The organism is Actinomadura formosensis, assembly GCF_050948385.1.
In the GTDB taxonomy this organism is placed as follows: domain Bacteria; phylum Actinomycetota; class Actinomycetes; order Streptosporangiales; family Streptosporangiaceae; genus Spirillospora; species Spirillospora formosensis.
In genome coordinates, this window is the sequence record NZ_CP192011.1 from 6,093,901 (window position 1) to 6,151,011 (window position 57,111).

Below are 57,111 nucleotides of genomic sequence, written 5' to 3' on the forward strand. Positions count from 1 at the left end.
GCGCCCTGGCCGGTTCCGGCACCGGCCCCGGGGCCAACCCCAACTCCGGAGGCGACACCGCGGGGGCGCTGACCACCGCCCTGCGGGAGGCGCTCGGGGACCTGGACCGTACCCACATCCTCACCGGCGTGTTCGGCATCGCCGGTGCCGGCTCCGCCGGCCGGCCCGCCGCCGTCACCGCGGCGCGGCAGGCCTGGCAGGCCGTCGGCCTGCGCGGCTCGCCCGCGGTGGTGACCGATATCGCGGTGGCGTTCGCCGCCGGAACCAGCGAGCCCAAGGGCATCGTGGTGTTCTCCGGCACGGGCGCCGGCGCGGCGGTCATCAGCGACGGGACGATCGTGCAGCGCGCGGACGGCTACGGCTGGCTCGTCGGGGACGAGGGTTCGGCGGTGTGGCTGGGGAAGGAGGCCGTCCGCGCGGCGCTCGCCGCCTACGACGGCCGCGGCTCCCCGACCCTGCTCACCGATTCGGTCCCCCGGGCGCTGCTCGGCGCCACCGTGGTCGCGGAGATGGACGCGGAACGGCGAAGACCCCGCCGCCCGGGGGCGCTGGCCATGGCCGGCGCCCCTTCGTCGTCACCGGGCACCTCCGTGCTGCCGCAGGCCGCTTCGCTCACCTCCGGTGGGGCGCCCCCGAGCGGGGGCGGGACGGGTACCGCCGTGCTGCTCCCCGACGCCCCCTGTCCCCCATCCGGCGGCGGTCCGCCCGGCCACGCCGGGCATACCGGGCCGCCGGGCTCGCTGGGGCCGCCGGGCCACCCGGTGGCCCCCGATCCACCGGGGCATCCCGGACTGCCCGGGGCACCGCCGAATCCCCGGCTCGCCCAAGCGATCATCAAGGAGGTGTACGGCCGCCCGCCCGCGGCCCTCGGCCGGCTCGGCCCGGTGGTCGCCGCCGCCGCGGCCGCCGGCGATCCGGTGGCCAGGCGCATCACCGAGGAGGCCGCGCAGTGGCTGCTGCGCGACGTCGACGCGGTGCGCCCGGCCCTGCCCGACCCCGGCGCACCGGTCGTGATGCACGGCTCGGTGCTCCGTGAAGGCCCCGTCGCCGAGGCCGTCCGCAGCGGGCTGCGCGACCGCTTCGCCGAGGCGCCGCGCCGCGCCGGCGACGGAGCCGTCGGCGCGGCCGGGATGGCGCTGCGCCGTCTCGGCCACCCCCTGCCCGGCTGAGCCGTTCCGCCCGCGCGGAAGGCGACCCGGAACCCGGCCCGGCCGTCCATGGCCCGGCCGACCGGACGGCATCACGGCCGTCCAGTGCATCGCGATGGACCCCACAGGATCCGCAACGCCTGCGAGTCCGGGGTCCATCGTGATCAGTGTGACCACGGTGACACCAGAGCCACCCGAGATCGAGTCGACAGCGGACGGGGGAGCGGCTACCGTCGCGGGCGTCCGATGCGACCGAGGAACCGAGACCACGTCGGGGGGCCTGGTCAGGTGCGTGCTTCACGTCCCCTCGCGCTCGCGGCGGCGGCCCTGCTGGCCTGCGGGGTCGCGGGCTGCGGCGGTGGGAGCGGCAAGAGCGGGCGGACGCCGTCCGCCGAGTCCGCCGCGCCCGGCTCACCGACCGCCCGGACGGCCGCGCCGGACGCGTGGATTCCCGGCCGCGTCGCGAAGATGAGCGTGGAGGAGAAGGTCGGCCAGCTGTTCGTGCCCGCCTTCTCCGGCCCCGCCGACGCCCTCGCGAAGATCCGCGGGTATCACGTCGGCGGGCTGATCTACTTCCCGGAGAACTTCGGCTCCCCCGCCCGGACGGCGGCGCAGTCGAACGCGCTGCAGAAGGCGTCGAAGATCCCGCTGCTGCTCGGGGTGGACGAGGAGCAGGGCATCGTGTCGCGCACGCCGTTCATCACCCGGTTCCCCGGCAACATGGCGCTCGGCGCGACCCGCGATCCGGCGGACGCGCGCGCCGCCGCCCGCGTCACCGGCACCGAGCTGCGCGCGGTCGGCATCAACCTCGACTACGCGCCGGACGCCGACGTGAACGTGAACCCGCGCAACCCGGTGATCGGGCTGCGCTCGTTCGGGTCCGACCCGGCCCTCGTGTCCACGATGGTGACCGGGGCCGTCGGCGGCTACCAGGAGGCCGGGGTCGCCGCCACCGCCAAGCACTTCCCCGGGCACGGCGACACCGCCGTCGACAGCCATACCGGCCTGCCGGTGATCGGGCACTCGCCGGCGCTCTGGAAGCGCCTGGACGCGCCCCCGTTCACGGCGGCGATCGCGGCGGGTGTCGACGTCATCATGACCGCCCACATCGTCGTCCCGAAACTCGACAGGTCGGGCGATCCGGCCACCCTGTCGAAGCCGGTGCTGACCGGGCTGCTGCGCGAGAGGCTCGGCTACCAGGGCGTGATCACGACGGACTCGCTGCAGATGGCGGGGGTGCGCGAGAAGTACGGCGACGCGGCCGTCCCGGTGCGGGCGATCAACGCGGGCGCCGACCAGCTGCTGATGCCGCCGAGCCTGCCGCGCGCCTTCAACGCGGTGGTGCGGGCCGTCCGATCCGGGAAGATCACGCAGAAGCGGCTGGACGAGTCGGTCACCCGCATCCTCCGGCTCAAGCAGCGGCGCGGCCTCTTCCAGGGGACGGCCGTCGACCCGGCCAAGGCGAGCGCGGCGGTCGGCGCGTCCGCGCACCGGGCCACGGCCCGGCAGGTCGCCGAGCACGCGGTCACGCTCGTCCGCAACAGGGGCGGGCTGCTGCCGCTCAGGGGCAGGAAGGTCGCCGTGTCCGGTCCGGGCAGCGCCAGGCTCCAGGCGGCCCTCCGCCGCCATGGCGTCGCGACCGCCTCCCCCGGCTCCGCGGACGTCACCGTGCTGACCACCGAGAACGCGGGAGCGGCGACGGCGTCCCGGGTCCGGGCGCTCGGCCCGAAACCGGTCGTGGTCGCCGCGCTCGGCCGTCCCTACGACCTGGGCGCGGCGGGCGGCGCGGCGGCGGCGCTCGCCACCTACTCCGCCGGCGCGGTCTCGATCGACGCGCTCGCCAAGGTGCTGAGCGGGGCGGTGAAGCCGACGGGCAGGCTGCCGGTACCGGCGGGCGGCAAACCGGCCGGATACGGACTCGGCTACCCGTGACCAGGGGTTTCGATGGACGCGGGAGACCGGTTCCTGGGAGGATCGGGCCGCCTTCTTCCCCCGGGGGTCTCCGTGCGCGTCCGTCCGTTCATCGCCGCCGCCCTGCTCGTGCTCCCGCTGCTGGGCGCCTGCGGCGGGCAGGACAAGGTCACGATGCCGCCGCTCACCCCGGAGCCCGGCGACTCGCAGCCGGCCGACCCCGTCGCGGCGGTGCCGGCGAAACAGACCTTCCCGGCGCGGTTCGTGCTCTACCGGTACCTGCGCGGCATCGCCGCCGGGAACGCCGGGGTCTGCGGCTACCTGACGCCCGCCTACCAGCGGGCGGTGTTCGGCGGGCCCGCCGCGTGCCGCGCCGGGTTCGTCCGGGCGCGCGCGAAGCTGCGCCCCCGGGACATCGCCGCACTGCGGGGCGTGACCGTCCCGTCCTGCGAGCCCGGGCCGGGCGGCGGCTACACGGTCCGCTTCGAGGACCTGGCCTGGAAGGGTGAGCCCGCCCGTCCGGGCGGTCTCCTCACGGCGAGCTTCACCCTCCGCGGATCCGGCGCCCACTGGCGGATCACGCTCTGACGGTCACAGGCCCAGGGCCGCCAGGCCGGGGAGATGGGCGCGGGCCGCCTCCCGTGCCCGCCCGGCCGTGCGGGCCTCGCGGGCGGCGGCGGCCGCCCGCCGGCACTCCGCCAGCGTGTGGCGGGCGAGCGCGGCCCGCACCAGCGGCAGGGACGGCGCGCTCATCGACAGCGACGTCACCCCGAGGCCGACCAGCACGCACGCGAGCGCCGGGTCGGCCGCCGCCTCACCGCAGACGCCGCAGGGGACGCCCGCGCCGGCCGCGGGGGCGACCAGATCGAGGACGGCGGGCTGCCACGGGTCCTGGAGTGACGCGAGCGCGCCGACCTGCCGGTCCGCCGCGCACGTGTACTGGGTGAGGTCGTTGGTGCCGATGCTGAAGAACTCCACCTCGGCGGCGAGGTCGCGGGCGCGGAGCGCGGCGGCGGGCACCTCGACCATGACGCCGGGATGCTCGATGCCGGCCTCCCGACACGCCCGCGCGAACCAGGCGGCCTCGACGGCATCCGTCACCATCGGCGCCATCACCCGCAACTTCACGGTCAGGCCGGAGGCGGCGCGGGCCAGTGCGGTGAGCTGGGCCGCGAGGACGTCCGGATGCCGGCGCAGCATCCGCAGCCCGCGCTCCCCGAGCGCCGGGTTCGGCTCCTCGCCGGGGGCGGGCAGGAACGCCAGCGGCTTGTCGGCGCCGGCGTCCAGCACCCGGACGACCACGCGGCCCGCCGGGAACGCCTCCAGCACCTTCCGGTACGCCTCCTCCTGCTCCTCGCCGGACGGCGGCGCCGCGCGGTCCAGGAACAGGAACTCGGTCCGGTACAGGCCGACGCCCTCGGCGCCGTGCACGAGCGCGGCCTCGACGTCCTGCGGGCCGCCGACGTTCGCCAGCAGCGGCACGGCGTGACCGTCCCTGGTCGCGCCCGGACCGGTGGTCTCCTCCAGCGCGGACGCGCGGGCGGCGGCAGCGGCCCGCGCCACCGTCACCTCCTCCTCGGACGGTTCGGAACGGACGGTCCCGGCGGTGCCGTCGACGAGCACGCGCGTCCCGTCCGGGATGGCGGTCGCGCCCGGCACCGCCACGACCGCGGGCACGCCCATCGTCCGGGCGATGATCGCGGTGTGACTGGTCGGCCCGCCCTCCTCGGTGACGAACGCGACGACGCGCGCCGGGTCGAGGACGGCCGTGTCCGCCGGCGCGAGATCGCGGGCGACCAGCACGAACGGCTCGTCCGACTCCGGCACGCCCGGCATCGGCAGGCCGAGCAGCCGGGCGATCGCCCGGTCCCGGACGTCGTCCAGGTCGCTGACCCGGGCCGCCATGTACTCGCCCGCCCCGGCGAGCATCTCCCGGTAGACGCCGAACGCCTCGAACACGGCGCGGGCCGCCGGCACGCCCTCCTCCACCCGCGCGCGGACCCCGCCGGCGAGGCCCGGGTCGCGGGCCATCAGGGCCTGCGCGTTCAGCACGTCCCGGCCGTCGCGGTTGCCGGCCAGGGCGGCGCGTTCCCCGCGCTCCTCCAGGTCGGCGGCGACGGCCTCCAGCGCGGCCAGCGCCGTGCCGTGCTCGGCGGCGGCGTCGCCGCCGTGCCGGTCGCCGGCGGGCGGCTCCGGGACGCCCCCGGCGACGCGCCGCACCGGCCCGGCCCCCACCCCGGGGCTGACACCCGCGCCCCGCAATACGTCCGGCACCGCTCAGGCTCCCTCGGGCTCCGGGGTGGACAGCAGCTTCTCCAGGCTGTCGAGCAGTTCCTCGGCGCCGTCGCCGTCCGCCGCCAGGACGACCTCCTCACCGTGCCGGGCGTCCAGCCCCAGCACCGCGAGGATGCTCTTGGCGTTCACCGGGTCGCCGCCGCGCTTGGCCACCGTCACGTCCATCGGAGCCTTGGCCGCGGTCTGGACGAACAGCGCGGCCGGCCGCGCGTGCAGCCCCACCCTGGACTCGATCTTGACGTTGCGCTCGGTCACCGCACACTCCTACTCGGTTCCATCCCGGCTGCTCATTTCTGTTCCAGGCCCCGCACCCGCAGCGCGGGCCCCGGCACGACGTGCGCTTCCTGAAAATCGGGCACCACGTGATCGGCCGCGGCGAGCGCACCCGCCGAGGCCGATCACCGCCATGCGATCAACTCCATGTGAAAAGTTCGGCTCCCTTCGTCACCTCGCCGGACTCCACCACGTCCGACAGGGCGTCGGCGCCCGCGTCCAGCGCGACGACCGCGCAGACCGGCGAGCGGCCGCCCGCCTCGATCACGGCCGGGTCCCAGCCGACGACCGGCTGCCCGGCGGTGACCTCGTCGCCCTCGGCGGCGAGCAGGTCGAACCCCTGCCCTTTCAGCTTGACGGTGTCGATGCCGAGGTGGACGAGGACGCCGTGGCCCTCGTCGTCCACCACCACGTAGGCGTGCGGATGCAGCTTGACGATCTTCCCGGTGACGGGGGCGATGGCGTGGCCGGGGCCGCGCTCGGGGTCGACCGCCGTGCCCGGACCCACCATGGCCTGGGCGAAGACCGGGTCCGGGACGCCGGCCAGGCCGACGACCCGGCCGGTGACCGGGGACAGTACTCGGGTCATTGGAGGGGCCTCCCGGGTCAGTCGAGGATGTCCTCGATGTCGCTGGCGATCGTGTCGGCCTCGGGCCCCACGACGACCTGCACGACGCTGCCGCTGCGCATGACGCCGAACGCGCCCGCCTTCTTCAGCGCCGCCTCGTCGACCTTTCCCGCGTCGGACACCTCGGTGCGCAGCCGGGTCGCGCAGGGCTCGATATCGACGATGTTGTCGGCACCGCCCAGCGCCGCGATGATGGCCTCGGCCTTGTCCATGTTCTTCTTCCTCCGGTCGGGGGTGGGGGTTCGGTCGGGGGGCTCAGTCGGTCTGGGTGATCTTGTGCAGGCCGCGCGGGACGTCCGGGTCGACGCCGAGCCTGCGGGCCAGGTTCTCGACCAGGATCTGGCCGGGGACGATGAGGCCGAGCGGCGCCACCCACTCGGGCAGCACGGGGCCGGGCAGCGCGGCCGAGCACGCCCGCGCCAGCTCCGCACCGCCGCCGACGCCGTACGCGCGGGCACCGGCCCCCTCGACCCGCCGCGCCAGCGCGACGGTACCGGACAGCGTGGGGCCGGAGCCGGCGGCGACCAGCAGCGCGGGGGTCTGCGCGTCCACGACGGCGATCGGGCCGTGCAGCAGGTCGGCGTACGACAGGCCCATGGCGTGCAGGTAGCACGCCTCCTTGATCTTCAGCGCCAGCTCCAGCGCGGTGCCGAACGCGATGCCGCGTCCGGACACGACCGCGCCCGGCACCTTGGCCAGCGCCTCGACGATCTCGGGCAGCGCCGGGGACGCCTCCGCCAGCGTGATCATCCGGGCGATCTCGTCGGGGACGCGGCGCAGGTCGTCCACCGCGACGTCGGCGCCGAGGCCGAGGCCGAGGACCGACAGCGCGGCGAGCTGCGTCGTGTAGGTCTTGGTGGCCGGGACGGCGACCTCGTCGCCCGCCCGCGTGACCAGCGCGACCTCGGCGGCCTCCGCCAGCGGGGACCCGGCGCCGTTGGTGACCGCGACCGTCCGGGCGCCGCAGTCCCTCGCCCAGCCGAGGGTCTCGATGATCTCCTCGGTCTTGCCGGACTGGCTGATCGCCACGGCCAGCACGCCGTCCAGGTCGAGCCGGCGCCGGTAGGCCGTCGCGATGGACGGCGCCGCGAGGGTGGCCAGCCGGCCGGCGTGCGACTCCACGAGATAGCGCCCGTACACCGCGGCGTTGTCGGAGGACCCGCGCGCGATGAACAGCACCTGCCGGGTCTCCCGCGCGAGCACCGCGATGTCGGCGGTACGCGGGAGGAGCGCGTCGATCGTCCGGCGCAGCGCGTCCGGCTGCTCACCGATCTCGGCGCGCATCTGACTGGTCATGATCCCCCTCCGAAGACTTTCTGCCCGTTGACCCACGTGGCACGCGCCCGGTGGCCGGGTCCCAGCCAGACGAGGTCGGCGGCGGCGCCGGGCGCGATCCGGCCGAGGTCGGGACGTCCGATGAGGTCGGCCGGAACCCGGGTGGCGGCGTCCACCGCCGTCGCCGCGTCGAGGCCGAGGCCGATCGCGTTGCCGACCGCCTCGTCCAGCCGCAGGCCGGAGCCCGCGATGGTGCCGTCGGCGCGCAGCGGCGGGCCCTGCTCGGGCATCGTGATGGGCTCGCCGCCGAGGTCGTAGGTGCCGGGCGGCATCCCGGCGGACGCGGCGGCGTCGGTGACGAGCACGACCCGTCCCGGCGCGGCACGGAACACCAGCCGCGCCACCTCGGGCGCGACATGGTGCAGGTCGAGGATGAGTCCGGGGCTGAGCCGGTCGTCGATGAGCGCCTGCACGGCGACGCCCGGGTCCCGGTGGTGGACGCCGGTCTGCGCGTTGAAGATGTGGGTGACCATGCGGGCGCCCGCGTCGGCCGCGGCGGCGGCCTGCGCGGCGGTGGCGTCGCTGTGCCCGACGCTGACCAGGACGCCCGCCCCGGTCAGCGCGCGGATCGCGGCGAGGGCGCCGGCGCGTTCGGGCGCGAGGGTGAGGAGCTTGACCAGTCCCGTCTCCAGCAGGGTGCCGATGGCCTCGGGCGTCGGGTCGGTGAGGTGGGCGGCGTTGTGCGCGCCCTTGCGCTTCTCCGACAGGAACGGGCCCTCAAGGTGGACGCCGAGGACGCGCGTCCCGTCCGGAAGGCCCGGCAGCAGGTCGCGGGCCCTGCGCAGTGCCGCGGCCTGGGTCTCGACCGGCGCGGTGATGAAGGTGGGGAGGAACGCGGTCACGCCCGTCTCGGGGAGGCGGGAGACGACGGCGTGCCAGCCCGCCTCGTCCGCGTCCACCATGTCGTGGCCGAAGAAGCCGTTGACCTGGAGATCGACCAGGCCGGGGGCCAGCAGGCCGGCGGGCAGGTCGAGGTCGGGGGCGCCGGGCGGGCGGCCCTCCCCGGCCTCGGCGATCGTTCCGTCCACCACGCGGACGTATCCGGGGGAGACGACGCGGGTAGGACCGCCCGGTGGGGTCATGATCATGCGGTCGGCCGTGATCAGTAGTGATGCCATGGGTGCGCGCTCTCTGTGGACGCGATGATCGCGGGTCGGTTCCTCCGGGTTCGACTGGTCTAGTCCGGACTAGACCAGTTCGCACCATACTCCACGAATCGGATGGAGGAGAAGATGTGGAACGAAACTCGTTCGGTGCCGGATTCCTCGCCGCGGACCGGCCGCCGCCACACCTCCCGACGGCAGCCGGAAGCGGACAGAGCGGCCGGGGCGAACCGGACGCCCCATCCGCAATCCCCCTCCGACCTGCACATCCTTCGACCACGAGGGTGTCGGTGCGTGATGAGGTCGTTACACATTCGTGCATTGACAGGTCTTTCGATCCTGTGGTCTAGTCCGGCCTAGACCAGTACGAACCTAGCGAAGACCATCGAACCACCGTTCAGTCCACTTCTCCGTCGAAACCAGTCGAAACCCGTCCCCACTCGTCGATCCGGCCCCCGGCCATCGAGGACACTCCGTGACCACCATCGATCCGCACAGTCCCGTACCGAAGTACTTCCAGCTCCGCGCGATCCTCCTCGACCTCATCGAGAGCGCGGAACTGCCCGTCGACGCCCCGATCCCGTCGGAGCGCGAGCTGTGCGTCCAGTACGGGCTGTCCCGCATGACCGTCCGGCAGGGCGTCGACCAGCTCGTCTCCGAGGGGCGGCTCTACCGCGTCCCGGGCAAGGGCACGTTCGTCGCCCGCCCCAAGATCGAGATGCCGCTGCGACTCGTCTCGTTCACCGAGGACATGCTGGCCCGGGGGCTGCGGCCGGGCGCGATCGATCTCGACCGCCGGACGGTCCCGGCCGACGCGCGGCTCGCCCGCATCTTCGCCGTCGAGCCCGGCACCGAGATCCACATCATCGAACGCCTGCGCACCGCCGACGGGGAGCCCATGGCCGTGGAGCGCGCGCACATCCTGGCGTCCCTCGCACCCGACCTGCTCGACCGCCGGCTCGCGGACCGCTCCCTGTACGGGGTCCTCGAAGCGGTGTACGGGCTGGTCTTCGACGCGGGCGACCAGACCATCGACGCCAGCCTGGCCGACGCCACCGACGCCAGGCACCTGCAGATCGCCCGGGGCAGTGCCGTGCTGCTCCTGCAACGCCGCTCGTACACCGGAGGTGTGTGCGCCGAGCTGGGCGTGTCGACCTACAGGGCGGACCGCTACCAGATCCACACGGCCCTCGGGAGCCCCCCGCCGCACTCCTGAACCCCCCTGAAGGAGGAACCTCGCGATGACTGCGACAACCGTGGACTCCGCGCCGCGCCGAGGGTCGAGCGCCCTCGCGGTGCTGCAGCGGATCGGCCGCAGCCTCATGCTGCCGATCGCCGTGCTGCCCGCCGCCGCGCTGCTGCTGCGCTTCGGCCAGGCCGACATGCTCGGCGCCGACGGTCTCGGCTGGGACCGGGTCGCCGAGATCGTCGGCGAGGCCGGCAACGCGCTGTTCGCCGCCCTGCCCCTGCTCTTCGCCGTCGGCGTGGCGATCGGCTTCGCCAAGAAGTCCGACGGCTCCACCGCGCTCGCCGCCGTGGTCGGCTATCTGGTCTTCGACCGGGTCTCCAAGATCATGTTCTCGCACACCGAAGAACTCAAGGGCAACGTCCTGATCACCAAGGTGACGGACGGGGCGCAGGCGCAGGTCATCGACTGGGGCGCCAAGAACCCGACGGACGTGCTCGGCGGCATCCTGATGGGCGTCATCGCCGCGCTGCTGTACCAGCGGTACTACCGGATCAAGCTGCCGACCTGGCTGGCGTTCTTCGGCGGGCGCCGGTTCGTCCCGATCATCACCGCCGTCGCCGGCCTGGCACTCGGCATCCTGATCGGCTTCATCTGGCCGGTCCTCGGCAACTGGCTCACCGACTTCGGCGAGTGGATCACCGGGGCGGGCGCCGCCGGCGCCGGCGTCTACGGCGTCATCAACCGGCTGCTGCTGCCCTTCGGCCTGCACCACATCCCGAACTCGCTCATCTGGTTCGTGTTCGGCGACTACAACACCTCCGACGGCGTCGTCCACGGCGAGATCAACCGCTACCTGGCCGGCGACCCCAACGCGGGCGGCTTCCTCGCCGGATTCTTCCCCGTGCTGATGTTCGGCCTGCCCGGCGCCGCGCTGGCGATCTGGCACGCCGCGCCCAAGCACCGGCGGCCCGCGGTCGGCGGCATCATGATCTCCGCCGCGCTCACCGCGTTCGTCACCGGCGTCACCGAGCCGATCGAGTTCGCGTTCATGTTCGTCGCGCCCGTCCTGTACGCCGTGCACGTCGTCCTGACCGGCATCTCGATGGCGATCCTGGAGGCCGCCGGCGCCCAGCTCGGGTTCGGCTTCTCCGCCGGCCTGATCGACCTGCTGCTGAACGCCCGCAAGGACAACACCGAGGGACTGTGGCTGATCCTCGGCATGGGCGTCCTGTACTTCTTCCTGTACTACTTCATCTTCAGATTCCTGATCACGAGGTTCAACTTCGCGACCCCCGGCCGGGAACCCGAGGACGAGGAGTCGACCGCCGCCGACCCGGGCGCCGCCCCGGAACTCGCCGGCCGCGCGAAGAAGAAGCGCCGCAAGGGCACCGCGGAACCGCAGGACTCCCCGGCCGCCGGCTGACCCTCCCGGGCCGGGGACTCGCTCCCGGGAAAGGCGGCGGGCGCCTCCACGCGCCCGCCGCCTTTCCATGCCTCCCGGGGGACCCGGTGGTACCGGGGAGGCCGGAAGCGGTCAGGACGTATTTTCCGCGGGGCCTGTGACTCCTGTTCTTAAACGAGTCAGGAGGTTCGGCATGGGGCGTCGTCCGGTCAAGTCGGGAATTCGGATCATCCGGTACCGCCCGCCCGCCACCCGGGGAGCCCTCGCGCTCCGGCCCGCGGCGGTGCCGGTGCGGGGGCCCGGGCTGCGGGTCGTGCGTCCCGCGGACGGGGTGGACGCAGAGGTCCGCGCCGTCGCCGACACGGCCGTGCGGCTCATCGTGGAGGTGCTGGCGGGGACGCGGCCGGCGCATCAGCTGTCGCTCGTGGCCGTCCCGGCGGTGTGCCGCGCGGTGGGCGCGCGTGGGGACGCGGCGCGCGGAAGGCGGGTCGTCCCGCCGAAGGTGCTGTCCGGCAGGGTGCAGCGGCCGGCGCCGGCGGTGGCGGAGGCCGTCGCCGTGGTGGTCGTGGCCGGACGCGTCCACGCGCTGGCGCTGCGCCTTGAGCACATGCGGGGGCGGTGGCGCTGCACGGCCCTGGAGACGACCGCGCCCTGACATGCCCCGACATGAGCAAGCGGCCTCCCGGGCGTCCGGGAGGCCGCTTCGCGCGACGCCGCTCGTTCCCGCCGCGCTACTTGCCCTTGGTGCGCGGGTCGCCGTGGCAGCGCTTGAACTTCTTGCCCGACCCGCACGGGCACGGGTCGTTGCGGTTCACGCCCGCGTACTCGTCCTCGGTCTCCTCGCTGTGGTGCTCGACGCCGCCCTCACCGTCGACGGTCGGGGCCGAGTACTCCAGCTTCTTCGGACGGGACGGCTTCTCCAGGCCCTTCGCCTTGATCGCGGGGACCTCCTCGGCCTCCTCGACCTCATCGACGGCGACGGCGCCCTCCTCCTCCGTGTCCGCCACGGCGCCCGCGGGCGCCGACTTGGCGACCGAGACGGGCGCGGCGCCGACGGTCGGGGCCTCCGGCTGCTCCTCGACCTCGACCTCAAGGTTGAACAGGTAGCCGACCGACTCCTCCTTGATGCCGTCCAGCATCGCGTTGAACATGTCGTAGCCCTCGCGCTGGTACTCGACCAGCGGGTCGCGCTGCGCCATGGCCCGCAGGCCGATGCCCTCCTGGAGGTAGTCCATCTCGTAGAGGTGCTCGCGCCACTTGCGGTCCAGCACCGACAGGACGACGCGGCGCTCCAGCTCGCGCATGACCTCCGCGCCGAGCTCCTCCTCGCGCTTGTCGTAGGCCGCCTCGGCGTCGCCGCGGATCTTCTCGGCGAGGGTCTCGGCGTCCAGGCCGGAGATGTCGCCGCCGACCTCCTCGACCAGCTCGTCCACCGAGATCGAGATCGGGTAGAGCTGCTTGAACGCCTTCCACAGCTTGTCGAGGTCCCAGTCCTCGGCGAAGCCCTCGGCGGTGGCGCCCGCGACGTAGCCCGCGACGACCTCGTCGATCATGCGGCGGACCTGCTCGTGGAGGTCCTCGCCCTCCAGCACCTTGCGGCGCTCGGCGTAGATGACCTTGCGCTGCCGGTTCAGGACCTCGTCGTACTTCAAGACGTTCTTGCGCATCTCGAAGTTCTGCTGCTCGACCTGGCTCTGCGCCGACTTGATCGCGTTCGTGACGATCTTGGACTCGATCGGCACGTCGTCCGGGATGTTCAGCCGCGTCATGATCGACTCGACGCGGGCCGAGTTGAACAGCCGCATCAGGTCGTCCTCCAGCGACAGGTAGAACCGGGACTCGCCCGGGTCGCCCTGCCGGCCGGACCGTCCGCGCAGCTGGTTGTCGATGCGCCGCGACTCGTGCCGCTCCGTCGCGAGGACGTACAGGCCGCCGACCTCGACGACCTCCTCGTGCTCGCCCTTCACGGCGTCCTTGGCCTTCTCCAGCGCCTCCGGCCAGCCCGCCTCGTACTCCTCGGGCGTCTCCAGCGGCGACAGCCCGCGCTGGTGCAGCTCCAGGTCGGCGCGGAAGTCGGGGTTGCCGCCGAGCATGATGTCGGTACCGCGACCGGCCATGTTGGTGGCCACGGTGACCGCGCCCTTGCGGCCCGCCTCCGCGACGATCGCCGACTCCTGCTCGTGCTGCTTGGCGTTCAGCACCTGGTGGGGAATGCCGCGCCGCTTGAGCATCTTGCTCAGCTTCTCGGACTTCTCCACCGACGTCGTGCCGACCAGGACCGGCTGGCCCTTCTCGTGCCGCTCGGCGATGTCGTCGACGACGGCCTCGAACTTGGCCTGCTCGGTCTTGTAGACGACGTCCGCCACGTCCTTGCGGACCATCGGCTTGTTCGTCGGGATCGGCACGACACCGATCTTGTAGGTCTTGTTGAACTCCGCCGCCTCGGTCTCGGCGGTGCCCGTCATGCCGGACAGCTTGCCGTAGAGGCGGAAGTAGTTCTGCAGGGTGATCGTGGCGAGCGTCTGGTTCTCGTCCTTGATGGCCACGCCCTCTTTGGCCTCGATGGCCTGGTGCATGCCCTCGTTGTAGCGGCGGCCGTGGAGGATACGGCCGGTGAACTCGTCCACGATCAGGACCTCGCCGTTCATGACGACGTAGTCCTTGTCGCGCTTGTACAGCTCCTTGGCCTTCAGCGCGTTGTTCAGGAAGCTCACCAGCGGCGTGTTCACCGAGTCGTAGAGGTTGTCGATGCCGAGCCAGTCCTCGACCTTCTCGACGCCCGACTCGGTGACCCCGACCGTGCGCTTCTTCTCGTTCACCTCGTAGTCGCCGGGGCCGTACTCGTCCACCTGGCCCGCGGTGCTGACCAGCTCGGCGCGCTTCAGCCGCGGGACGATCTTGGCGAACTCCGAGTACCACTTGGAGTTCTGCTCGGCCGGACCGGAGATGATCAGCGGGGTCCGGGCCTCGTCGATGAGGATCGAGTCGACCTCGTCCACGATCGCGAAGTTGTGGCCGCGCTGGACGCACTCCTCCAGGCTCCACGCCATGTTGTCGCGCAGGTAGTCGAACCCGAACTCGTTGTTCGTCCCGTAGGTGATGTCGCAGCTGTAGGCCGCGCGACGCTCGTCCGGGGTCATCTGCGGAAGGATGACGCCGACCTCGAGACCGAGGAACTGGTGGACGCGTCCCATCCACTCGGCGTCGCGCTTGGCCAGGTAGTCGTTGACCGTGACCACGTGGACGCCGTCGCCGGACAGCGCGTTCAGGTAGGCGGGGAGCACACAGGTGAGGGTCTTGCCCTCACCGGTCTTCATCTCGGCGATGTTCCCCAGGTGCAGCGCGGCGCCGCCCATCACCTGGACGTCGTAGTGGCGCTGGCCGAGGACGCGCTTGGCGGCCTCGCGCGCGGTCGCGAACGCCTCGGGCAGCAGATCGTCCAGGGACTCGCCGTCGGCGATGCGTTCCCGGTACTTGTCGGTCAGCTCGCGCAACTCGGCGTCGCTCATCTCGAGGAAGTCTTCCTCGATCGAGTTGACCTGATCCGCGAGCTTCTTGAGCTTGCGCAGGGTCTTTCCCTCGCCCGCACGAAGGATCTTGTCGATGACTGGCGGCACTCTCGAAGGCTCCTTGCAGATCGTGGTTCACCGCTCAGGGCGGCATGCACACCACACGTACGATGCCATCGTAGGCGAGACCCAGAATGGTCTAGGTCACTCCGCAGCGCAATCCACAGCGCGCCCCGTTTGATTTTCAGGGCCCCGGAGAGGATCCCTCACACCTTCACAGGAGGGGAGGCGTAATGTCCGAAGGGTCTTCAGGGGGTTCGCACGCCGGCCGGCCGAGTTCGTGGATCGCGGTCGGCATCATCTTCGTCGGCTTCGTCGTCGGCGGCGTCGCACTCTGCCTCGGCCCCGCGTGGGTCATGCTCTGGGCCGGCGTCGGGATCGTCGTCGCCGGATTGCTCATCAGCTGGATGGTCCACCTGTTCTCCGACGTCGTCGTGGACGCGCCCCGCGTGATCCCCGAGATCGTCGACTACTCCCTGTTCGGCTCGCGCTCTGCCAAGCGCCGCGGCGGCGAGCAGGGCGAGGTCATCGACGTCCCCATCTCGACCGACACCCAGCAGACCCCCCACGGCTGATCCATCCCCCATCGCAAGGCCGGCCCGCATCCACCGGGCCGGCCTTCGCTCATGTGGCCTTCGCACATGGGGAAGGGGGATCCGCGTGCGTTCCCCCGGCGCCCGGCCCGCCGGGACGGCACCGTTCAGGACGGGGTCGCGGTGTTCAGGGCGGCCTTGAGCAGGTCGGCCGGCAGGGCGCTGCGTTCTATGCGGACGTCGTCGCAGCCGACCCAGGCCGCGGCGCGCCAGAGGGCGGTGGCGAGGGCCGCCGCCGAGGATTCCGTCCGGGCCGCCGTGCGGGTGGCCCAGGGCTCCAGGGAGACCTGGCGGGCGATGAGCGTGCGCCCTTCGCGGGCCGGGTCGACCCGTCCGATGAGACGGCCCCCGGCGAGGAGCGGCATCACGAAGTACCCGTGGACGCGTTTGGCCTTGGGGACGTACGCCTCCAGCCGGTGCTCGAAGCCGAACACGCGGGAGGCGCGGGCTCGGTCCCAGACGAGGGAGTCGAACGGCGACAGCAGGGTCGTGGCGTGCCTGCCCCTGGGCGCGGCGGACAGCGCTTCGGGATCGGCCCAGGCGCGCTGGGACCATCCGGCGACCCTGACGGGGACGAGCCCGGTCGCCTCGATCACGCGGTCGACCTGGTCCTGCCTGACCCGGTAGTAGTCGGCCAGGTCACCGCGGGTCGCCACGCCCAGGGCGCGTCCGGCCCGCGCCATGAGCGCCGTCAGGCAGGCGTCGTCGTCCGGGTCCCGCGCGAGGAGGCCGGGCGGGACGGCGCGTTCGGCGAGGTCGTACACGCGGCGCCAGCCGGCCCGCTCGACGCAGACGACCTCCCCGGTGTCCAGCAGCCACTCGATGCCGATCTTGTGGTCGCTCCAGTCCCACCACTCGGCGCTCGCCTTGGCACCGCCGAGTTCCTTCGTGGTGAGCGGGCCGTCCGCCTTCAGCCGGGCGCGGACCAGGTCGCAGACGCCCTCCGGCACCTTGTGCCAGCGCCAGCCGCGCCGCAGGTACGCACGCCGCCGGAACGCGAACAACGGCCAGTCGGCCATGGGGATCACCGACGCCGCGTGCGCCCAGTACTCGAAGGCCCCGTACCCGGCGCCGGGCCGAGGCCCGCCCGCCCCGTTCCCCTCGGGTCCCGGCGCGCCGGCCCCTCCCCCGGCGGGGCCGCGCCGGGATGACCCGGGCTTGGCCGCGGCCTGGGAGGCGTCGCCCCAGTAGGCGGCCTCGATGGCGCGGCGTCCGACCGGGCCCAGGCGCGCGTAGGGCACCAGCTCGTGGGACCTGGCCAGCACCGAGATCGTGTCGAGCTGGACGGCGCCGAGCCGTTCCAGCATCGCCGTGACGCCGCCCTTCGGCCGCGCGCCCAGGAAGCCCTGAGCACGCAACTGGAGCCGCCGTGCCTCGTCCGCGCCGAGTTCCACGACGCCGGATCCGCCTGTACCAGGTGCTGCTTCGCTCACGTCCGCGATGCTAGAGCACGACACCGACAAAACCGGATTGCCGGTCGCGGCCGGCGGCCCGGAGGGTCAGGTGATCTCTAGGAGCTTCTCGCGGACGGCGTAGACGACGGCCTCCATGCGGGAGTGAAGCTGGAGCTTCTCCAGGATGTTGCGGACGTGGTTCTTCACCGTGTTCTCGGAGATGAACAGCTCGCGGGCGATCTCCCGGTTGCCGAGGCCGCGGGCGACGAGCCGCAGCACCTCCATCTCGCGTTCGGTGAGGCGCGGCGCCGGGACCTGCTGCGTCCGCTCCTCGCTGCGCTTGGCCAGCGCGGCGAACTCGGTGATGAGCTTGGACGCCATCGACGGGCTGATCAGCGACTGGCCGCCGTGCACCGCGCGGACCGCCTGCGGGACCTCGTCGATGGAGATCTCCTTGAGCAGGTATCCGCTGGCCCCGGCCTTGATCGCCTCGAAGAGATCCTCCTCCTCGTCGCTGATGGTCAGCATGACGATCTTCGCGCTGGGCGCGGCGTCCTTGATGGCGGTGCAGGCCTCGATGCCGCTGCGGCGCGGCATCCGGATGTCCAGGAGGACGACGTCGGGCAGCAGGTCGCCGGCCATCTCGACGGCCTCGTGCCCGTCACCGCCCTCGCCGATGACCTCGATGTCGTCCTCGCCTTGGAGGACCATCTCCAGCCCCCTGCGGAACAGCGCATGGTCGTCGACGATGAGCACGCGGATGGGGTCGGCCGCGTCGGCCGGGCGCGGCGTCCCCCCGCCGGCGGGGGCGGCGCCGGCGCCGCTCTGGCGGGGTACCGCCGCGGCGTCGCGAGGCTCGGGATTCTCGCTCACCAGAGTCGCGGCGTGGAGGAGACGCCGCTTCCCCCCTTCACTATTCAGCGATCTGGACCTACCGGAGGGTTGTCGTCCAACGGTTCGTCCTCGGGAACTTACGGGGTCCGGGGACGAACCCGGAGGATTTCGGACCGGGGTGTCTCCGGTTCAACCGCCGCGCGCCCCGGGAAGGTTCCCGGGACGCGCCGCGTCCGCGGATCGGCTGATACGCCTTTTCAGATCATGACATGGTTCGGACGATGACGTGACGCTCCCATCGCATCACCGGCCCTCCTCCAGAGACCCGAACCGGTTGGACGGCTCACTCCTCGACAAGCCTGATGACTCCGTAGTCCCAGCCTCTTCTCCGGTATACGACCGAGGGGTGCCCAGTGGCCTTGTCCCGATACAGGAAGAAGTCGTGACCGACGAGTTCCATCTCGAAAAGGGCCTGCTCGATGCCCATGGGCTCGGCCTTGTGGAATTTCTCGCGGACGACGAGGGGTCCGTCGCCGTCCATGGGGATCGGTACGAGGCTCTCGTCCGGGGAGATGACCGTCGCGACCTCGTCCTCGGCGGGCTCCGGGGCGGTCTTCACGGGTTCGGGGGCGGGTTCGGGGAGTGCCTCGGGGAGCGTTTCCATCGTCGCGAGCTTGGGACGGCCCTTGCCCTGGTTCTTGCCGTGGTTCTTCAGACCGTGGCCCTTGCGCCGTTCGGCGTCGCGGCGCAGCCGTGACTCCAGCTTGTCCAGGGCCATGTCGAGGGCGCCGTAGCGGTCGTCGGCGGCGGCCTCGGCCCGGATCACCGGGCCCCGGGAGCGGATCGTCAGCTCCACCCGCTCGCGCTGGTCGGCCAGCCGGGGGTTACGTTCCTCGGACACCTCCACATCCACGCGGATGACCTTCTGGTTGAGCCGTTCGATCCTGGCCAGTTTGCTGTCGACGTGCCGGCGGAATCTGTCGTTGACCTCGGTGTGCCGACCCCTCACGGTGATGTTCATGTGGGCCCCCCTTCTCCCGGTTGTGCTCATCGCCCGACCCGGGACCCCTACCGGTCCCGGACGGGCACCACAGGACGGTGGGTCGCACCCGCCCGGCCGACCTGGTCTTCGTCCCCACATCCGCCTGCTGAGGGGCTCGCGGCGCTCTCGCCACTACTGCCCTTCTCTCGGTTCGGGGGATGTCGGATCCCCCGATGAGGCAGGACTTACCTCTAAGGCGCACCGTGATCGGTCGACGAGAAGTCGCCTTACGTGGGCCGTTTCGCCTGCGCCTGGCATCGGCTAGCCGGATCGTCTGCCGTGCTCCTGACGAGCACTGCGATCCGACGCAACCACGGACCCGGGCGGGTGCCATGTCAGGAACGCTAACCCCTTACGCCACGAATGTCAGGAGGGTGGGCTGAGGAAAACCTCACGGACCGTCATCGGCGACTGCCGCAGCGGGGCCCCCGGCCGCCCCCGAGCGCCCCGCCACGCCCCGCGAACCGCGACGTCACCGGCGATCCCGCCGCCAGTGCCCGCGCTGGTCAGATGGGACTGGCCCTCCGGTGAGTTTTGGATAATCTCTACCTCCTCCATGACGCGTTGTGACTCGAATGCCCCCGGACGCCCTCGGGTTCCGGCTCGCCGGAGATCAATTGACTACACGCCGTAGCCAATCATCGGCTCGGCGAAGAAAAGTGAAGAAAGTCACCGTTGCCCGACTTCGCTGCGGGGCCGGACTCACCGGGGGCGGCGGCGGGGCGTCGCCGCGACGGTCGCCGTGCCGGTGACCTCGGCGCCCGCGGTGCGCAGCGCCCGCACCGCCTCGGCCAGCGACGCCCCCGTCGTGACCACGTCGTCCACCAGCACGACCCGGAGGCCGGCGACCCCGGCCCGCGCCTCGACGGCGCCCCGCAGGTTGGCGGCGCGCTGCACCGCCGTGAGGCCGGCCTGATCGGCCACCCGGCCGCGCTGCCGCAGCGCGTCCACCGCGCTCACCGCGACGCCGTCCGCGCGCAACCGCCGGACCGCCGCCGCCACCACGCCGCGCAGCGGATCATGCCCGCGCCGCCGTACGGCCCGCCGCCCCGACGGCACCCACACGATCACCGCACCGCCGGACGACGCACCGGCGGGCGGGTCGGGGACGGCCGCGAGGGCGGCACGGATCGCCGTTGCCATGGCCTCGCCCAGGGGAACGGCGAGCGCCGTCCGGCCACGTTCCTTGTAGGCGGCCAGGATCACGCGGAGGGCGCCCTCGTAGGCGGCGACCGTCCACGGGGGCGGGAGACCGGACGGCGCGGGCCTGGCGGGCCGTGCAGCCGCGCGCAGCGGCCTCGCGCAGGTGTCGCACAGCAGGACCGGCTCCCGCCCGCACCCGGCGCACCGCTGAGGCAGAAGCAGCTCGATCAGGTCGTCGAAGAGTCGCACGCACCCGACGATGCCGCGCCCTCCTCCGCCCCGTCCCGCGCTCCCGCGACTGTGGACAACGGCGTCGTCCGGGGTCAGCGGGGATAGCCGGGGTCCTTGCCCGGGGTGGGGCAGATCCAGGGGCTGTAGGAGTTGCTCGGGGAGCGCTGCCGGCAGATCTGGTCCCTGCCGGACGAGCGGGTGCCGATGAGGATCGGGGCGCCCGGTGCGGCGGCGATGGTGCGGGGTTCGCCGAGGGAGCCGACGCCCAGGGACGTGATGGCGCTGCCGCTGATCGGCATCAGGAACGGCAGGGTCTGCGAGTCGCGTTTGGCGCGGCCGAGGACGGCGAGGGTGCCGTAGTCGCGCCAGGCGAGATCGACGGCGTCCTGGAGTTCGGAGCTCACCGGCAGGAAGGAGCCGACGTCCAGGGAGTCGTCCAGGCCGCGGACGATGCGGCCGAGCTGCACCTGGGGGCGGTCGTCGACACGGGCGATGACGGCGGCGCGGACGCCGTCGCGGGCGACGCGGAAGGCCAGCACCTCGCGGCCGCCGAGGCCCCAGTGGGCGGCGCGGACGGGGGCCTTGCCGGGGCGGCGCACCCACAGCCACGACGCGTCCTTCCTGCTCTCCACGACCCACAGGGTGCCGTCGTGGCTCCAGGACGGGGCCGTGAAGCGGGCGCCCTTGTGCGCGGTCAGCAGGACGTGCAGGGTGGGCGCCCCGGTGACGGGGGCGGCGAGCAGGACCTGCGAGGCGTCGGCGCTGAGGCCGGCGACCTCCTCGTAGCCGGGAGCGACGGCGGGGCGGGAGAGGCGCCCGGCGAGGCCGGTCACCACGGGCTGGGCGCGGTCGTCCTGCAGGTTGCCGAGGAAGCCTGACGGGCCCACGACGTAGGCGCTCTGGTGCACGCCGTCGTCCGGCATCTGGCCGTCGGGCGAGTTCCCGTCCCACGCGGACACGAACTGGGTGGCGTCCATGTCGTCGGGGGCGACGGTCTCCCCGTCGATGCGCAGCCGCCACTGCTTGATCTCGGAGAGCTGCCGCATCGTCCAGCTGAGCTGGGCGGACATGCGGTCGATGTCGCCGCCGCGGGCCTCCTTGCTGAGGTCGACGATCGCGACGTCCTTGTCGATCTGGACGCTGCGGCGCAGCCGGGTGCCCTTGGGGAACGCGCTGTCGACGGCGCCGGCCAGCCAGGACGTGGGGCCGGCGAGCAGGGCCTGGACGAGCTGGGTCGGCAGCGCCTCCCGGTTCGCGACCGGGAGGAAGATGCCGTTCGGGACGAGGGTGTGCCGGTCGGGTGCGAAGAAGAACAGGTTGACGGTGCGCATGGCGCGCTCGACGTCGTCCTTGGTGAGCAGGAGCCCGGACTTCTCGTCGCCGGGCAGGCCGATGATGCGCCAGACGCCCTGCGGGGTCTTGGCGAGCTGGAAGGTGGCGTCGAGTTCCCGCGGAGACGCGGTGTACTGGCCGTCGGCGGTGATCGTGCCGAGTTCCTCGCCGGTGATCCGGACCGTGGCCTGGTCCGCCGTCGCCTTGACCACGTGCGGGTCGGTGACCCGGCTCGCGAGGACGGTCACCGACGGCCGCAGGCCGGGGTTCCAGGACGTCTGGCCGCCCAGGTACATCTTGGCGACCTTGTGCCCGTCGTCGAAGCTGGCGGACGCGGCGAGGAACCCCGAGACGATCTCGGCGGGCCCCCAGCCGGGCCGCGGTTTGACCGGGATGAGCCGGACGTACGGGTCGTCGACGCGTTCGGCGCGTTCGGCGGGTCTGCCGCTGAGGACCTGCCCGCCGCTCGGCACGTTCGCGCAGCCGGCGGCGCCGAAGACGAGGGCGGCCAGCGCGAGGAGCCTCGTGAGCCGCCTGGTCCCCGCGCACGCGCTCATTCGCCGGCCTCCAGTTCCGCGAACAGGGGGCGCGCGTCACCGGCGCCGGGCGGGACGAGCGGCAGCGGGGAGCCCCGGAGTTCGGCGCCGGCGACGCGGGGCAGCGACAGGCGGAACTGGGAGCCCGCGCCGGGCTCGCCCCAAGCCTGCAGCCAGCCGCCGTGGAGCTGCGCGTCCTCACGGGAGATCGACAGGCCGAGCCCGGTGCCGCCGGTGGTGCGGGCACGGGCGGGGTCGGCGCGCCAGAAGCGGTCGAAGACCATCTGCCCCTCCCCGGGTTTGAGGCCGACGCCGTGGTCGCGGACGGCGACGGCGACGGCGTCGCGGTCGGCGGCGACGGAGATGATGATGTCCTCGCCCTCGCCGTGCTCGACGGCGTTGACGAGGAGGTTGCGCAGGATGCGTTCGACCCGGCGGCGGTCGACCTCGGCCATGCACGGTTCGCCGGGCAGCTGCAGGACGACCTTGCTGCCCTTGCGTTCGGAGAGGCCCTGGATGTCTCCGACGACGCGCAGGACGAGGTCGCGCATGTCGAGAGACTCCGCGTCCAGGGTGGCCGCGCCGGCGTCGTGCCGGCTGATCTCCAGGAGGTCGGCGAGCAGGGACTCGAACCGCTCCAGCTGGCTCTGCAGCAGCTCGGCGGAGCGCCCGACGGCGGGGTCGTCGAAGGTGTCGCGGTACTCGTAGAGCATGTCCGCGGCGATCCTGATGGTGGTCAGGGGCGTGCGCAGCTCGTGCGAGACGTCGGAGACGAACTGGCGCTGGACCTGGGACAGGTCCTCCAGTTCGCCGATCTTCTCCTGGAGGTTCGCGGCCATGTCGTTGAAGGAGCGGGCGAGGCGCGCCAGGTCGTCCTCGCCGCGGACCCTCATACGTTCTTCCAGGCGCCCGGCGGCGAGTCTCTGCGCGCCCTGCGCGGCGAGCCGCACCGGTATGACGACCTGCCGGGTCACCAGCGAGGCGATCGCCGCCAAGAGCAGCACCAGGACGATGCCCACTCCGGCTAGGGAGCGGCTCACGTTGGTGAGGGTCTGCTGTTCCTGTGTCAGCGGGAACAGGTAGTACAGCTCGAACTGGCCGGTCCTGCCGCCGACGATGAGGCCGCGTTCGTCCGGCCTGCCTCCGATGTAGGAGAGCTTGCCGTAGGTGTAGGCACGGGAACCGGCAGGGGCGTTCTTCAGTTCCTGCCGGAGCCGCTTGGGGACGCTCTCCTGCCGCAGCTCATTGGTCGTGTATCCGTCGAAGTACTGCTCGGTGGTGTCGCGGATGTAGACCTCGTACAGCCCGGACGGGCCGCTGCGCGACTTCAAGCGGTCGATGGTCGAGTTGAGCCTGCTGCCGTCCCCGGTGGAATTGCCCAGATCGCGCTGGACCTGCGCCAGGCCGTCGTCCAGTTGGAGACGGGCCGCCTTGACCTTGCCGTCCATGAGCGCGGACGACACCTGCTGCATCAGGAACGCGCCCAGGATCGCCACCACGATCGCCGAAATGAACAGCGTGGACGTGACGACACGGAGCTGGATCGACCGGCGCCAGCGCAGGTAGACGGCGCCCACGGCCCCCCGCAGGACGCGCCGTACCGCGCCCAGGCCACGCCGGGCGAACCGCTTCGGTCCCCTCATGCCGGTTCTCATGAGGGGTCCGCGAGGCGGCGTACGGGTCCTGACGGGTGCTGGACGGTCATCGGCGTGTCACGGGGGTGGGGTGCTGTGACGGGGCGGGTGACGGGGGTCAGGCCGGGCCGGCCTTGTAGCCGACACCGCGCACGGTGACGACGATCTCGGGCCGCTCGGGGTCCTTCTCGATCTTGGCGCGGAGCCGCTGGACGTGCACGTTGACCAGGCGGGTGTCGGCGGCGTGCCGGTAACCCCACACCTGTTCGAGCAGCACCTCGCGGGTGAACACCTGGCGGGGCTTGCGGGCGAGCGCGACGAGCAGGTCGAACTCCAGCGGTGTCAGCGGGATGTGCCGGTCGCCGCGCTTCACCGAGTGGCCGGCGACGTCGATGGTGATGTCGCCGATCTGGAGGGTCTCGGGCGCGGGCTCGTCGGTGCGGCGCAGCCGGGCCCGGACCCGCGCCACCAGTTCCTTGGGCTTGAACGGCTTGACGATGTAGTCGTCGGCGCCCGACTCCAGGCCGAGGACGACGTCCACGGTGTCGCTCTTGGCCGTCAGCATGACGATCGGCACGCCGGACTCGGCGCGGATCTGGCGGCACACGTCGATGCCGTCGGCCCCGGGCAGCATCAGGTCGAGCAGTACGAGGTCGGGCCGGGTCTCCCGGAACGCCTCCAGCGCCTTGTCGCCGTCGTGGACGAACGAAGGCTCGAAGCCCTCGCCCCTCAGCACGATGCCGAGCATTTCGGCGAGCGCGAGATCGTCGTCGACGACCAGTACACGTCCTCTCATGGCCCTCATCGTCACAAAGTCAGGGTTCGGTGGAGTGGGGCGCTATGCTCCTGTGCCACCTTGCCAGGGAGAGATATACCTTGGCGTGCAAGGTTACCTGCGTTTGCGTCGTACATGGCTCCCCCGTATCGGGTGGGCGGCTCGGGATCGTCATCGGGTGGACCGCTCGAAATCGTAGAGATGACTCCCGAAACCGGCGCAAGGTTGACATCACGCCCGTGACAGGATGACCTGACCGGTGATCGTGACGGGGCCCGGAGGGGGATCGGCCGGACGCACCGCAACCCCCGCCCATGGATCGCCCAGAGATGGCAGGGAACACCGCAGGGAGCCGAGAATGCCGGGACCGGACGGCTGGGACGACGATGCCGACGCCACCGATGTGGTGCGGGACGTCCCGTTCCGTCCCATGTCCGTCTCGGAGATGCTGGACGGCGCGATCGCCGGGATCCGGCGACGGCCGCGCACCACGCTGGGCCTGTCGGTGGCCATCAGCACGGTCATCCAGGTGACGAGTTCGGTCGCCGCCTATTTCTTCGTCGGCGACATCGCCCGCGACGAGGTCACCCCCGCCGTGCTGATGGAGTCGTTCGGCGCGCAGGCCACGCTGACGGTGCTGGGGCTGGTGCTGTCGGCGTACGGGATCCTGCTGATGTCGGGACTGGTGGCGCCCATCCTGGGCCGGGAGCTGGTGGGCCTGCCGATCGCGCCGCGGCAGGCGTGGCGGGACGCCCGGCCGAGGCTCGGGCGGCTCGCCGTCACCGCCGCGGCCGTCATGGGCATCTCGCTGGGCGCGCTGGTGCTGCCGATCCTGCCGTTCTTCACGCTGATCGCCGTCGGCGCGCATCCGGCGTTCGGGGTGCTCGCCGGGCTCGTGGGCTTCCCGCTCGGGATCGGCCTGATGGTGTGGCTGTACATCCTGTTCGTCCAGGCCGTCCCATTGGTCGTGCTGGAGCGGCGGACAGTCGCGGGCGCGCTCCGCCGGGCGGTCACCCTGTCCAAGGGGCGATGGTTCAGGACGTGCGGGACGCTTCTGCTGGCGTTGCTGGTGACCGTGTTCATGGGTTTCTTCGCGCTGCGCATCCCGTTCCTGTTCGTCCAGCTGATCTTCTTCGGCGACTCGTCCGGCGACGGAGCGACGATGGGCGCGCTCGCGGTCGACACGCTCGGGCGGATCGTGAGCTGGTCGGTGGTGCTGCCGTTCGACGCGGGCGTGATCGCCCTGCTCTACATGGACCGGCGGATGCGCCGTGAGGGCTTCGACCTCGACCTGCGCACCAGAGGGCGGTCGGCGGCGGCCGTCACCGCCGGCGCGCGCGACGACGGGGAGGGGTTCGTCTCCCTGTGGCGCACCGGCCTCGAACCGGCGCGCCCGGAGACGGGAGCGGGGGCGGGAGCACAGCGATGATCCTCGATCCGATCGGCCGCGACGAGGCCCGCGAGATGGCCCGCCGCGAACTGGAGAAGCAGGTCTACCAGCGCGACAGGCCGTCCTGGCTGGAGCGCGTCTGGGACGACTTCTCCGAGTGGCTGCGGGACCTGTTCAACCAGGCCCCGGCCCCCGAGTCGCAGGGCAGCGGCGGCGGCTGGACGTCCATCGCGATCATCGTGGTGGTCGCGCTCGTCGCCGTCGGGCTGGTCGTGTGGCTGATGTGGGGGCGGCGCAACCCGCGCTCCCGCAAGGACCCGCTGCTGGCCGGCGAGCCGTCCACGGCGCTCGATCACCGGGACGCCGCGGAGCGGCACGCGGAGGCCGGGCAGTGGGCCGAGGCCATCCGGGAGCGGCTCCGCGCGATCGCGCGTGACCTGGAGGAACGGGCGGTCCTTTCGGCGCGTCCCGGGCGGACGGCCGACGAGCTGGCCGCGGAGGCGGGCGAGGCCGTGCCGGAGCTGGCCGGCGAACTGCACGCGGGCGTGCGGATCTTCGACGACGTCTGGTACGGCGACCGTCCGGGCACCGCGGAGGGATACGCGCGGATGAGGGAGCTGGACGAGCGGCTGCGGGCGGCGCGGCCGAAGCCGCTGGAGGCCGATGACCTCACCCTCGCCGGGACCGGCGAGGAAGGGGGCCCGCGATGGTGACGCAGGCCCCGCCCGGGACCGGGCGGAGCGGACCGGCGGAGCCGTCCGCGCGGCAGGTCGCGGGCCGCCGCTGGCGGTCGGCGCGCGGCGTGGTCGCGGTGATCCTCGCGATGGTCGTGGTCGCGGTGATCCTGGCGGCGCTGCGCCCGGCGACGTCGCCGGAGGCGCTCGACCCCGCGTCGGCGAAGCGGGACGGCAGCCGGGCGCTGGCGGAGATCCTGCGGCAGCACGGCACGCGGGTGACCGTGGCGCGGAACGCCGCCGACGCCGCCGCCGCGGCCGGCCCCGGAACGACCACGGTGGTGACGCGCACCGAGCGGCTCACCGAGCGCGACCTGGCGCTGCTGAGCCGCGCGCCGGGGGACCTCCTGCTCGTCCAGCCGACGTCGTACGCGCTGAACGATCTCGCGCCGCAGGTGCGCCCGAGCGGCCCGGGCTACGGGGAGACCGCCGACCCGGGCTGTGCGCTGCCGGTCGCGTCGCTCGCGGGGAGGGTCGCGTTCCACGAGTCGGAGACGTACAAGGTCACCGGCCCCGGGATCGTCTGCTACAAGACCGAGTACGGCGATGCCAGGGTCGTCCAGGTGCAGACCGGTACGCATACGGTCACGGTGCTGGGATCGGCCGCGCCGCTGACGAACCGGCGTCTCGCCGAGGAGGGCAACGCGGCCCTCGCGATGAACCTGGCCGGCACGGGCTCGTCGGTGGTGTGGCTCGTCCCGGATCTGCCGAAGTCCGGCTCGGGCGCCGGGCAGCGGTCGCTCGGTGACCTGCTGCCGTTCGGCGTCAAGCTCTTCTTCCTGGAACTTCTGGTCGCGGTCGTGCTGGTGGCGCTGTGGCGGGCGCGCCGCCTCGGCCCGGTCGTGGCGGAGGCGCTGCCCGTCGTCGTCCGGTCCGCCGAGACGGTCGAGGGCCGCGCCCGCCTGTACCGGGCCGGACGTGCCCGTGACCGCGCCTCGGACGCGCTGCGCTCCGGCGCCCGCGAACGGCTCGTCCCGCTCCTCGGCCTGCCCCGCAGCAGCGCGCAGGATCCCTCCGCCGCGCAGGAGATCGTCACCGCGGTCGCCCGCCGCACGGCCTACGACGAGACGTACGTCGGAGCGGCCCTGTACGGTCCTGAACCCTTGGACGACGCCGGGCTCATCGCCCTCACGGACGTCCTCGACGACCTGGAAAGGCAGGTACGCCAGTCTTGAACCACCCTGTAGAGCTCGGGAAGGACGACGTGTCCGGCGGCACCGGCTCCGGGACGCTGCCCGAGGATGCCCGGCGGCAGGCGGAGACGGCCCGCGCGGCGCTGACGGCGCTGCGCGGTGAGGTCGCCAAGACGGTCGTCGGTCAGGACTCCGTGGTGACCGGTCTGGTCATCGCGTTGCTGTGCCGCGGCCATGTGCTGCTGGAAGGCGTCCCCGGCACCGCCAAGACGCTGCTCATCAAGACGCTGTCGCGGGCCCTCGACCTGGATTTCAAGCGCGTCCAGTTCACCCCCGACCTGATGCCCGGTGACGTGACCGGGTCGCTGGTGTACGACAACCGGACGGCGGAGTTCGAGTTCCGCGAGGGTCCCGTCTTCACCAACCTCCTGCTGGCGGACGAGATCAACCGGACCCCGCCGAAGACGCAGGCATCCCTTCTGGAGGCCATGGAGGAGCGCCAGGTTTCGGTGGAAGGTGCCGCGCGCGCTTTGCCCAACCCGTTCGTGGTGTGCGCGACCCAGAACCCGATCGAGTACGAGGGCACCTATCCCCTGCCGGAAGCCCAGCTCGACCGGTTCCTCGTCAAGCTGACCGTGCCCGTCCCCACGCGGGACGAGGAGATCTCCATGCTTCAGCGGCACGCCGCCGGGTTCGACCCGCGTGACCTGTCCGAGGTGAAGGCGGTCGCGGGTGCGAGCGAACTGGCCGCGGGCCAGGCCGCGGTGAGGAGCGTCCACCTCGACCCCAAGGTCGCCGCCTACGTCGTGGACCTGTGCCGCACGACCCGGCAGTCCCCGTCGCTCCAGCTCGGCGTGTCACCGCGTGGTGCGACGGCCCTGCTGGCGACGTCCCGCGCGTGGGCGTGGCTGTCGGGCCGCGACTACGTCACGCCGGACGACGTGAAGGCGCTGGCCAGGCCGACGCTGCGGCACCGCGTCCAGCTGCGTCCCGAGGCGGAGCTGGAGGGCGCCACCGCCGACGGTGTGCTGGAGGGCATCCTCGCCCACGTCCCCGCCCCGCGCTGATGGCACTGACCGGACGCCTGGGGCTGCTGGCCCTGCTCGGCGCGCTCGTCCCGCTGTTCGCGCCGAACTGGTGGGCGCTGCTCGCGGTGTGGGGCGCCCTGCTGCTCGGCGTCGCCGCCGACCTGGCCCTCGCCGGGAACGTGCGGGCGCTGCGCCTCCACCGCGCGGGCGATACCACCGTGCGGCTGGGCGAGACGGCGCACGTCGCGCTGATCGTGGAGAACCTCGGGCGGCGGCGGCTCAAGGCCCGCCTGCGGGACGTGTGGCCGCCCAGCGCGGGCGCCGCGCCCCGCACCGTCAAGGTGGACGTGCCCGCCGGGGAGCGCCGCCGCGTCGAGATGACGCTGACGCCGACCCGGCGCGGCGACCGCAAGGCCGTCACCGTCGCCGTCCGGTCCGTCGGGCCGCTCGGGCTGGCCGCGCGGCAGCTGTCCCGGTCCGCGCCCTGGACGGTGCGCGCGCTGCCCGCGTTCCCGTCCCGCCGGCACCTGCCCGCCAAGCTGGCCCGGCTGCGCGAGCTGACCGGCGCGCACGTGGCGCTGATCCGCGGGCAGGGCACCGAGTTCGACTCGCTGCGCGAGTACGTGGACGGCGACGACGTCCGGTCCATCGACTGGCGGGCCACCGCGCGCCGGGGCGACGTGGTCGTCCGGACGTGGCGTCCCGAGCGGGACCGGCGCATCTACCTGGTGCTCGACACCGGCCGCACGTCCGCCGGCCGGGTCGGCGACATCCCCCGGCTGGACTGCTCGATGGACGCGGCACTGCTGCTCGGCGCCCTCGCGTCCCGCGCCGGCGACCGCGTCGACATGCTCGCCTACGACCGCCGCGTCCGCGCCCGGGTGGAGGGCACGTCCCGGACGGACCTGCTGCCCGCGATGGTGCACGCCATGGCGCCGCTGGAGCCGGAGCTGCTGGAATGCGACGCCGCCGGGATGGTGTCGACGCTGATGGCGCGGGTCCGGCAGCGGTGCCTGGTCGTCCTGCTGACCGAGCTGAACACGGCCGCGATCGAGGAGGGGCTGCTGCCGCTGCTGCCGCAGCTCACCGCCCGGCACCTCGTCATGATCGCCGCCGTGTCGGACCCGCGGGTCGGCGAGATGGCGGCCGGCCGCGGCGACCTCGCGGCCGTCTACGACGCGGCCGCCGCCGAACGCGCCCGCGCCGAGCGCCGCCGCCTCACCGCGGAACTGCGCGGCCACGGCGTCGAGGTCGTGGACGCCCCGCCGGACGAGATCGCACCCGCCCTGGCCGACGCCTACCTGGCCCTCAAAGCCGCAGGGCGGTTGTGAACCGTGGGTCAGCCCGCTACCGGGGCGGTGTCGGGGCGCAGGTCGGCGTCGCCGGTTTCGCCTCGGCGGGTGGCGCGCCGGCCGAGGACGATCACGTAGCTGAGGAACGCGACCTCGGCGACCACGCCGATCGCGATGCGCAGCCAGGTGATGTGCACCCAGCCGGTCACGAAGCCCTCGATGAGCCCGGACACGAGCAGCACCGCGATGAGGCCGAGCGCGACGCTGACGGCCGCGCGTCCCTCCTCGGCGAGGGCCTGGCCGCGGCGGCGCGGGCCCGGGTCCACGATCGTCCAGCCGAGCTTCAATCCGCCCGCGCAGGCGAGGTAGACGGCGGTGAGCTCCAGCAGGCCGTGCGGCAGGATCAGCCCGAAGAACACGTCGCCCTTGCCATAGGCGAACATCAGGCCGCCGATCAGGCCGAGGTTGAGCTGGTTCATCAGCAGGACGTACACGGTCGGGATGCCGAGCATGATCCCGAAGATCAGCGCGATCGCGGACACCCACGCGTTGTTCACCCACACCTGGAACGCGAACGACGCGGCCGAATGCTCGGTGTAGTAGTTCGCGAAATCGTGCTCGACCAGTTCGCGGATCTCTTCCGGCGCCCCGATGCTCGCCTGCACCTCCGGGCTGTGCACGACCCAGATCGCCAGCGCGAGCGCCAGCAGGTTGCCGAGGACGGCGTTGCCCAGCCACCACCACTTCATCCGGTACGCCGCCGCCGGGAACGACACCGTCGCGAAGCGGGTGACGTCCCGCCAGAGCGGCGCGTGGGCGCCCGCCACCGCGGCCCTGCCGCGCGCCACGAGCGACGACAGCCGGCCCACCAGTTGCGGATCGGGCGAACTGGACCGGACGACGGACAGGTGCGTGGCCGTCCGCTGGTAGAGCTCGACGAGCTCATCCGCTTCCGCACCGGTCAGCTTGCGGCCGCGGTTGACGAGTTGCTCCAGGCGCAGCCAGTCGGCGTTGTGCGCGGCCACATAGGCGTCGACGTCCACCCGGCGAGACTAACGTGTCGGCTCACCGGACCGGCAAAATGGACACAGCTCCGGCATGGGAGGATCAGGACATGGCCGAACTCGTCACCGGCGAGGCCGTCGCACTCGACATCCGGGTCGCACGGCTGGCCAGCCGCGGCTGCGCCATGCTGCTGGATCTGATCTTCCAGATGATGATCCTCTACGTCGTCGTCTACATCACGGCGATGACGTCGCTCGTCGCGGACGAGGCGTGGACGATCGGGCTGACGCTGCTCGGCACCGTCGCCGTCCTCGTCGGCTACCCGTGCCTGTTCGAGACGCTGCTGCGCGGCCGGACGCTGGGCAAGATGGCCGTGGGGCTCCGCGTCGTCGGCGACGACGGCGGGCCGATCCGGTTCCGGCAGGCGCTCGTCCGGGCGCTCGCCGGGGTGATCGAGTTCTGGACGTTCTACGGCTCGCCCGCGCTGATCACCTCCTTCTGCAACCGGCGCGGCAAGCGGCTCGGCGACCTGTTCGCCGGGACGATCGTGATCCAGGAACGCGTCCCGGCGTCGGTGCTGTTCGGGCCGGTCGCGGTGATGCCGCCGCAGCTCGCCTGGTGGGCGCGGACGCTTGAGCTGTCGATGCTGCCGGACGAGCTGGCGATGACGGCCCGGCAGTACCTGTCGCGGTTCTGGGAGCTGCTGCCCGAGGTGCGCGACTCGCTGGGGCAGCGGATCGCCTCGCAGGTCGTCGCCGTGATCAGCCCTCCGCCGCCGCCGGGGGTGCGGCCGGAGATCCTGCTGTCGGCGGTGCTCGCCGAGCGCCGGCACCGCGAGGAGGCGCGGCTCGCCGAGCGCCGCGCCCGCCGGATGCGGCGCCTCGGACTGCCCGCCTGGGGCCCCGCCCCGGCACCGGTTCCGGCGATGGCGATGGCCGGGCCGCCGGTGGCCGGGCCCGTCCGCCAGGGGCCGCCGGCACCGCCGCCGTTCAGCGGCCCCGCACCGGGGCAGCCGCAGTTCCTGCCGCCCGCCGACTATGGCGCGGGGCCTTACCAGGGGGTCCTGAACGCGCCCCGTCCGCCGGCCGGCCCCCATCCGCAGCAGGCCCCCTATCCGCCGGGTCGCTGAGAGGTCTCAGCCCGCAGGTTCATTGCAGGACGTTGGGGGGCGTCTCCAGGTCGGTCAGCTCGATGCCGGGCGCGGCCAAGAGAACGTCACCGGCCAGATGGATCACGCTCACCTCACCCGTGGACAGATCCGTGACCTCGTACTCGTGGACGGGCAGGGGCGCCGTCTCCGTCTCGTAGATGGACGTTCCGGTATGGCGCCAACGCCACATGGACGTCAGGGCGGAAAGGGACACGCCGGTCAGATGCACCAGGCGGACGTCGGCCTGCCCGCCCTCGGCCAGATCGAGCGAACGGGCGATGCTGATCGGGAACGCCGGTGAGTCGCCCAGGAACCCGGCCGCGCGCTCACCGTGCTCGGTGCCCGTCTCCCCCGCCGCCCGCACCCAGGTGACCTCGGGTCCCGTCAGCCCTCCCCGGATCCACCACTGCGGCGTCACCACCTCGACACGGATCTGCCGCCACCGCGCGTCCACGACCAGGTCGACGCGCACGCCGTCGGAGCGCCGGCTCACGTACCGCCATCCGCCGGGCCCCGGCGCGCACTGGAAACGCTCCTCAAGCCCCTCGCCGAGATGCAGGTACGTCCCGGCGGGCATCAGGAGCCGATGCGCCAGGAGTGCAGGTAGTCCTCCTGGTCCGGGGTCAGCAGGTCGATGGAGATGGACATCGACGCCAGCTTGAGGCGGGCCACCTCCGTGTCGATCTCCTTCGGCACGTCGTGGACGGCCGGCGGCAGCACCGAATGCGACGTCGCGAGCCACGCGCACGTGAGCGCCTGGTCGGCGAACGACATGTCCATCACGGCGGCCGGATGCCCCTCCGCGGCGGCCAGATTCACCAGGCGGCCCTCCGCGAGCAGGATGAGACGCCGGCCATCGGCGAGCACGTACTCGTCCGCCTGCGGGCGGATCCCGTGATGCACCTCGACCGCCATGTCGTGGAGCGCCCGCACATCGATCTCGACATCGAAGTGCCCGGAATTGGCGAGGATGGCCCCGTCCTTCATCACCGCGAGATGGTCTCCGTTCACGACATCACGGTTCCCCGTGACCGTGATGAAGACATCGCCCTCCACGGCGGCCTCGGCCATGGGCCGGACGGCGAACCCCTGCAACGCCGCGTCCAGCGCCTTGACGGGGTCGATCTCAGTGACGACCACCCGCGAGCCCAGGCCGCGCGCCCTCTCGGCAAGGCCGCGCCCGCAGTACCCGAAGCCCGCGATGACCACCGTCTTGCCGGCCAGCAGCGTGTTCGTCGCGCGCACGATCCCGTCCAGCGTGGACTGGCCGGTCCCGTACCGGTTGTCGAACATGTGCTTGGTGTCGGTGTCGTTGACCGCGACCATGGGGAACCTCAGCGCGCCCTCACGCGCCATCTGGTGCAGCCGGATGACACCGGTCGTCGTCTGCTCACATCCCGCTTTGACCGTGCCGAGCAGATCCGTGCGGTCGGTGTGGAGCGTGTTGACGAGATCGCATCCGTCGTCCAGCACGAGGTCGGGCCCGGTTTCCAGCGCCTGGTGGATGTGGGCGTAATACCCCTCGCGGTCGGTACCCGCCCGCGCGAAGACCTCGGCCCCGTACTCATGGACGAGCGCCGCGGCGGTGTCGTCCTGCGTGGACAGCGGGTTGGACGCCGCCAGCGCGACACTGGCCCCGCCGGCCTGAAGCGTGCGGATGAGCCCGGCGGTCTCGGTCGTGACGTGCATGCACGCCGCGATCTTCAGCCCCTCCAGCGGCCGTTCCTCGGCGAACCGCTCCCGGATCTGCCGCAGTACGGGCATGCTCCGCTCGGCCCACCCGATCCGCTTGACCCCCTCATAGGCCAGCGAACCATCCGCGATGTCGCTCATGAGCTCCCCACATATGCGGCTGCCGGACGGGGACCGACCCCCGCCCGGCAGCACCACGATCCCAACTACCTCAGCCTTCGGACCCCAGCCACACAACGACCGAAAGGCACGCTGTCTTTAACCCCGGCCCCGCAACAACCCGCCGCGTTGCGATCGCGTCCGAAGGCAGGTTCGAGCCTGCGAGAACCTGATCGCGCAGCGAGCCGCAAGGCGAGCCGGAGCGATGCAGCGATCGCCGCGTGGCCCGTTGAAGGAGGGCCCCCGGGGCCCGACGCCAAGGGCGACGCAATGAACACAGCAATGAACTCAATAGCGGTAGTGGTCGGGCTTGTACGGGCCTTCGACGTGGACGCCGATGTAGGCGGCCTGCTCCTTGGTGAGTTCGGTGAGCTTGACGCCGAGGGCGTCGAGGTGGAGGCGGGCGACCTTCTCGTCCAGGTGCTTCGGCAGGACGTAGACGCCGACCGGGTACTCGTCGGTCTTGGTGAACAGCTCGATCTGCGCGATGACCTGGTTCGTGAACGAGTTGGACATCACGAACGACGGGTGGCCGGTGGCGCAGCCGAGGTTCATCAGGCGGCCCTCGGCGAGGACGATGATGGAGTGGCCGTCCTGGAAGCGCCACTCGTGCACCTGCGGCTTGATCTCGATCTTCTCGATGCCGGGGGTCTTGGCGAGGCCGGCCATGTCGATCTCGTTGTCGAAGTGGCCGATGTTGGAGACGATCGCCTGGTGCTTCATCCGGCTCATGTGGCCGGCCGTGATGATGTTGAAGTTGCCGGTGGTCGTCACGAAGATGTCGGCGGTCTCGACGACGTCCTCCAGGACGGAGACCTGGAAGCCGTCCATCGCGGCCTGGAGCGCGCAGATGGGGTCGATCTCGGTGACGATGACGCGGGCGCCCTGGCCGCGCAGCGCGTCCGCGCAGCCCTTGCCGACGTCGCCGTAGCCGCAGACGACGGCGACCTTGCCGCCGATCAGCACGTCCGTCGCGCGGTTCAGGCCGTCGATGACGGAGTGGCGGCAGCCGTACTTGTTGTCGAACTTCGACTTGGTGACCGAGTCGTTGACGTTGATCGCCGGGAACGCGAGCGTCCCGGCCTTCGCCATCTCGTAGAGGCGGTGGACGCCGGTGGTGGTCTCCTCGGTGACGCCCTTGACGGCGGCGGCGGTCTCGGTCCAGCGGCCCGGCTTCTCGGCGATGGTGCGGCGCAGCGTGTCGAGGATGATGCCCCATTCCTCGGGGTCGTCCTCGGAGGCGGCCGGCACGGCGCCCGCCTTCTCGTACTCGGCGCCCTTGTGGACGAGGAGGGTGGCGTCGCCGCCGTCGTCCAGGATCATGTTCGGGCCGGTGCCATCCGGCCAGCGCAGGGCCTGGTCGGTGCACCACCAGTACTCTTCGAGGGTCTCGCCCTTCCAGGCGAACACCGGGACGCCCTTCGGGTCCTGCGGGGTGCCGTCCTTGCCGACGACGACCGCGGCGGCGGCGTGGTCCTGGGTGGAGAAGATGTTGCAGGAGACCCAGCGGACGTCGGCGCCGAGCTCGACCAGCGTCTCGATCAGCACGGCCGTCTGGATCGTCATGTGCAGCGAGCCCATGATCTTCGCGCCGCGCAGCGGCTTGGCGGCGGAGTACTCCTCGCGCACCGCCATCAGGCCAGGCATCTCGTGCTCGGCGAGCCGGATCTCCCGGCGGCCGAAGTCGGCCAGCGACAGATCGGCGACCTTGTAGTCCATGCTTTCGTTGCTCCCTTGGTGTGGTGGCGCGCTGTCCGGATGTGCGGGCCCGGTACGCGAGGACTTGACGGGCCGGTGCGGCGGCGTCAACGCGGCGAGTCTACGGGCGCCCGGCGGGCAGAGGCACGACCGGGGACGACTTTCTGACGCTGATTTGTCAGAATCAAAGCCATGCGCATCACGGAGGCCGCCCGGCGGCTCGGTACCTCGCCCCGCATGCTCCGCTACCGCGAGGCCCTCGGGCTGCTGCCCGTCACCCGGGAGTCGGCCCTGGCCGGGCGCGGGAGCGGCCACCGGCGGTTCGGGGAGGCGGAGCTGCGGGCCGTCGCGCTCGCCCTCGCGCTGGAGAAGCGCTACGACATCGGCCCGGCCGAACTGGCGTTCGGGCTGCGCGTCCTCGCCGAGCCACAGGTGCAGGCGCATGTGCGCGAACTGGGCGAACGCATCGGACGGCTTTCCGCCCCGCCGGCCCGCGCGCTCGATTTCGAGAAGGAGAAGGCGATGCGCCTGCTGCGCCGGCGTTGACCGCGACGATCCCGCCGAACCGGCGAGAAGGCGGTCAGGGGCGGCGGTGCCGCGGCCACCCGCCCTGCCGCGGCTAGTTCGCGGCGTTCTCGCCCGGCACCACCACGCCGGACTCGTAGGCCAGCACCACGGCCTGCGCGCGGTCGCGCAGGCCGAGCTTGGTGAAGACGCGGGCCACGTGCGTCTTGACGGTGTGCTCGCTGACCACGAGCCGCCGGGCGATCTCCCCGTTCGACAGGCCCCCGGCGATCAGCACCAGGACCTCGCTCTCCCGCGCGGTCAGCGTCGCCAGTTCCGCCGGGGGCCGCGGACGGCTGCGGCGCTGCCTGCCGAACTCGCGGATGAGCCGCCCGGTGACCTGCGGCGCGAGCAGCGAGTCGCCGCCCGCCACCACCCGGACAGCGCAGACCAGTTCCTCGGCGGTCGCGTCCTTCAGCAGGAAGCCGCTCGCGCCGGCGGCGAGCGCGTCATAGACGTACTCGTCCACGTCGAACGTGGTGAGGACCAGCACCCGGACGTTCTCGGCACCGGGCAGCGCGAGAATGCGGCGGGTCGCCTCGATGCCGTCCATGCCGGGCATCCGGATGTCCATGACGACGATGTCGGGACGGCTCCGCTCGGCGAGCCGGACCGCCTCGCGGCCGTCGCCGGCCTGGCCGACGACGGTGATGTCGTCCTGCGCGTCCAGCAGCGCGGCGAACCCGGCCCGCACGATCGTCTGGTCGTCGGCGATCAGCACGCTGATCACGGCCGCCGCCCCGCCCGGTCGGGGACGGCAGGATCAGGGGCGGTGCCCCGGCGGCACCTGCGAACCGTGTCCACGGTCGGAATTCCCTTCCCTCGTCAGCGGAAGCTCGGCCTCCACCAGGAAACCGCCCTCGGTGGCCGGCCCGGCGGAGAACCGCCCGCCCAGCATGGTCGCACGTTCCCGCATCCCGACGAGCCCGTGTCCGCCACCGGGTTCCGGCATCTCCAGCCGGGTGCGCCCGTCCACCGCGGTCGGGCCCGCCGGGTCCAGCACCGCGGTACGGGAGTGGGGATCGTCCCGATTCGGTACCTGGGTCCGCGCGGACCCGCCGCCGTCGCGGACCCGGACCGCCAGCCGGTCCGGCAGGAACATCAGATCGACGTGCACGTCCGCGCCGGGCGCGTGCCGCCGCGCGTTCGTCAGCGCCTCCTGGACGATCCGGTACGCCGACAGCTCGACCGTCGTGGACAGCGCCCGCGGGTCGCCGTGCACGGCGAGGTCGACGCTCCCGCCCGCGCCGCGGTGCTGCTCGATCAGGTCGGGCAGCCGGTCGAGCCGCGGCTGCGGGGAGTTCGCGGTGTCCGGTCCGGGCGCGGCGTCGGCGCGCAGCACGCTGAGCAGCCGCCGCATCTCCACCAGCGCCTCCCGCGCCGTCTTCGCGATCTCGGTGTAGCCGGCGCGGGCCTCCGGCGACAGGTTCGCCATCGTGTACGGGGCCGTCTCCGCCTGCACGGCGATCATGGAGACGGAGTGCGCGACGACGTCGTGCAGTTCGCGGGCGATGCGGGCCCGTTCCCGCATCACCGCCTGCTCCCGCTGGACGGCGGTGAGCCGGGTGAGGGTCTCGTTGGTGCGTTCGGCGGCGGCGGCCTCGGTCCGCCCGGCCGACTCCACGACGCGCCGCGCGTCCCCGAGGCCGATGGCGGCGAGGACGGCGATGATCGGCACCGGCCACGGGATGCCGTCGAGCGTCCTGGTGGCGAGGTAGACGACCGCGATCGTGGCGACGCTGCCGACCGCGAGGACCCCGGTCGACTGGCGGGGCAGCCGCCGGCCCAGCGCGTACAGCGTGCAGAGGGCGACGAAGCTCGTGGTGACCAGCGGGGTCTGCCTGGTGAGCAGGCTCGCCGCGACCGCGCTGAGCACGACGGCCGCGACCGGCCGCAGGCTCTCCCGGCGCCAGACCAGCGGGAGCGTCGCCGCGACCGCGAACCCGCCCGCGCGGCTGATCGGCGAGTCCTCCCGCGGCGCCAGCTCGGCCAGCGCGGCGATCGTGAGCGCGAGCCCGGTCAGCGGGGCGAAATACCAGGAGCCGGAGATCTCCCGCCAGGTGTTGATCCACCGGGGCAGCGGCGCCGTCGCGCCACCGGGGCCCGGGACGGGGGCCTGTCCCCCGCCGCCGTTCAGCCGGGCGCCGAGCCGCGCCGCCAGGGGACGCAGCAGGGCGCCGATCCCGGTGAGGATCCACAGGAGCAGCTGGCCGACGCCCGCCACGATCCGGCCGGACAGCCGCCACGCGTGGTGCGCGACGGCTGGGCCGAACCCCGCGGGGTCGGGTCCGGTCCGGGCCTTGTCATCGGAGGTCACCTCTCCATACTGACCTTTACGGCCTGCCGTGGCCTCACCTCCCGGATGTATTGGGAGGAGCCGGATCCACCTGGAGTACGACGCGGGTTCCCTCCTTGAGGGGGACGTGCGGGAGAGCCTCGCGAACGTAATGTCGTACCTGTGACCGCGACGGCAGCCATCGCCGACGTAGGGGGTTCGGCGGGGCGGCCGCGGTCACACCAGAACCGCCCGGTTTCAGGGGTCCGGGCGGGGAGGCATGGGAAGCACCTCGCCGGACGGCCGCGGTACGCCTCCACGGAGGCACTCGCCGGTCTCGCCTGGGCTGGGGTTCGGCCGGCACGGACGGCGGCCGTCCGGCGGGGGGTCCCATGTTCCCGGGGGTCGGTTCCCCCGGGGCCCGTTGCGGGCGGTCAGGACGACGCCGGCGTCTCCGGAGCCGGCTCCGCGCCCGTGATGCCCTGGCGGGACGCCTCGTCCAGCGCCGGCTCCAGGTAGATCAGCTTCGCCTCGGGGACCTGCGCCCGGATCCTCGCCTCGGCCGCGTCGATGCCGCGCGCCACCTCGGCGGCCGTGTCGTCGTGGTAGACGGCGATCTTCGCGGCGATCAGCAGCTCGTCCGGGCCGAGGTACTCGGTCCTGATGTGGATCAGGCGGGCGACCTCGTCCACCGACTCCAGCGCCTCGATGATCCGCCGCTCGGTGCCCGGGTCGACGCCCTCGCCGATCAGCAGGCTCTTCGTCTCGATCGACAGGATCGTGGCGACCACGCCGAGCAGCACGCCGATCGCCACGGTGCCGATGCCGTCCCAGATGCCGTCGCCCGTGGCCACCGCCATCGAGACGCCGAACAGCGCCAGGATCAGGCCGACCAGCGCGGCGAGGTCCTCCAGCAGGACGACCGGCAGTTCGGGCGCCTTGGCCCGCCGGATGAACGCCCACCAGGACTGCTCGCCCCGGATCTCGTTCGACTCCTTGATCGCGGTGCGGAACGAGAACGCCTCCAGCCCGATCGCGACGATCAGCACCGCGAACGCCCAGATCGGGGACTTGACGTCCTCCGGGTGGGAGATCTTGTGGTAGCCCTCGTACAGCGAGAACGCCGACCCCACGGTGAACAGCACCACCGCGACGACGAACGCGTAGAAGTAGCGTTCGCGGCCGTAGCCGAACGGGTGCTCCGGCGTCCGGTTCCGCTCGGACCGTTTGCGGCCGATCAGCAGCAGCCCCTGGTTGCCGGAGTCGGCCACCGAGTGGATCGACTCCGCCAGCATCGACGACGAACCGGTGAACGTGAACGCGACGGCCTTGGACACCGCGATCCCGAGGTTGGCGGCCAACGCGGCGACGATGGCCTTTGTTCCACCCTCAGCACTCATCTACGCAATCCTCGCTTTGAGCTCTTCGATGGCAGGCACGGGCGTCGGATCCACGCCCAGCGCGATAGCCAAGTAAACCGTGACATAGTCCGCCAACGCGATCAGTGTCGCGATTCTCTCCAGCGGATGCTCACCCTCCGCCTGGATCTCGGTGACCGCCACGCCCCGCCCGCGGGCCATCCCGGCGGACGCCTCGCACCGCCTGCGCACCCGCGGGTGCTCCTCCACATCGCGCATGAGGACCAGGTGCAGCCCGTGCTCGGGTTCGTCGGCGCGGTCGCGGAAGAAGTCCTCCGGGTCGGAGGGGGAGCCATCGCGCGTGAAGACACCGTCGAACGCCATCACCTGGTTGTGGTCCGCCTCCGGCAGCTCACCGAAGACGGCCGGGTACTTGGCGTTCTCGTTGAGCTGGCAGGACAGCCGGTACGCCGCCGCCGACGCCACGGCCGACGAGCCCCACACCAGCGGCACGTCGCCGGCGAGGTCGAGCGCGATCCGCTTGGCGGGATTGACGAACGGCTCACTGGACGGACGGCACCGATGCGCGACGTCCTCCAGCAGCGTGGCCGCCGACTCCAGCACGGCGTCCGGGACGTCCGCCAGGCGCAGTGCACGCGCGGCGAGGACCAGGGGGATCGTGAGGCCCCACAGCATCGAACGCGGCTGCCCCGACGGCCGGGCGGGGACGAACACCCCGCGGCTTCTGGCGGCCAGGTCGGCGAGCGGAGACCCCGCCGCGCCGACGAACATCAGCCTGCATCCGCGCCGGGCCGCCTCCACGGCGACCTCAAGGGTCTCCTCCGTCGTCCCCGAGCCCGACACCGCGATGACGAGATCGGCCGCGCCCACCCAGCCGGGCAGCCGGTACCCGCGCACCGTGACGACGGGAACCGCACAGCCCGCGCCGCACACCGCCGCGAGCACGTCACCCGCGACACCGGAGGCCCCCATGCCGGCGACCACGACCGCACGCGGCCGGCCGTCCGCCGCCAGCCCGGCCACGCCCGCCTCGGCCGCCGCCCGCCGCGCCTCCCGCACCTGCGCCGCCGACGAGGCCACCTGCCGCAGCATCCCGCCCGGATCCGCCGCCTCGGCCGCCTCCGCGTCCTCCAGCCGTGCGGGGTCGAGCCCCTGGCTCACGAGGCGGGCGTCCTGGCCTCGTCGACGAGCAGGACGGGGATGTCGTCGCGGACGGGGTAGGCGTAGCCGCACGAGCCGGCGCACACCAGCTCGTCGGCGTCCCCGTCGGGGCGGAGGTCACCCCCGCAGTTGGGGCAGGCCAGGATCTCCAGCAGCCAGGAGTCCAGGTTCATCGTCATGGCAGCGTCACTTCTCCCCTACAGTCGCTTTTCCCGGACCGGTCACTTCTCCCTGACCAGGGCCAGGACCTCGGCACGGATCGCCGCCATGGTCGCCTCGTCGCCCGCCTCCGCGTTGAGGCGCAGCAGCGGTTCGGTGTTGGAGGGCCGGAGGTTGAACCACCATCCGGCGGACTCGTCGCCCACGGTCAGCCCGTCCAGCTCGTCGATCCGCACCCCGGGCCGCCCGGCGAAGGCGTCCTTGACCTTCGCGGCGGCCGCGTCCTGGTCGGCGACCTCGCTGTTGATCTCGCCGGAGGCGGCGTAGCGGGTGAACTCGCCGAGCAGCTCCGACAGCGGCCCGTCCTGCTCCCCGAGCGCGGCGAGGACGTGCAGGGCCGCCAGCATCCCCGAGTCGGCGAACCAGAAGTCGCGGAAGTAGAAGTGCGCCGAGTGCTCGCCGCCGAACACCGCGCCCGTCTCCGCCATCGTCTGCTTGATGAACGAGTGCCCGACGCGGGTGCGGACCGGCGTCCCGCCGTGCTCGGAGACGATCTCCGGGACGGCCTTGGACGTGATCAGGTTGTGCACGATCGAGGAGCCGGGGTGCTTGGCCAGCTCCCGCGTCGCGACCAGCGCGGTGATCGCGGACGGGGAGACGATCTCGCCGCGCTCGTCCACCACGAAGCACCGGTCGGCGTCGCCGTCGAACGCGAGCCCGATGTCGGCGCCCGTCTCGCGGACCTTGGCCTGCAGGTCGCGCAGGTTCTCCGGCTCGATCGGGTTGGCCTCGTGGTTGGGGAAGGTGCCGTCCAGCTCGAAGTACAGCGGCACCAGGTCGATCGGCAGCCCCGCGAACACCGACGGGACCGTGTGGCCGCCCATGCCGTTGCCCGCGTCCACGACCACCTTGAGCGGCCGGATCGACGACAGGTCGACGAGCGTCTTCAGGTGCTCGGCGTAGCCCTTCAGGACGTCGCGCCGCGACACCTTCCCCGGCTCGCCGTCGTAGGCCGGGACGCCCTTCTCGACCATTTCCCGGATCTCGGTGAGGCCGGTGTCGCGGCCGACCGGGCGGGCCCCGGCGCGGCACAGCTTCAGCCCGTTGTACTTGGCCGGGTTGTGGCTCGCGGTGAACATCGCGCCCGGCATGTCGAGGCTGCCGCTGGCGTAGTAGAGCATGTCGGTGGACCCGAGCCCGGCCTCGATCACGTCCGCCCCCTGGGACGTGGCGCCGCGCGCGAACGCCTCGGCCAGCGGGACCGACGACTCCCGCATGTCGTGCGCGGTGACGACCGCGCTCGCGCCGGTCACCCGGACGAACGCCGCGCCGACCGCCTCGGCCATCCCGGGGTCGAGCTCATCCGGGACGACACCGCGGATGTCGTACGCTTTGAAGATCTTGCCGAGGTCGCCCACTCACGCTCCCTGTCCGAAGAACCCGTGCCCGAAAGACTGCGTGCCCAAAGAAATGGCGGGTTCACGAGCCTACCGGGAAGGAGAGACGCGACCGGCCCCGGTGTAACGGCTGGAAGTCATTCCTGGCCGGGCTGGGTAGCGGCGGGCTCAGAGCGCAGGATGCGCAGATGCCCGCGGCGCCCGACCTCGGTGCCCTGCCCCACCGGCTCGTGGCCGGTCCCGGGGGCGGGTCTGGCGGCCTCCCGGACGGCGTCGGCGAGGGCCTCCAGGTCGTCCGCGCTGGGCTCGGTCTCCTCCTCGACGGGGAGTCGCACCAGTTCCCACCCCATCGGGGCGGTGAGCCGCTCGGAATGCTCCGCGCAGAGGTCGTAGCAGTGCGGCTCGGCGTACGTGGCGAGCGGCCCCAGGACCGCGGTGGAGTCGCGGTAGACGTACGTGAGCGTGAACACTGCGGGCGCCTTACAGGCGGTTCGGGAGCAAGTGCGGACGGGGCTCACGATGGCTGACCGTACCTCCCTCCACCCGGCTCCGCCACCACCCCGGCGCACGTGTCGCCGGTTACCGGGCGATTTCCGGGTAACAACTACAATCCGTATGACCCTGAATTCTCACCGTACGGTATATGGCGGACCGGTCATCCGGTATCTCCCCGCCGGTCACCGGCATCAACGGAGGTAGGCTGGACGGGTGCGATCCCGTGTGGCAGGCGTACGGCGCCGCGACCGGCACGGTCGTGGCCTCCGTGGTCCTCTGACACCCCCGCAGGCGCCGGTCTCACGGACCCGCGCGGAACGGTTCGACGACCTCGTCGACGACGAGGTGCGGCGGCTGGTCCGGCGCTGGGGCCGCGAACTGGCCCGGGTGGCGTTCGCGGTCGAGGAGGTGCCGGACGTCGAACCGTGGTTCGACGGGCCCGTGCCGCTCAGCGGAACGCTCTCCGGCGACGGTGGCCGGCCGGTGCGCATCGTCGTGTTCCGCCGTCCCGTCGAGGCCCGCGCCTCCGGCGAGGCGGAACTCGCCCGCATGGTCCGCGACCTGCTGGTGGAGGAGGTCGCCGATCTCCTCGGTCTCTCCCCCGAATCCGTCGACCCCAGCTACGACTCGCCCGACGACTAGGGCGTCAGGGCGGTCTGGGAGTCGGCGGTGCCCGGGAGGTGGAGGGTCGCCGGGGCGGGGACGATGGGCAGGACGGTGAACAGGTAGCCGTCGCCCTTGCCCTTGGAGAGGGTGCGGGACGCGTAGACGGGCGCTGAGCCGGGCTTCGGGAGGATCACGGTGCCGTAGGCCGTGTCGTCCTTCGCGTCCTTGCCGGGCGCGGTCAGCTTGGTCTCGACGGTGCGTCCGGCCGGGATCTCGATGTCGCGCGCGGGGCTCCTCCCCGCCGCGTTCATGGTGATGACCTGCACGGTCGCCGCGCCCGACGGTGCGGTGAGGACGAGCGAGGAGTCGAACCGGTTGTCGGCGACGACACCGGGCTCAGCGGCGGTGAGCGGCGGCGTGGCCGCCCCGTAGGCGATGTCGGCGCCCCGGGTGGCGGCGAAGCCGGCCAGGATCGGCCGGTCGGAGACCAGCCGGACGGCGGCGGCCTTCCCGGAGAGCGCCCCGTCGAGGGGCACGGACGTGACGGTCTTGGCGGGGGCGTCCAGGATGTCCTGTCCCTGCGGGGCGAACGCGCCGCCCGACGTGATCACCTGGACCGTGATGCGGGCGTCGGCCTCGCCGGGGACGCCGACCAGGAGGCGGCGTTCGCCGGAACCGGCCGGCACGCCGGGAACGAGCACGGACGTCGCGGGCCCGGGCGACCGCGGCAGCCACTCGATGCCCTCCTTCTCCCCGGCCCGGGCGCGCAGCGACGCGGCGACGCGCCCGCTGGTGGTGCGCACGCGGACGGCGAGGTCGGCGGCGGTCTTCACGATGTCGCCGAGGCCCTCCGCCGACCGGCCGATCTGCACGATCTTGGTGGTGTAGGGCTCGACGGGCGTGCCGCGTCCGTCGACGGTGTCGAGCGGGCCCTCGCCGGACAGGGCGGTGAGGTCAACGGACGCCGGCTGCGCGTCGACGTTGGTCAGGTAGAGGTCGAGTTCGTCGGCGGCGACGGGACCCGGGCTCAGGAACCACAGGTCGGTGCCGGGTGCGGCGCAGCGGGCCCCGGCAAGGCCGCGGCCGGCGCCGCGGCCCCAGTGCGTGGTCTGCTCGGCCTCCAGTCCGGCGGCGAGAGCGCCGGTGGCGCGGATGGTGTAGGAGTCCCTGCCGGATTCGGTGTCCTTGTCCCAGGACTGTCCGGGCGTGGTGATGGAGGCGAGCGGAGACCCGCCCTTGGTCGGCGTCACGTCCACGCGTCCGCCGCCTTTCTGGGACGGGGACTGGACCGCCAGCCGGCCCTCCTCGTGCCCTGGACAGACCACCAAGGCATGGGTGACCGGAGCCTGACGGCCTTTTTCGGACGCCTCACCGGGACGGGAGAACGTCGCCGCCCCGTACAGCGCGGCGACGGCGACGAGTATGAGGGCGGCGGTGGCATAGCGCATGCCGAGGAGGCGCAGGACCTTGTCCATGGGTCAGGACACCTCCTCCGGGCTCGGCTCCTTGACGGGCTCTGGGGGCGCTTCGCGCGGAACGCGGGCACGGCGAGGGCGGGCTGAATGAGCACGGGCAGGGTGAGCGCGGCGCCGTCCGCGTCGGCGTCGCTCCCTGTCGCCGGTGAACATGAGGGTGTCGGGCTGGGCGCCGGGCAAGGCCAGAACGACCACGAGCAAGACGGCGATGCCCTGGATGACGAGCCACGTGTGCCGCATCATCATCGATCGCGTCAGCTTGAACTCTCCTCCGGCCGGAGGGATGTCGTAGCCCTGCGCCCAGCCGTCCACCGTGTGCGATCCGAGGTTGCGGCCGTTCAAGGTGGCCTTCCAGCCACCGCCGGCGGGTTCGGCCAAGAGGAGGGTGCGCTTGCCCTGCCCCGGTGGGATCCGCACGTTGGCGTCGATACGCCCCGCCCGCAGTGGCCTGACCGTGGAGCCTTGCAGAAGCATCATCCGGGCGGACGTCGCCTGGAGCCGCCACACGGCGAACGTCCCCGTACGGCTGAGGCGGGTCAGCTCCGGTGACGCGTCCAGAACCTTGGTGAGCGGGTCCTTCCTGGGGTGCGGCACCAGGAGGTATTGGACGCCCATACGGGTCAGTGCAGGCCCGTCATCACCTTCGCGTCCTGCGGCCAGACCGGCGACGAGGTCGTCCATGCGTTCGCGGGCCCGGCCGCCCACCGTGACCTCTGATTCGCCCAGCATCGGACGCGCGTCCCTGAGAACCGTGTAGGAGATGCGCCCGGTCGGCTCTCTGTGCAGGACGAGCGTCCTCGGCCCGTCCGGCCCCCGGAGGAACATGGGCACGGTGTCAGGGTTGATCCCGCCCAGGGGCCCGCCCGCACCGCCGACGACCCAGAACGCGGCGGCCAGGACGGGCGCGGTCAGTGCGGCGAGCACCACGGCCGTCCCTCCCGCCCGGTAGGTCAGGTGCCTGCCGGCCAGGACCTCGGTGCCGCGCTGGACGGCGGCGGTCGCGGCGAGCAGCACCCCCGCGCCCGCGAAGATCAGCGCCGTGCCGGGCCAGACCGGCGCCTCGTCCGCGCCCTTGGCGACGGTCGCGGCGCTGGTCAGCACGGCGACGAGCAGCCCGAAGACGGCCAGCAGCCAGCCGGCCAGCACCATCGCGCGGCGGCTGCGCAGCGGCAGCGCCAGCACCGCGACGGCCAGCAGGCCGGCGAGCGCCCACCGCGCGGGCGTGCCGGGCCCGCCCGGGTCGAGCGCCAGCAGGTCGGCCGCGGCGGCGGGCTCGAACCGCCGGTGCAGGCCCGCCTCGGTGAGGAGCCGGGAAGGGTGCAGCAGGAGGCCGATGGTCCACGGCAGCATCAGCAGCGGCGGGACGCCGAGCGCGATGCCGAGGTTGCGGCGGCCCTGCCGTCCCGGCCGGTCGAGCAGCGCCCACACCATCCCGGCCGCCAGCACGGCGATCGGCCAGACGAGCGGGACGAACGCCATCGCGACGGCGAGCAGCAGCGCGACCGTCCACGCGGCGCGTCCCGCGCGTTTGCGCCGCGCCGGTGCGTCGAAGCGGGCGGCGTCCGAGCGCGGCAGCCCGTAGACGCGGGCGGCGTGCACGGCGATCGGCGGGAGCAGGACGAGGACGACGGCGGTGCCGAGGCGGCCGCCCGCGACGGCGCCGGTCGCGGCGGGCAGCAGCGCGTACCCGGCGGCGAACCACGCGCGGACGACGCGGACGGGGACCCGGCGGCCGGCCGTGCGGGCGCGGCGGCCCGTCAGCGACGGCTCCACGATCAGCAGCCGGGACGCGCGGTAGGCGGTGAGGCCGGCGAGCGGCACACTGCCCAGCAGCAGGAGCGACACCACCAGCCACGGCTTGCCGAACAGCAGCGTGGACAGCGCGGCGAGCACGCCGACGTAGGGCGGGCTCCCGGCGTCGGTGCCGAGCCCGACCGGATGCCAGCCGGACAGGTACTGCTCCCACAGGTCGCTCGCGCCGCCCCACGCGGGCACGAGCGCACCGCCGCCCAGCCGTCCGGCATCGGTGATCAGGGAGCGTTCGGCGGCGACCGCGACGGCGGCCAGCGCGAGGACGAGCAGGACGCCGGGGCGCGCGAGGAACCGGCGGAGCGCACCCGGCTCCTCCGCCATGAGGTCGTCCTCCTGCACCTCGCGGACCCGCTCGTGCGCGGCGAAGTACTCCGAGACCGCCTCGACCGCCCGGCGCAGCACCACCCGGCGCGGCTGGAAACGCCGGACGCTGCGGTACACGCGCGTCCGGCCGTCCGCGCGGACGGCCCGTGCCCGGCGCAGCCGGCCGGGGGCGCACAGCACATCGGCGAGGGCGCGCAGTTCCTCGCGCGCCTCGCCCGGCCGCTTGGTGATCAACAGGTAGAAGGCGTGGACGAGGGACGCCCACACGTTGCGGACGACGGCCCGTGGCAGCGCGGGAAGCGGCTGGTTGGCGAGCAGTGTGAGCAGGGCGTTGCGGCGGTCCCGGCGGGCCGGATGCTCCGCCGTCATGCCGATCTCGCGGAGCCCCCGCCGGGACGCCTCCGCGTGGTACACGACCGCGTCGCCGGCCAGGACGACCCGCTGCCCGGCCGCGTGGACCCGCCAGCAGAAGTCCAGGTCGTCGCGGAAGACGCCGTATTCGACGTCGAAGCCGCCGAGCCGCTCCCACACCTCCCGGCGGACCAGCATCCCGGCGCTGCCGACGGCCAGCACGTCCCGGACGCCGTCATGCTGGCCCTGGTCGAACTCGTCCCGGTCCAGGCCCCGCTCGCGGCGCCCGGCGGCGTCCACGGTGACGCCCACCTCGCGCAGGACGCGGCGGTCGTCCCAGTCGCGGACCTTCGGGCCGAGCACCGCCACGTTCGGGTCGGTGGCGGCCGTCCGCAGCAGGTGGGCGAGCGCGTCGGGGGCGGGCACGGAGTCGTCGTGCAGCAGCCAGATCCACTCGGTGCGCGGGTTTCCGGGATCATCGTCCGGGACGGGCGCGGACGCGGCGTCCTGCCGGAGCGCCTCCGCGATCGCCTCCCCGTACCCGGTGGTGCGCGGCAGCGTGAGGACCTTGTCCGCGCCGAGGACCTCGGCGAGCACGGCGGGCCCGCGGTCACGGCTTCCGGTGTCCACGGTCACGAGGCGCTGCACGGGGCGCGTCTGCGTCAGCAGCGCCTTCAGCGTCTCCGGCAGCCACCGCGCACCGTCATGGGTGACGAGGACCGCCGTGACGACGTGACGATCGAGAGTGGGGGTCAAGGAGCGCTCGATCTGTGCGACGACAGGGCCGGTGCTGAAAAGAACAGCAGCCGTGCCGGCCCGGAGGCCGGCACGGCTGATTACTGTACGCGTGGCCGCGTGCGACACGCTCCGGATCCGCGAAGATCCGGGACACGCGGGTCGGCCGGAACGGTCCCGGCCCGCTAAACGGCCTGGCGCTTCAACTTGCGCCGTTCCCGCTCGGAGAGTCCACCCCAGATACCGAAACGCTCATCGTGCTGCAACGCGTATTCCAGGCACTCCGTACGCACCTCGCATGCCCGGCACACCTTCTTGGCCTCGCGAGTGGAACCGCCCTTCTCCGGAAAGAACGCCTCCGGGTCCGTCTGCGCGCACAAGGCGCGCTCCTGCCAACCCAACTCTTCGCCATCTGTGCCGTGCGCCAGCGGGATGACCACCTCGCTCACAGCGCACCTCCCTGCCCGTGAAACCCCCTGGTCAATGCCATCCCTCCGGTTACTTCCCCCGAGAAGGCATTGAAACTACATCCACGAAATTACACGCGTGCGGCGACTGTCCCGTCAAGCCGGATGGCTTTCCTGGGCGCCAAAGTGGGATATACCGGGATGTGCTCGATGACCCCCGGGTGAAGACCGGTTAATCGGCTGGTCATCGCCGGGCTTCGGGTCCGACCGCTCCGGTCACTGCGGCGGCGGCGGACGGTTGTCCCGGTACCAGTCGCCGCCGTCCTGCTGGTCGCCGCCGCCCTGCGGCGGCGCGGGCTGGGTGCCCTGCGGCCCCTGCTCCTGACCGGAGCCGCCGTAGGCGCGCGTCCACTCGCCCATGTCCTCCTGGTCGGCGGACGGCTGCTGGGCCTGCTGCTGCGCCTGCTGCTGGCCGGACTGGTAGCCGCCCTGGGCGCCGTACTGCTGGTGGTCCTGCTGCTGGTGGTCCTGCTGCTGCCCGTACTGCTGGTAGCCCTGCTGCCCGTACTGCTGCTGGTCGTACTGCTGCTGGTCGTAACCCGGCTGCTGCGCGGCCTGCTGCCCCTCGGCGCCGGGCTGCCGGCCGTACTGCTGGTACTGCTGGTACTGCTGCTGGCCGTAGCCCTGCTGCCCGTACTGCTGCTGGCCCGGCTGCTGCCCCTGCTGGTACCCGAAGTCGGGGTAGCCCTGCTGCATCTGCGGCTGAGGCTGCGGACGCGGCGGCTGCATCCCCTGGAACACGGTGAAGACGAACCACCCGCCGACACCGACCACGGCGAGCTTCCCGGCCCCCACCAGGAACGCGGCGAGCTTCGTCAGCGCCGTCACGTACGTGGAGTCGGCGAGCATCCCGCTGAGCCACACGATGACCCCGAACAGGGCGATCCCGCCGAGGACGCCGAGCGCCCCCATGGTGATCGTCCTGGCCTGCGGCGTCGGGGTCTCGCCCGAGGTCACCAGGAACACCGCGAGGGCGAGGACGCCGACGAGCGTGATCTGCAGGAACGTCCCGTCCCGCGCCTCTCCCAGCGCGCGGGCCGTGAACGGCCCTTCACCGCCCAGAAGGTGGATGAGTCCCGCGAGCAAGTGCAGTCCCGCCGCGGCGAGCAGTACCCAGGCGGCCGGTTCGCGCAGGCGCTGGACGGCTTCCTTGTTCACGGTGATATCTCCAGACCGGGACCGAGGCATTCCGATTACGCGCCAAAGCTTTGCATAATTTCGTCCGGAGGGGCGACCTCTTGGGTCCCTGGCTCAACGCAGGCGATCCACCCGCCGCCGTGGCGGTCTCCGCGCCCGTTACGGTTGGCCCGGTGCCACCGCGCCCACCTGCGCAAACGGGCATACGCCCGCCACTTGCCGGCGCTCGCTCCACCCCCCTGCCCGTGGACGGGGGCTGAGGCTCGGTCCGAGAGGGGCGGGAGATGACCGTCCTGGAAGGTGGAGGTAGGGGGCGCCGTAGGGTTGGGTTATGAAGATCGTGTGTCTGGCGGGCGGGATCGGCGGGGCCCGGTTCCTGCGAGGGCTGCGGACGGCGGCTCCGGAGGCGGAGATCACCGTCATCGGGAACACCGGGGACGACATTTCGCTGTTCGGGCTACGGGTGTGCCCCGACCTGGACACCGTCATGTACACGCTCGGCGGCGGCATCAACGAGGAGCAGGGCTGGGGGCGGGCCGCGGAGACGTTCACCGTCAAGGAGGAGTTGGCCGCCTACGGGGTGGGGCCCGAGTGGTTCGGGCTCGGTGACCGGGACTTCGCGACCCACATCGTCCGGACGCAGATGCTCGAGGCGGGTTACCCGCTGTCGGCGGTCACCGAGGCGCTGTGCGACCGGTGGAAGCCGGGGGTCCGGCTGATCCCGATGACCGATGACCAGGTCGAGACGCATGTCGTGATCGAGGACGACAGGGGGCGGCGGGCGATCCACTTCCAGGAGTGGTGGGTGCGGTTGCGCGCGTCCGTCCCGGCGCTGTCGATCACGGCGGTCGGCGCGGAGAAGTCCAAGCCGGCGCCGGGGGTGCTCGCGGCGATCGAGGCGGCCGACGTGGTGCTCTTCCCGCCGTCCAACCCCGTGGTGAGCATCGGGACGATCCTGGCGGTTCCCGGGATCCGGGACGCGGTGGCGGCCAAGACCGTGGTCGGCGTCTCCCCGATCATCGGCGGGGCGCCCGTCCGGGGGATGGCCGACGCCTGCCTGAAGGCGATCGGGGTGGAGACGTCGGCGCGGGCGGTCGCGGAGAGCTACGGGCTCGGGCTGCTGGACGGCTGGCTCGTCGACGAGGCCGACGCGGACGTCCGGGTCGAGGGCATCGAGGTGCGGTCCCGGCCGCTGCTGATGAGCGACGCGGTGGCGACCGCCGACATCGCGCGTGCGGCGCTTGAGCTGGCGGCCGAGGTGGAGCGGGCGGAGGACGCGGGGTGAACCTTCAGGTCTTCGGGGTCGCGGGAGTGCCGGAGGTCGCCGAGGGCGACGACATCGCGGCGCTGCTCCCGGAGGGGACGGTCCGGGACGGGGACGTCCTCGTCGTCACGTCCAAGATCGTCAGCAAGGCGGAGGGGCGGGTCCTGGTCGCCGCCGACCGGGAGAAGGCCATCGACGCCGAGACCGTGCGCGTGGTGGCGCGGCGGGCGCACGCGCGCGGCGAGACGCGGATCGTGGAGACGCGGCAGGGGCTGGTGCTCGCCGCGGCCGGTGTGGACGCGTCCAACACGAGGCCGGGCACGGTGCTGCTGCTGCCGGAGGACCCGGACGCGTCGGCGCGGCGCATCCGGGCCGGGGTGCGGGCGCGGACCGGGGCCGAGGTCGGTGTGATCATCTCCGACACGCTCGGGCGGCCCTGGCGCAACGGGCTGACCGACGCGGCCATCGGGGTCGCGGGGCTGGCGCCGCTCAGCGACCTGCGGGGACGCGACGACGGCTACGGCAACCGGCTGGAGGCGACCGTCACGGCCGTGGCGGACGAGATCGCCGCGGCGGGCGAACTGGTGAAGGGGAAGCTCGGCGGGGTGCCGATCGCCGTCGTGCGCGGCCTGTCCGGGCTGGTCACGCCGGAGGACGGGCCGGGGGCGCGGGCGCTGGTCCGGCCGCCGCGGGAGGACATGTTCCGGTTCGGGTCGGCGGACGTGCTGCGCGCGCGGCGCACGATCCGCGAGTTCACCGCCGAGCCGGTGGACCCGGCGGCGGTGCGGCGGGCCGTCGGCGCCGCGATCACCGCGCCGGCGCCGCACCACACGACGCCGTGGCGGTTCGTCCTGCTGGAGTCGGCGGAGTCCCGGACGCGGCTGCTGGACGCGATGCGCGACGCCTGGGCGGCCGACCTGCGCCGGGACGGCTTCTCCGCGGAGTCGGTCATCCGGCGGCTGCGGCGCGGCGAGGTGCTGCGGCGGGCCCCCTACCTCGTCGTCCCGTGCCTGGTCATGGACGGTTCGCACGACTATCCGGACGAGCGGCGGTCCCGCGCGGAGCGGGAGATGTTCGTCGTCGCGGCGGGCGCGGGCGTGGAGAACCTGCTGGTCGCGCTGGCGGTGGAGGGGCTCGGCTCGTGCTGGGTGTCGAGCACGATGTTCTGCCGCGATGTCGTGCGCGGCGTGCTCGATCTGCCGGACGGCTGGGACCCGATGGGCGCCGTCGGTGTCGGCCACCCGGCCGCGCCCCCGCGGGAGCGTCCGCCGCGCAGTCCCGAGGCGTTCATCGAGGTCAGGTGAGTGCGGCGGGCGAGTTGCGGGACCCCGGCGCGGCGCGGATTATGACGATTGGCATAGAGTGCCCGCATGGACGCCACGAGCTCCGCTCTTCGCCGGGCCCTGGCCCGCGCGCGTGACGGCAAGACACTGGACCGGTCCGAGGCCGCGACGCTGCTGCGGGCCCGCGGGGCACAGCTCGACGATCTGCTCGCCCACGCGGCCCGTACCCGGGACGCCGGGCTGGAGGCCGCCGGCCGGCCCGGCGTCATCACCTACAGCCGCAAGGTCTTCATCCCGTTGACCCGCCTGTGCCGGGACCGCTGCGGGTACTGCACGTTCGCGACCGTCCCCCACAGACTGGACTCGCCGTATCTCGGCCCGGACGAGGTGCTGGAGATCGCGCGGCGGGGCGCCGAGATGGGCTGCAAGGAGGCCCTGTTCACGCTCGGCGACCGCCCCGAGGACCGGTGGAGGCAGGCCCGCGAGTGGCTGGACGCGCACGGCTACGACGACACGCTCTCGTACGTGCGCGCGATGGCGATCCGGGTGCTGGAGGAGACCGGCCTGCTGCCCCACCTGAACCCGGGTGTGCTGACCTGGCGCGACTTCCAGCGGCTCAAGCCGGTCGCCCCGTCCATGGGGATGATGCTGGAGACGACGGCGACGCGGCTGTTCAGCGAGCGCGGCGGCCCGCACTTCGGGTCGCCGGACAAGGACCCGGCCGTCCGGCTCAGGGTCCTGGAGGACGCGGGACGGACGAACGTGCCGTTCACGACCGGCATCCTCATCGGCATCGGCGAGACGCTCGAGGAGCGCGCGGACGCGATCTTCGAGATCCGGCGGACGATGCGCGAGTACGGGGCGATCCAGGAGGTGATCGTCCAGAACTTCCGCGCGAAGCCGGACACGAAGATGCGCGCCGTCCCGGACGCCGAGCTGGACGAGCTGGCCGCGACGATCGCGGTGACGCGGCTCGTGCTCGGGCCGAAGGCGCGGGTCCAGGCGCCGCCGAACCTGGTCGCCGACCAGTTCGCGCTGATGCTGCGCGCCGGGATCGACGACTGGGGCGGGGTCTCGCCGCTGACGCCGGACCACGTGAACCCGGAGCGGCCGTGGCCGCAGCTCGACGAGCTGGCCGCCAGGACGGCCGAGTCGGGGTTCGCGCTGCGGGAGCGGCTGACGATCTATCCCGAGTACGTGCGGCGGGGCGAGCCGTGGCTCGACCCGCGGCTCGCCGGGCACGTCGCGGCGCTGGCCGATCCGGTGACCGGGCTGGCGCGGGAGGACGCGGTGCCCGCGGGGCGCCCGTGGCAGGAGCCCGACGGCGGTTTCGAGGCGTCCGGGCGAACCGACCTGCACACCGAGATCGACACGACCGGCCGTACGGGCGACCGCCGGGACGACTTCGACGAGGTCTACGGCGACTGGGACGCGCTCAGGGAACGCATGTCCGCTCCCCAGCGGTTCGATGCGGACGTCAAGGCCGCTCTCTCGCGCGCGGAGCAGAACCCCGTGGGACTGTCGGACGATGAGGCGCTGGCCCTTCTGCACGCCGACGGGCCGGAACTGGACGCGCTCGCCTCACTGGCCGACGACCTGCGGCGCGAAGCGGTCGGCGACGACGTCACGTACGTCGTCACGCGGAACATCAACTTCACGAACGTCTGCTACACCGGCTGCCGGTTCTGCGCCTTCGCACAGCGCCGCACGGACGCCGACGCCTACACGCTGTCGTTGAGCCAGGTCGGGGACCGGGTGGACGAGGCATGGGCGGCGGGCGCGACCGAGATCTGCATGCAAGGCGGAATCCACCCGGATCTGCCGGGCACCGCCTACTTCGACCTCGCGCGCGAGGTGAAGCGGCGCGCGCCCGACATCCATCTGCACTCTTACAGCCCGATGGAGGTCGTGAACGGCGCGGCCAGGACCGACCTATCGATCCGGGAGTGGTTGCAGGCGGCGAAGGAGGCCGGGGTCGACTCGCTGCCGGGGACGGCCGCCGAGATCCTGGACGACGACGTCCGATGGGTGCTGACCAAGGGGAAGCTGCCCACCGACCAGTGGATCGAGGTCGTCACCACGGCGCACGAGCTGGGCATCCCGACGACGTCCACGATGATGTACGGGCATGTGGACACCCCGGCGCACTGGGTCGCGCATATCAAGCTGCTGCGGTCCATCCAAGAGCGGACGGGTGGGTTCAGTGAGTTCGTCTTGCTGCCGTTCGTCCACCACAACTCGCCCATCTACCTCGCCGGGCTGGCGCGTCCGGGGCCGACCGTCAGGGAGAACATCGCCGTCCACGCCTTGGCGCGCATCCTGCTGCACGGTGCGATCCCCAATATCCAGACGTCCTGGGTAAAGCTGGGAGACGAATTGTGTACGCGCGTCCTGCGAGGGGGCGTGAACGACCTGGGCGGCACGCTGATGGAGGAGACCATCAGCCGCATGGCGGGGTCCGAGAACGGCTCGTTCAAGCCCATCAGCGAACTGGAGGCGATCGCGGCACGCGCGGGCCGCCCCGCCAGGCAGCGGACCACCCTCTACGGCGAGGTGCCGGCGGAGCGCCTGGAGGCGTCCCGCCGCACGGACGGCATAGGCACTTTCGGACGGCTCCGGGCGCTCCCGATCTCAACGACGTGATCAGGGTGCCCAGAACGCTGCCGTCAGGCGTCGTGTCCGGGACCCCGCAGCAGGGCCACGACCTCCGCCTTCCGGTAGCGGCGGTGGCCGCCCAGAGTGCGAACCCAGGTCAGCTTCCCGGCCTGCGCCCAGCGGGTCACGGTCTTCGGGTCGACGCGGAACATTGCCGCCACCTCGGCGGGGGTCAGCAGTTCCTCGGCGTTGACACGCTGCTTCGACATGGGGGGTTGTCTCCTCTTCAGTAGGTATCGCGTCGTCTGTGCCGGTTCCCTTGGGTGCGTCGAGGCGGACCGGTGGCGTGTCGGCCGCCCCGCCCCCGGCCCCCCGCCAGGAGCGCGACGGACGCAAGGCCCGTCGCCACCCCAAGAGAGAACGCCAGGACCATCGGGACGTTCACCGGGCGGCGTCGCACCGCGCAGGCGCCCGGCCCGTCTCACCAAGCTCTTCTCCCGCGTGCGCCCCGCCGTCCGGCATGGCATCCGGTGCGAAGGCCGTCCTTCTCGCCACCTCGATCCAGACGGTCCGGTCCCCGGTGTCCGGGTCGGCGAGGTGGCCCCAGCGGTCCGCGAGGGCCTCCACGATCATCAGGCCGCGTCCTCGGATGTCATCGGCGTTCGGGCGCCGGGGCGCCGGAACCGTCGTGCCGCCCCCGACGTCCGTGACCTCGATCCGCAGGCCGTCCGGCCCGCAGACCGCGACCAGGCGCACCCGGCCGCCCGGGCGGCCGGCCGCACCGGAGTGCTGGCAGGCGTTCGTGACGAGCTCCGAGATCATCACCTCGACGTCACCGAGGTCGAGTCCCCGGACGTCGCCGAGCCATCCGCGCACGCAGCGGCGGGCACGGCCCGCCGCCGCCTCCTCGGCGGGCCAGGACACGTCCATGATCATTTCGTTGTTGCCGGGACCTGATACGGTCCCCAGAAGTACGGGCATGCTCGTCCGTTCCGGGGCCGCGCCAGCCGCCCGTCCCTGACCACGTCAGGGTCACCGTCCGCCTGGGCAGAGGCGGACGGAGGGCATTCAGTCTGGCGTCGGCCCCCTCTCTTCGCTGGTGCTTGTGGACAGGTACTCACCGATCACCGCGCGGCACCCCTCCAGTTCACCGGCGCCGCCGCACGATCCGGGCGATAGCGCCACAACAGGGGCTGTGCAACGACCGAACATGCAAGCCGGGCCGAAAAGCACGATGTGACTGCCGTGATCCGGCCCGTGTGGCACGGTGTGCTCGTGTGGGGAAGTCGACATCAGATCACTATCGGTGAGGTAAACGTGACGCTGCTAGTATCAATGTAATCATTACCGAGTGCAAGCAATGATTACGAATCTCTCGGCCGAGTTGGACTCTGCCGTCACATAAATGATCTTGGTGATTGGATCGTGCCGCCGAAGCAACCCGCGTACATCCCGTCAGTTCGAGCCCGTCGCCTGGCACGCTGGCTGAGCGACTACCGCCTTCAGGCCGGCCTCAGCCAGGACTCTGTCACCGCCAGGCTCGGCTGGTCGCAAGCGAAGCTCAGCCACATCGAACGAGGTCGCAACAAAGCCACGCCGACGGATGTCACGCTCCTCCTCGACATGTACGGCGTCGTCACGCCAGAACGCGAAGCGGTCATCGACCTCGCGGAGAAGGCCGACCAGCGTGGATGGTGGACCGGATACGCCGACGTCTTCAGCAGTCCGTATGTGGCTCTGGAGGACGAAGCCGCGTTCATTGGGGACTGGGCTCCCCAGATCGTTCCTGGCCTGCTCCAGACCCCCGACTACACCCGCGCCATCATGCGAGCGGGAAATCTGGAGCAGACCAGCGCGAAGGAGATCGAACGGCGACTCCAAGCTCGCATGGCCAGGCAGGCGATCCTCACCCGCTCCGAGGACGCACCGCGTCTCCACGTCATCCTCGACGAGTCGGCCATCCGCAAGACGATCGGCGGACCGA

At 72.5% G+C, this 57,111-nt stretch carries 50 protein-coding genes (2 of these 50 cut by a window edge); 19 read left to right on the top strand and 31 right to left on the bottom strand.

Features of this window, described 5'->3' with window-relative positions; all coding sequences use genetic code 11:
• The 3 genes from ACQP1N_RS28645 to ACQP1N_RS28655 form a co-directional block, all read left to right on the top strand.
• A protein-coding gene (locus ACQP1N_RS28645) for an N-acetylglucosamine kinase (RefSeq protein ID WP_242608613.1) crosses the window boundary here: on the top strand, window positions 1-1,169 show its 3' portion. The gene continues 85 nt to the left of window position 1, outside the view; the window shows 1,169 of its 1,254 coding nt (coding positions 86-1,254); its start codon lies beyond the left edge, outside the window; its stop codon occupies window positions 1,167-1,169.
• Window positions 1,170-1,436: 267 nt separating this feature from the next.
• Window positions 1,437-3,080: a glycoside hydrolase family 3 protein gene (locus ACQP1N_RS28650; protein WP_067797664.1), complete on the top strand. Its 1,644-nt coding sequence runs from the start codon at window positions 1,437-1,439 to the stop codon at window positions 3,078-3,080.
• 72 nt (window positions 3,081-3,152) lie between these two features.
• Window positions 3,153-3,647 (top strand): hypothetical protein, encoded by a 495-nt coding sequence (locus ACQP1N_RS28655; RefSeq protein WP_067797667.1) that lies wholly within the window; start codon window positions 3,153-3,155, stop codon window positions 3,645-3,647.
• A 3-nt stretch (window positions 3,648-3,650) separates the two neighbouring features.
• Here ACQP1N_RS28655 and ptsP read toward each other — a convergent pair whose 3' ends face one another.
• The 6 genes from ptsP to nagA all read right to left on the bottom strand — a co-directional run bounded on the left by ptsP (window position 3,651) and on the right by nagA (window position 8,708).
• Window positions 3,651-5,333: a phosphoenolpyruvate--protein phosphotransferase gene (gene ptsP, locus ACQP1N_RS28660; RefSeq protein WP_131732385.1), complete on the bottom strand. Its 1,683-nt coding sequence runs from the start codon at window positions 5,331-5,333 to the stop codon at window positions 3,651-3,653.
• A gap of 3 nt (window positions 5,334-5,336) precedes the next feature.
• A complete protein-coding gene (locus tag ACQP1N_RS28665) occupies window positions 5,337-5,609 on the bottom strand; it encodes an HPr family phosphocarrier protein (RefSeq protein WP_067808019.1) in 273 nt (90 codons plus the stop codon).
• A 157-nt stretch (window positions 5,610-5,766) separates the two neighbouring features.
• Entirely contained in the window at window positions 5,767-6,216 is a 450-nt protein-coding gene (locus ACQP1N_RS28670) for a PTS sugar transporter subunit IIA (protein WP_067808017.1), read from the bottom strand.
• Window positions 6,217-6,233: 17 nt separating this feature from the next.
• Window positions 6,234-6,467 (bottom strand): glucose PTS transporter subunit EIIB, encoded by a 234-nt coding sequence (locus ACQP1N_RS28675; protein ID WP_067808014.1) that lies wholly within the window; start codon window positions 6,465-6,467, stop codon window positions 6,234-6,236.
• A 43-nt stretch (window positions 6,468-6,510) separates the two neighbouring features.
• Window positions 6,511-7,551 (bottom strand): SIS domain-containing protein, encoded by a 1,041-nt coding sequence (locus ACQP1N_RS28680; protein WP_084263533.1) that lies wholly within the window; start codon window positions 7,549-7,551, stop codon window positions 6,511-6,513.
• Window positions 7,548-8,708: an N-acetylglucosamine-6-phosphate deacetylase gene (nagA, locus tag ACQP1N_RS28685; protein ID WP_433227633.1), complete on the bottom strand. Its 1,161-nt coding sequence runs from the start codon at window positions 8,706-8,708 to the stop codon at window positions 7,548-7,550. Before nagA ends, ACQP1N_RS28680 begins: the two co-directional genes overlap by 4 nt.
• Before the next feature lie 460 nt (window positions 8,709-9,168).
• On the opposite strand from nagA, the gene ACQP1N_RS28690 reads away from it, so the two are divergent.
• The 3 genes from ACQP1N_RS28690 to ACQP1N_RS28700 all read left to right on the top strand — a co-directional run bounded on the left by ACQP1N_RS28690 (window position 9,169) and on the right by ACQP1N_RS28700 (window position 11,939).
• A complete protein-coding gene (locus tag ACQP1N_RS28690) occupies window positions 9,169-9,909 on the top strand; it encodes a GntR family transcriptional regulator (protein WP_067803675.1) in 741 nt (246 codons plus the stop codon).
• A 25-nt stretch (window positions 9,910-9,934) separates the two neighbouring features.
• Entirely contained in the window at window positions 9,935-11,305 is a 1,371-nt protein-coding gene (locus ACQP1N_RS28695) for a PTS transporter subunit EIIC (RefSeq protein WP_433227634.1), read from the top strand.
• A gap of 172 nt (window positions 11,306-11,477) precedes the next feature.
• A complete protein-coding gene (locus tag ACQP1N_RS28700; RefSeq protein ID WP_067803668.1) occupies window positions 11,478-11,939 on the top strand; it encodes an Rv3235 family protein in 462 nt (153 codons plus the stop codon).
• Between the two features lie 76 nt (window positions 11,940-12,015).
• On the opposite strand, the gene secA is transcribed toward ACQP1N_RS28700, so the two are convergent.
• Window positions 12,016-14,901 carry a preprotein translocase subunit SecA gene (gene secA / locus ACQP1N_RS28705; protein ID WP_067803664.1) on the bottom strand — a complete coding sequence of 962 codons (2,886 nt, stop codon included), beginning with the start codon at window positions 14,899-14,901 and terminating at the stop codon, window positions 12,016-12,018.
• Window positions 14,902-15,086: 185 nt separating this feature from the next.
• On the opposite strand from secA, the gene ACQP1N_RS28710 reads away from it, so the two are divergent.
• Window positions 15,087-15,428, top strand: coding sequence for an HGxxPAAW family protein (locus ACQP1N_RS28710; RefSeq protein WP_067803661.1), 342 nt, complete (start codon window positions 15,087-15,089; stop codon window positions 15,426-15,428).
• Between the two features lie 125 nt (window positions 15,429-15,553).
• Here ACQP1N_RS28710 and ACQP1N_RS28715 read toward each other — a convergent pair whose 3' ends face one another.
• The 7 genes from ACQP1N_RS28715 to mtrA form a co-directional block, all read right to left on the bottom strand.
• Window positions 15,554-16,879: a winged helix-turn-helix domain-containing protein gene (locus tag ACQP1N_RS28715; protein WP_433227635.1), complete on the bottom strand. Its 1,326-nt coding sequence runs from the start codon at window positions 16,877-16,879 to the stop codon at window positions 15,554-15,556.
• Window positions 16,880-16,945: 66 nt separating this feature from the next.
• Entirely contained in the window at window positions 16,946-17,713 is a 768-nt protein-coding gene (locus ACQP1N_RS28720) for a response regulator transcription factor (RefSeq protein WP_067803655.1), read from the bottom strand.
• 304 nt (window positions 17,714-18,017) lie between these two features.
• A complete protein-coding gene (gene hpf, locus ACQP1N_RS28725; RefSeq protein WP_433227636.1) occupies window positions 18,018-18,695 on the bottom strand; it encodes a ribosome hibernation-promoting factor, HPF/YfiA family in 678 nt (225 codons plus the stop codon).
• Window positions 18,696-19,418: 723 nt separating this feature from the next.
• Window positions 19,419-20,108 (bottom strand): ComF family protein, encoded by a 690-nt coding sequence (locus ACQP1N_RS28730; RefSeq protein WP_131732386.1) that lies wholly within the window; start codon window positions 20,106-20,108, stop codon window positions 19,419-19,421.
• 74 nt (window positions 20,109-20,182) lie between these two features.
• Window positions 20,183-21,979, bottom strand: a complete 1,797-nt coding sequence (locus ACQP1N_RS28735) for an LpqB family beta-propeller domain-containing protein (protein WP_433227637.1) — start codon at window positions 21,977-21,979, stop codon at window positions 20,183-20,185.
• Window positions 21,976-23,601 (bottom strand): MtrAB system histidine kinase MtrB, encoded by a 1,626-nt coding sequence (gene mtrB / locus ACQP1N_RS28740; RefSeq protein ID WP_067803650.1) that lies wholly within the window; start codon window positions 23,599-23,601, stop codon window positions 21,976-21,978. The genes ACQP1N_RS28735 and mtrB overlap by 4 nt, the downstream gene beginning before the upstream one ends.
• 109 nt (window positions 23,602-23,710) lie before the next feature.
• Window positions 23,711-24,388: an MtrAB system response regulator MtrA gene (gene mtrA / locus ACQP1N_RS28745; RefSeq protein ID WP_021598338.1), complete on the bottom strand. Its 678-nt coding sequence runs from the start codon at window positions 24,386-24,388 to the stop codon at window positions 23,711-23,713.
• A gap of 337 nt (window positions 24,389-24,725) precedes the next feature.
• Between mtrA and ACQP1N_RS28750 the strand changes: the two genes are divergently transcribed.
• From ACQP1N_RS28750 to ACQP1N_RS28770, 5 genes are read left to right on the top strand one after another with little or no spacing between them, the layout of a single operon-like run.
• Window positions 24,726-25,796 carry a hypothetical protein gene (locus tag ACQP1N_RS28750; protein WP_067803647.1) on the top strand — a complete coding sequence of 357 codons (1,071 nt, stop codon included), beginning with the start codon at window positions 24,726-24,728 and terminating at the stop codon, window positions 25,794-25,796.
• The gene (locus tag ACQP1N_RS28755) at window positions 25,793-26,470 is read left to right on the top strand and encodes a DUF4129 domain-containing protein (RefSeq protein WP_067803644.1); all 678 of its coding nucleotides are present in this window, start codon (window positions 25,793-25,795) and stop codon (window positions 26,468-26,470) included. Before ACQP1N_RS28750 ends, ACQP1N_RS28755 begins: the two co-directional genes overlap by 4 nt.
• Window positions 26,464-27,666 (top strand): DUF4350 domain-containing protein, encoded by a 1,203-nt coding sequence (locus ACQP1N_RS28760; protein ID WP_067803641.1) that lies wholly within the window; start codon window positions 26,464-26,466, stop codon window positions 27,664-27,666. The genes ACQP1N_RS28755 and ACQP1N_RS28760 overlap by 7 nt, the downstream gene beginning before the upstream one ends.
• 56 nt (window positions 27,667-27,722) lie before the next feature.
• Window positions 27,723-28,691 carry an AAA family ATPase gene (locus tag ACQP1N_RS28765; protein ID WP_242608621.1) on the top strand — a complete coding sequence of 323 codons (969 nt, stop codon included), beginning with the start codon at window positions 27,723-27,725 and terminating at the stop codon, window positions 28,689-28,691.
• On the top strand, window positions 28,691-29,983 hold the full coding sequence (locus ACQP1N_RS28770; protein WP_067803636.1) for a DUF58 domain-containing protein: 1,293 nt from the start codon (window positions 28,691-28,693) through the stop codon (window positions 29,981-29,983). The genes ACQP1N_RS28765 and ACQP1N_RS28770 overlap by 1 nt, the downstream gene beginning before the upstream one ends.
• A gap of 8 nt (window positions 29,984-29,991) precedes the next feature.
• Here the strand turns inward: ACQP1N_RS28770 and ACQP1N_RS28775 are convergent, their stop codons facing one another.
• On the bottom strand, window positions 29,992-30,987 hold the full coding sequence (locus ACQP1N_RS28775; protein WP_067803632.1) for a stage II sporulation protein M: 996 nt from the start codon (window positions 30,985-30,987) through the stop codon (window positions 29,992-29,994).
• A 71-nt stretch (window positions 30,988-31,058) separates the two neighbouring features.
• Between ACQP1N_RS28775 and ACQP1N_RS28780 the strand changes: the two genes are divergently transcribed.
• Window positions 31,059-32,078, top strand: a complete 1,020-nt coding sequence (locus tag ACQP1N_RS28780; protein ID WP_433227638.1) for an RDD family protein — start codon at window positions 31,059-31,061, stop codon at window positions 32,076-32,078.
• A 19-nt stretch (window positions 32,079-32,097) separates the two neighbouring features.
• On the opposite strand, the gene ACQP1N_RS28785 is transcribed toward ACQP1N_RS28780, so the two are convergent.
• The 3 genes from ACQP1N_RS28785 to ahcY (ACQP1N_RS28795) form a co-directional block, all read right to left on the bottom strand.
• On the bottom strand, window positions 32,098-32,676 hold the full coding sequence (locus ACQP1N_RS28785; RefSeq protein WP_433227639.1) for a hypothetical protein: 579 nt from the start codon (window positions 32,674-32,676) through the stop codon (window positions 32,098-32,100).
• Entirely contained in the window at window positions 32,676-33,932 is a 1,257-nt protein-coding gene (gene ahcY / locus ACQP1N_RS28790; RefSeq protein ID WP_067803624.1) for an adenosylhomocysteinase, read from the bottom strand. The genes ACQP1N_RS28785 and ahcY (ACQP1N_RS28790) overlap by 1 nt, the downstream gene beginning before the upstream one ends.
• Window positions 33,933-34,238: 306 nt before the next feature.
• A complete protein-coding gene (gene ahcY / locus ACQP1N_RS28795; RefSeq protein ID WP_433227640.1) occupies window positions 34,239-35,669 on the bottom strand; it encodes an adenosylhomocysteinase in 1,431 nt (476 codons plus the stop codon).
• Window positions 35,670-35,840: 171 nt separating this feature from the next.
• Here ahcY (ACQP1N_RS28795) and ACQP1N_RS28800 point away from each other — a divergent pair, with 171 nt between their 5' ends.
• Window positions 35,841-36,194 carry a MerR family transcriptional regulator gene (locus ACQP1N_RS28800; protein ID WP_067804038.1) on the top strand — a complete coding sequence of 118 codons (354 nt, stop codon included), beginning with the start codon at window positions 35,841-35,843 and terminating at the stop codon, window positions 36,192-36,194.
• A 73-nt stretch (window positions 36,195-36,267) separates the two neighbouring features.
• Here ACQP1N_RS28800 and ACQP1N_RS28805 read toward each other — a convergent pair whose 3' ends face one another.
• From ACQP1N_RS28805 to ACQP1N_RS28835, 7 genes are all read right to left on the bottom strand, one after another.
• On the bottom strand, window positions 36,268-36,942 hold the full coding sequence (locus ACQP1N_RS28805; RefSeq protein ID WP_067804036.1) for a response regulator: 675 nt from the start codon (window positions 36,940-36,942) through the stop codon (window positions 36,268-36,270).
• Window positions 36,943-36,975: 33 nt separating this feature from the next.
• Complete coding sequence (locus tag ACQP1N_RS28810; RefSeq protein WP_433227641.1) at window positions 36,976-38,529, bottom strand: sensor histidine kinase; 1,554 nt, start codon at window positions 38,527-38,529, stop codon at window positions 36,976-36,978.
• Window positions 38,530-38,921: 392 nt separating this feature from the next.
• Entirely contained in the window at window positions 38,922-39,887 is a 966-nt protein-coding gene (locus ACQP1N_RS28815; protein WP_433227642.1) for a cation diffusion facilitator family transporter, read from the bottom strand.
• Window positions 39,888-41,027 carry a bifunctional phosphoglucose/phosphomannose isomerase gene (locus ACQP1N_RS28820; RefSeq protein ID WP_433227643.1) on the bottom strand — a complete coding sequence of 380 codons (1,140 nt, stop codon included), beginning with the start codon at window positions 41,025-41,027 and terminating at the stop codon, window positions 39,888-39,890.
• Window positions 41,024-41,206, bottom strand: coding sequence for a Trm112 family protein (locus ACQP1N_RS28825; RefSeq protein WP_067804024.1), 183 nt, complete (start codon window positions 41,204-41,206; stop codon window positions 41,024-41,026). Before ACQP1N_RS28825 ends, ACQP1N_RS28820 begins: the two co-directional genes overlap by 4 nt.
• A 42-nt stretch (window positions 41,207-41,248) precedes the next feature.
• Window positions 41,249-42,604 (bottom strand): phosphomannomutase/phosphoglucomutase, encoded by a 1,356-nt coding sequence (locus tag ACQP1N_RS28830; RefSeq protein WP_067804021.1) that lies wholly within the window; start codon window positions 42,602-42,604, stop codon window positions 41,249-41,251.
• Window positions 42,605-42,720: 116 nt separating this feature from the next.
• Window positions 42,721-43,101, bottom strand: coding sequence for a DUF3499 domain-containing protein (locus ACQP1N_RS28835; protein ID WP_067804017.1), 381 nt, complete (start codon window positions 43,099-43,101; stop codon window positions 42,721-42,723).
• A gap of 190 nt (window positions 43,102-43,291) precedes the next feature.
• Between ACQP1N_RS28835 and ACQP1N_RS28840 the strand changes: the two genes are divergently transcribed.
• Window positions 43,292-43,720, top strand: a complete 429-nt coding sequence (locus ACQP1N_RS28840) for a metallopeptidase family protein (protein ID WP_242608614.1) — start codon at window positions 43,292-43,294, stop codon at window positions 43,718-43,720.
• Here the strand turns inward: ACQP1N_RS28840 and ACQP1N_RS28845 are convergent.
• The 4 genes from ACQP1N_RS28845 to ACQP1N_RS28860 all read right to left on the bottom strand — a co-directional run bounded on the left by ACQP1N_RS28845 (window position 43,717) and on the right by ACQP1N_RS28860 (window position 50,006).
• Complete coding sequence (locus ACQP1N_RS28845; protein ID WP_433227644.1) at window positions 43,717-45,159, bottom strand: DUF5719 family protein; 1,443 nt, start codon at window positions 45,157-45,159, stop codon at window positions 43,717-43,719. The genes ACQP1N_RS28840 and ACQP1N_RS28845 overlap by 4 nt on opposite strands.
• A gap of 3 nt (window positions 45,160-45,162) precedes the next feature.
• A complete protein-coding gene (locus ACQP1N_RS28850) occupies window positions 45,163-48,402 on the bottom strand; it encodes a glycosyltransferase family 2 protein (protein ID WP_433227645.1) in 3,240 nt (1,079 codons plus the stop codon).
• Window positions 48,403-48,566: 164 nt separating this feature from the next.
• Complete coding sequence (locus ACQP1N_RS28855; RefSeq protein ID WP_021594342.1) at window positions 48,567-48,830, bottom strand: WhiB family transcriptional regulator; 264 nt, start codon at window positions 48,828-48,830, stop codon at window positions 48,567-48,569.
• Window positions 48,831-49,064: 234 nt separating this feature from the next.
• Window positions 49,065-50,006 (bottom strand): hypothetical protein, encoded by a 942-nt coding sequence (locus tag ACQP1N_RS28860; RefSeq protein WP_433227646.1) that lies wholly within the window; start codon window positions 50,004-50,006, stop codon window positions 49,065-49,067.
• A gap of 310 nt (window positions 50,007-50,316) precedes the next feature.
• On the opposite strand from ACQP1N_RS28860, the gene cofD reads away from it, so the two are divergent.
• The 3 genes from cofD to ACQP1N_RS28875 all read left to right on the top strand — a co-directional run bounded on the left by cofD (window position 50,317) and on the right by ACQP1N_RS28875 (window position 55,175).
• A complete protein-coding gene (gene cofD / locus ACQP1N_RS28865; protein WP_433227647.1) occupies window positions 50,317-51,270 on the top strand; it encodes a 2-phospho-L-lactate transferase in 954 nt (317 codons plus the stop codon).
• A complete protein-coding gene (locus tag ACQP1N_RS28870) occupies window positions 51,267-52,553 on the top strand; it encodes a coenzyme F420-0:L-glutamate ligase (RefSeq protein ID WP_433227648.1) in 1,287 nt (428 codons plus the stop codon). Before cofD ends, ACQP1N_RS28870 begins: the two co-directional genes overlap by 4 nt.
• A 66-nt stretch (window positions 52,554-52,619) precedes the next feature.
• Entirely contained in the window at window positions 52,620-55,175 is a 2,556-nt protein-coding gene (locus tag ACQP1N_RS28875) for a bifunctional FO biosynthesis protein CofGH (RefSeq protein ID WP_433227649.1), read from the top strand.
• Between the two features lie 23 nt (window positions 55,176-55,198).
• Here the strand turns inward: ACQP1N_RS28875 and ACQP1N_RS28880 are convergent, their stop codons facing one another.
• Together ACQP1N_RS28880 and ACQP1N_RS28885 are read right to left on the bottom strand one after the other, a co-directional pair.
• The gene (locus ACQP1N_RS28880; RefSeq protein WP_067803993.1) at window positions 55,199-55,396 is read right to left on the bottom strand and encodes a BldC family transcriptional regulator; all 198 of its coding nucleotides are present in this window, start codon (window positions 55,394-55,396) and stop codon (window positions 55,199-55,201) included.
• A gap of 172 nt (window positions 55,397-55,568) precedes the next feature.
• Window positions 55,569-56,108: an ATP-binding protein gene (locus tag ACQP1N_RS28885; protein ID WP_433227650.1), complete on the bottom strand. Its 540-nt coding sequence runs from the start codon at window positions 56,106-56,108 to the stop codon at window positions 55,569-55,571.
• Between the two features lie 444 nt (window positions 56,109-56,552).
• Here ACQP1N_RS28885 and ACQP1N_RS28890 point away from each other — a divergent pair, with 444 nt between their 5' ends.
• A protein-coding gene (locus ACQP1N_RS28890; RefSeq protein ID WP_433227651.1) for a helix-turn-helix domain-containing protein crosses the window boundary here: on the top strand, window positions 56,553-57,111 show its 5' portion. 299 nt of this gene lie beyond the right edge of the window; only the first 559 of its 858 coding nucleotides appear in the window; it begins with the start codon at window positions 56,553-56,555; its stop codon lies beyond the right edge, outside the window.

Excerpts from the sequence above, each read along its gene's own strand:
- ACQP1N_RS28670 (WP_067808017.1), bottom strand. The coding sequence starts at position 6,216 with ATGACCCGAGTACTGTCCCCGGTCACCGGCCGGGTCGTCGGCCTGGCC.
- ACQP1N_RS28675 (WP_067808014.1), bottom strand. The coding sequence starts at position 6,467 with ATGGACAAGGCCGAGGCCATCATCGCGGCGCTGGGCGGTGCCGACAAC.
- ACQP1N_RS28680 (WP_084263533.1), bottom strand. The coding sequence starts at position 7,551 with ATGACCAGTCAGATGCGCGCCGAGATCGGTGAGCAGCCGGACGCGCTG.
- nagA (WP_433227633.1), bottom strand. The coding sequence starts at position 8,708 with ATGGCATCACTACTGATCACGGCCGACCGCATGATCATGACCCCACCG.
- ACQP1N_RS28695 (WP_433227634.1), top strand. The coding sequence starts at position 9,935 with ATGACTGCGACAACCGTGGACTCCGCGCCGCGCCGAGGGTCGAGCGCC.
- ACQP1N_RS28700 (WP_067803668.1), top strand. The coding sequence starts at position 11,478 with ATGGGGCGTCGTCCGGTCAAGTCGGGAATTCGGATCATCCGGTACCGC.
- ACQP1N_RS28710 (WP_067803661.1), top strand. The coding sequence starts at position 15,087 with ATGTCCGAAGGGTCTTCAGGGGGTTCGCACGCCGGCCGGCCGAGTTCG.
- hpf (WP_433227636.1), bottom strand. The coding sequence starts at position 18,695 with ATGAACATCACCGTGAGGGGTCGGCACACCGAGGTCAACGACAGATTC.
- ACQP1N_RS28735 (WP_433227637.1), bottom strand. The coding sequence starts at position 21,979 with ATGAGCGCGTGCGCGGGGACCAGGCGGCTCACGAGGCTCCTCGCGCTG.
- mtrB (WP_067803650.1), bottom strand. The coding sequence starts at position 23,601 with ATGAGGGGACCGAAGCGGTTCGCCCGGCGTGGCCTGGGCGCGGTACGG.
- mtrA (WP_021598338.1), bottom strand. The coding sequence starts at position 24,388 with ATGAGAGGACGTGTACTGGTCGTCGACGACGATCTCGCGCTCGCCGAA.
- ACQP1N_RS28750 (WP_067803647.1), top strand. The coding sequence starts at position 24,726 with ATGCCGGGACCGGACGGCTGGGACGACGATGCCGACGCCACCGATGTG.
- ACQP1N_RS28755 (WP_067803644.1), top strand. The coding sequence starts at position 25,793 with ATGATCCTCGATCCGATCGGCCGCGACGAGGCCCGCGAGATGGCCCGC.
- ACQP1N_RS28760 (WP_067803641.1), top strand. The coding sequence starts at position 26,464 with ATGGTGACGCAGGCCCCGCCCGGGACCGGGCGGAGCGGACCGGCGGAG.
- ACQP1N_RS28770 (WP_067803636.1), top strand. The coding sequence starts at position 28,691 with ATGGCACTGACCGGACGCCTGGGGCTGCTGGCCCTGCTCGGCGCGCTC.
- ACQP1N_RS28780 (WP_433227638.1), top strand. The coding sequence starts at position 31,059 with ATGGCCGAACTCGTCACCGGCGAGGCCGTCGCACTCGACATCCGGGTC.
- ACQP1N_RS28785 (WP_433227639.1), bottom strand. The coding sequence starts at position 32,676 with ATGCCCGCCGGGACGTACCTGCATCTCGGCGAGGGGCTTGAGGAGCGT.
- ahcY (WP_067803624.1), bottom strand. The coding sequence starts at position 33,932 with ATGAGCGACATCGCGGATGGTTCGCTGGCCTATGAGGGGGTCAAGCGG.
- ahcY (WP_433227640.1), bottom strand. The coding sequence starts at position 35,669 with ATGGACTACAAGGTCGCCGATCTGTCGCTGGCCGACTTCGGCCGCCGG.
- ACQP1N_RS28800 (WP_067804038.1), top strand. The coding sequence starts at position 35,841 with ATGCGCATCACGGAGGCCGCCCGGCGGCTCGGTACCTCGCCCCGCATG.
- ACQP1N_RS28815 (WP_433227642.1), bottom strand. The coding sequence starts at position 39,887 with ATGAGTGCTGAGGGTGGAACAAAGGCCATCGTCGCCGCGTTGGCCGCC.
- ACQP1N_RS28825 (WP_067804024.1), bottom strand. The coding sequence starts at position 41,206 with ATGACGATGAACCTGGACTCCTGGCTGCTGGAGATCCTGGCCTGCCCC.
- ACQP1N_RS28845 (WP_433227644.1), bottom strand. The coding sequence starts at position 45,159 with ATGGACAAGGTCCTGCGCCTCCTCGGCATGCGCTATGCCACCGCCGCC.
- cofD (WP_433227647.1), top strand. The coding sequence starts at position 50,317 with ATGAAGATCGTGTGTCTGGCGGGCGGGATCGGCGGGGCCCGGTTCCTG.
- ACQP1N_RS28875 (WP_433227649.1), top strand. The coding sequence starts at position 52,620 with ATGGACGCCACGAGCTCCGCTCTTCGCCGGGCCCTGGCCCGCGCGCGT.
- ACQP1N_RS28880 (WP_067803993.1), bottom strand. The coding sequence starts at position 55,396 with ATGTCGAAGCAGCGTGTCAACGCCGAGGAACTGCTGACCCCCGCCGAG.
- ACQP1N_RS28885 (WP_433227650.1), bottom strand. The coding sequence starts at position 56,108 with ATGCCCGTACTTCTGGGGACCGTATCAGGTCCCGGCAACAACGAAATG.